The 57,671-nt window shown below is 60.7% G+C and carries 47 protein-coding genes (1 of these 47 cut by a window edge); 22 read left to right on the plus strand and 25 right to left on the minus strand.

What is annotated here, in order from left to right; translation table 11 throughout:
* Window positions 1-46: 46 nt before the first annotated feature.
* The gene (locus K5E37_RS04425) at window positions 47-1,381 is read right to left on the minus strand and encodes a substrate-binding domain-containing protein (protein ID WP_221533216.1); all 1,335 of its coding nucleotides are present in this window, start codon (window positions 1,379-1,381) and stop codon (window positions 47-49) included.
* 115 nt (window positions 1,382-1,496) lie between these two features.
* The gene (gene xthA / locus K5E37_RS04430) at window positions 1,497-2,309 is read right to left on the minus strand and encodes an exodeoxyribonuclease III (RefSeq protein WP_007951504.1); all 813 of its coding nucleotides are present in this window, start codon (window positions 2,307-2,309) and stop codon (window positions 1,497-1,499) included.
* A 174-nt stretch (window positions 2,310-2,483) separates the two neighbouring features.
* Between xthA and K5E37_RS04435 the strand changes: the two genes are divergently transcribed.
* From K5E37_RS04435 to K5E37_RS04470, 8 genes are all read left to right on the plus strand, one after another.
* Window positions 2,484-3,134 (plus strand): N-acetyltransferase, encoded by a 651-nt coding sequence (locus K5E37_RS04435; RefSeq protein WP_007951503.1) that lies wholly within the window; start codon window positions 2,484-2,486, stop codon window positions 3,132-3,134.
* Between the two features lie 66 nt (window positions 3,135-3,200).
* Entirely contained in the window at window positions 3,201-4,928 is a 1,728-nt protein-coding gene (locus K5E37_RS04440; RefSeq protein WP_221533217.1) for an autotransporter assembly complex family protein, read from the plus strand.
* Entirely contained in the window at window positions 4,925-8,599 is a 3,675-nt protein-coding gene (locus K5E37_RS04445) for a translocation/assembly module TamB domain-containing protein (RefSeq protein WP_221533218.1), read from the plus strand. Before K5E37_RS04440 ends, K5E37_RS04445 begins: the two co-directional genes overlap by 4 nt.
* Window positions 8,600-8,716: 117 nt before the next feature.
* The gene (locus K5E37_RS04450) at window positions 8,717-10,039 is read left to right on the plus strand and encodes a DUF308 domain-containing protein (protein WP_221533219.1); all 1,323 of its coding nucleotides are present in this window, start codon (window positions 8,717-8,719) and stop codon (window positions 10,037-10,039) included.
* A 238-nt stretch (window positions 10,040-10,277) separates the two neighbouring features.
* Window positions 10,278-10,760, plus strand: a complete 483-nt coding sequence (locus K5E37_RS04455; protein ID WP_085608360.1) for a MarR family winged helix-turn-helix transcriptional regulator — start codon at window positions 10,278-10,280, stop codon at window positions 10,758-10,760.
* Window positions 10,750-12,219: an efflux transporter outer membrane subunit gene (locus K5E37_RS04460; protein ID WP_221533220.1), complete on the plus strand. Its 1,470-nt coding sequence runs from the start codon at window positions 10,750-10,752 to the stop codon at window positions 12,217-12,219. Before K5E37_RS04455 ends, K5E37_RS04460 begins: the two co-directional genes overlap by 11 nt.
* Window positions 12,220-12,234: 15 nt before the next feature.
* A complete protein-coding gene (locus K5E37_RS04465; RefSeq protein WP_221533221.1) occupies window positions 12,235-13,437 on the plus strand; it encodes an efflux RND transporter periplasmic adaptor subunit in 1,203 nt (400 codons plus the stop codon).
* Between the two features lie 167 nt (window positions 13,438-13,604).
* Window positions 13,605-15,134 carry a DHA2 family efflux MFS transporter permease subunit gene (locus K5E37_RS04470; protein ID WP_127798761.1) on the plus strand — a complete coding sequence of 510 codons (1,530 nt, stop codon included), beginning with the start codon at window positions 13,605-13,607 and terminating at the stop codon, window positions 15,132-15,134.
* A 117-nt stretch (window positions 15,135-15,251) separates the two neighbouring features.
* On the opposite strand, the gene lpxH is transcribed toward K5E37_RS04470, so the two are convergent.
* Entirely contained in the window at window positions 15,252-16,007 is a 756-nt protein-coding gene (gene lpxH / locus K5E37_RS04475; protein ID WP_221533222.1) for a UDP-2,3-diacylglucosamine diphosphatase, read from the minus strand.
* Window positions 16,004-16,510, minus strand: a complete 507-nt coding sequence (locus K5E37_RS04480) for a peptidylprolyl isomerase (RefSeq protein WP_007951494.1) — start codon at window positions 16,508-16,510, stop codon at window positions 16,004-16,006. The genes lpxH and K5E37_RS04480 overlap by 4 nt, the downstream gene beginning before the upstream one ends.
* A 250-nt stretch (window positions 16,511-16,760) precedes the next feature.
* On the opposite strand from K5E37_RS04480, the gene K5E37_RS04485 reads away from it, so the two are divergent.
* The 3 genes from K5E37_RS04485 to K5E37_RS04495 all read left to right on the plus strand — a co-directional run bounded on the left by K5E37_RS04485 (window position 16,761) and on the right by K5E37_RS04495 (window position 21,370).
* A complete protein-coding gene (locus tag K5E37_RS04485) occupies window positions 16,761-18,461 on the plus strand; it encodes a glutamine--tRNA ligase/YqeY domain fusion protein (RefSeq protein WP_007951493.1) in 1,701 nt (566 codons plus the stop codon).
* A gap of 20 nt (window positions 18,462-18,481) precedes the next feature.
* Window positions 18,482-19,864 (plus strand): cysteine--tRNA ligase, encoded by a 1,383-nt coding sequence (gene cysS / locus K5E37_RS04490; RefSeq protein ID WP_085690018.1) that lies wholly within the window; start codon window positions 18,482-18,484, stop codon window positions 19,862-19,864.
* A 288-nt stretch (window positions 19,865-20,152) separates the two neighbouring features.
* Complete coding sequence (locus K5E37_RS04495; RefSeq protein WP_221533223.1) at window positions 20,153-21,370, plus strand: MFS transporter; 1,218 nt, start codon at window positions 20,153-20,155, stop codon at window positions 21,368-21,370.
* Between the two features lie 174 nt (window positions 21,371-21,544).
* On the opposite strand, the gene K5E37_RS04500 is transcribed toward K5E37_RS04495, so the two are convergent.
* Window positions 21,545-23,410: a sigma-54-dependent Fis family transcriptional regulator gene (locus tag K5E37_RS04500; protein ID WP_221533224.1), complete on the minus strand. Its 1,866-nt coding sequence runs from the start codon at window positions 23,408-23,410 to the stop codon at window positions 21,545-21,547.
* A 270-nt stretch (window positions 23,411-23,680) separates the two neighbouring features.
* Here K5E37_RS04500 and K5E37_RS04505 point away from each other — a divergent pair, with 270 nt between their 5' ends.
* The 6 genes from K5E37_RS04505 to K5E37_RS04530 are packed head-to-tail and all read left to right on the plus strand — an operon-like array spanning window position 23,681 to window position 29,648.
* Entirely contained in the window at window positions 23,681-24,775 is a 1,095-nt protein-coding gene (locus K5E37_RS04505) for an ABC transporter ATP-binding protein (RefSeq protein WP_221533225.1), read from the plus strand.
* Complete coding sequence (locus tag K5E37_RS04510; protein ID WP_221533226.1) at window positions 24,775-25,887, plus strand: ABC transporter ATP-binding protein; 1,113 nt, start codon at window positions 24,775-24,777, stop codon at window positions 25,885-25,887. Before K5E37_RS04505 ends, K5E37_RS04510 begins: the two co-directional genes overlap by 1 nt.
* Window positions 25,884-26,750, plus strand: a complete 867-nt coding sequence (locus K5E37_RS04515; protein ID WP_007951487.1) for a carbohydrate ABC transporter permease — start codon at window positions 25,884-25,886, stop codon at window positions 26,748-26,750. Before K5E37_RS04510 ends, K5E37_RS04515 begins: the two co-directional genes overlap by 4 nt.
* 30 nt (window positions 26,751-26,780) lie before the next feature.
* Window positions 26,781-27,575, plus strand: coding sequence for a carbohydrate ABC transporter permease (locus K5E37_RS04520; protein ID WP_371915867.1), 795 nt, complete (start codon window positions 26,781-26,783; stop codon window positions 27,573-27,575).
* Window positions 27,576-27,585: 10 nt separating this feature from the next.
* Window positions 27,586-27,858 carry a DUF2160 domain-containing protein gene (locus K5E37_RS04525; protein WP_039767461.1) on the plus strand — a complete coding sequence of 91 codons (273 nt, stop codon included), beginning with the start codon at window positions 27,586-27,588 and terminating at the stop codon, window positions 27,856-27,858.
* 47 nt (window positions 27,859-27,905) lie between these two features.
* A complete protein-coding gene (locus K5E37_RS04530) occupies window positions 27,906-29,648 on the plus strand; it encodes an ABC transporter substrate-binding protein (protein ID WP_007951484.1) in 1,743 nt (580 codons plus the stop codon).
* A 43-nt stretch (window positions 29,649-29,691) separates the two neighbouring features.
* On the opposite strand, the gene K5E37_RS04535 is transcribed toward K5E37_RS04530, so the two are convergent.
* The 6 genes from K5E37_RS04535 to K5E37_RS04555 all read right to left on the minus strand — a co-directional run bounded on the left by K5E37_RS04535 (window position 29,692) and on the right by K5E37_RS04555 (window position 35,369).
* A complete protein-coding gene (locus tag K5E37_RS04535) occupies window positions 29,692-30,570 on the minus strand; it encodes an alpha/beta fold hydrolase (protein WP_221533227.1) in 879 nt (292 codons plus the stop codon).
* Window positions 30,567-31,517 (minus strand): trans-aconitate 2-methyltransferase, encoded by a 951-nt coding sequence (locus tag K5E37_RS04540; protein WP_221533228.1) that lies wholly within the window; start codon window positions 31,515-31,517, stop codon window positions 30,567-30,569. Before K5E37_RS04540 ends, K5E37_RS04535 begins: the two co-directional genes overlap by 4 nt.
* The gene (locus K5E37_RS04545) at window positions 31,514-32,737 is read right to left on the minus strand and encodes a YcaO-like family protein (protein WP_221533229.1); all 1,224 of its coding nucleotides are present in this window, start codon (window positions 32,735-32,737) and stop codon (window positions 31,514-31,516) included. The genes K5E37_RS04540 and K5E37_RS04545 overlap by 4 nt, the downstream gene beginning before the upstream one ends.
* Window positions 32,738-32,787: 50 nt before the next feature.
* Window positions 32,788-32,916 carry a hypothetical protein gene (locus tag K5E37_RS29375; protein WP_007951477.1) on the minus strand — a complete coding sequence of 43 codons (129 nt, stop codon included), beginning with the start codon at window positions 32,914-32,916 and terminating at the stop codon, window positions 32,788-32,790.
* 372 nt (window positions 32,917-33,288) lie between these two features.
* Window positions 33,289-34,698: a heavy metal sensor histidine kinase gene (locus K5E37_RS04550; protein ID WP_221533230.1), complete on the minus strand. Its 1,410-nt coding sequence runs from the start codon at window positions 34,696-34,698 to the stop codon at window positions 33,289-33,291.
* Entirely contained in the window at window positions 34,695-35,369 is a 675-nt protein-coding gene (locus K5E37_RS04555) for a heavy metal response regulator transcription factor (RefSeq protein WP_221533231.1), read from the minus strand. Before K5E37_RS04555 ends, K5E37_RS04550 begins: the two co-directional genes overlap by 4 nt.
* A 409-nt stretch (window positions 35,370-35,778) precedes the next feature.
* On the opposite strand from K5E37_RS04555, the gene K5E37_RS04560 reads away from it, so the two are divergent.
* From K5E37_RS04560 to K5E37_RS04580, 5 genes are all read left to right on the plus strand, one after another.
* A complete protein-coding gene (locus K5E37_RS04560) occupies window positions 35,779-37,026 on the plus strand; it encodes a TolC family protein (RefSeq protein WP_221533232.1) in 1,248 nt (415 codons plus the stop codon).
* Between the two features lie 49 nt (window positions 37,027-37,075).
* Window positions 37,076-38,269 carry an efflux RND transporter periplasmic adaptor subunit gene (locus K5E37_RS04565; RefSeq protein ID WP_221533233.1) on the plus strand — a complete coding sequence of 398 codons (1,194 nt, stop codon included), beginning with the start codon at window positions 37,076-37,078 and terminating at the stop codon, window positions 38,267-38,269.
* Between the two features lie 15 nt (window positions 38,270-38,284).
* Window positions 38,285-41,440 (plus strand): CusA/CzcA family heavy metal efflux RND transporter, encoded by a 3,156-nt coding sequence (locus K5E37_RS04570; RefSeq protein WP_221533234.1) that lies wholly within the window; start codon window positions 38,285-38,287, stop codon window positions 41,438-41,440.
* 230 nt (window positions 41,441-41,670) lie between these two features.
* On the plus strand, window positions 41,671-41,871 hold the full coding sequence (locus K5E37_RS04575; RefSeq protein ID WP_085608374.1) for a co-regulatory protein PtrA N-terminal domain-containing protein: 201 nt from the start codon (window positions 41,671-41,673) through the stop codon (window positions 41,869-41,871).
* Window positions 41,872-41,950: 79 nt separating this feature from the next.
* A complete protein-coding gene (locus K5E37_RS04580; RefSeq protein ID WP_115078475.1) occupies window positions 41,951-42,283 on the plus strand; it encodes a DUF2790 domain-containing protein in 333 nt (110 codons plus the stop codon).
* Between the two features lie 149 nt (window positions 42,284-42,432).
* Here the strand turns inward: K5E37_RS04580 and K5E37_RS04585 are convergent, their stop codons facing one another.
* The 14 genes from K5E37_RS04585 to nuoC form a co-directional block, all read right to left on the minus strand.
* Entirely contained in the window at window positions 42,433-43,758 is a 1,326-nt protein-coding gene (locus K5E37_RS04585) for an OprD family porin (RefSeq protein WP_221533235.1), read from the minus strand.
* Between the two features lie 216 nt (window positions 43,759-43,974).
* Window positions 43,975-44,160 (minus strand): DUF2281 domain-containing protein, encoded by a 186-nt coding sequence (locus K5E37_RS29645; RefSeq protein WP_221533236.1) that lies wholly within the window; start codon window positions 44,158-44,160, stop codon window positions 43,975-43,977.
* Window positions 44,161-44,555: 395 nt separating this feature from the next.
* Window positions 44,556-45,413 (minus strand): hypothetical protein, encoded by an 858-nt coding sequence (locus K5E37_RS04595; protein ID WP_260403929.1) that lies wholly within the window; start codon window positions 45,411-45,413, stop codon window positions 44,556-44,558.
* Between the two features lie 242 nt (window positions 45,414-45,655).
* Window positions 45,656-47,119, minus strand: a complete 1,464-nt coding sequence (gene nuoN, locus K5E37_RS04600; protein WP_007951465.1) for an NADH-quinone oxidoreductase subunit NuoN — start codon at window positions 47,117-47,119, stop codon at window positions 45,656-45,658.
* A gap of 7 nt (window positions 47,120-47,126) precedes the next feature.
* Complete coding sequence (nuoM, locus tag K5E37_RS04605; protein ID WP_007951464.1) at window positions 47,127-48,659, minus strand: NADH-quinone oxidoreductase subunit M; 1,533 nt, start codon at window positions 48,657-48,659, stop codon at window positions 47,127-47,129.
* 39 nt (window positions 48,660-48,698) lie between these two features.
* Complete coding sequence (nuoL, locus tag K5E37_RS04610) at window positions 48,699-50,552, minus strand: NADH-quinone oxidoreductase subunit L (RefSeq protein WP_007951463.1); 1,854 nt, start codon at window positions 50,550-50,552, stop codon at window positions 48,699-48,701.
* Window positions 50,549-50,857, minus strand: a complete 309-nt coding sequence (nuoK, locus tag K5E37_RS04615) for an NADH-quinone oxidoreductase subunit NuoK (protein WP_003180046.1) — start codon at window positions 50,855-50,857, stop codon at window positions 50,549-50,551. The genes nuoL and nuoK overlap by 4 nt, the downstream gene beginning before the upstream one ends.
* Window positions 50,858-50,860: 3 nt before the next feature.
* Complete coding sequence (gene nuoJ / locus K5E37_RS04620; RefSeq protein ID WP_007951462.1) at window positions 50,861-51,361, minus strand: NADH-quinone oxidoreductase subunit J; 501 nt, start codon at window positions 51,359-51,361, stop codon at window positions 50,861-50,863.
* 9 nt (window positions 51,362-51,370) lie between these two features.
* Window positions 51,371-51,919 (minus strand): NADH-quinone oxidoreductase subunit NuoI, encoded by a 549-nt coding sequence (gene nuoI, locus K5E37_RS04625; protein ID WP_007951461.1) that lies wholly within the window; start codon window positions 51,917-51,919, stop codon window positions 51,371-51,373.
* A gap of 11 nt (window positions 51,920-51,930) precedes the next feature.
* Entirely contained in the window at window positions 51,931-52,938 is a 1,008-nt protein-coding gene (nuoH, locus tag K5E37_RS04630) for an NADH-quinone oxidoreductase subunit NuoH (RefSeq protein WP_007951460.1), read from the minus strand.
* Window positions 52,935-55,649: an NADH-quinone oxidoreductase subunit NuoG gene (gene nuoG, locus K5E37_RS04635; protein ID WP_221533237.1), complete on the minus strand. Its 2,715-nt coding sequence runs from the start codon at window positions 55,647-55,649 to the stop codon at window positions 52,935-52,937. The genes nuoH and nuoG overlap by 4 nt, the downstream gene beginning before the upstream one ends.
* Before the next feature lie 137 nt (window positions 55,650-55,786).
* On the minus strand, window positions 55,787-57,142 hold the full coding sequence (gene nuoF, locus K5E37_RS04640; RefSeq protein WP_007951458.1) for an NADH-quinone oxidoreductase subunit NuoF: 1,356 nt from the start codon (window positions 57,140-57,142) through the stop codon (window positions 55,787-55,789).
* A complete protein-coding gene (nuoE, locus tag K5E37_RS04645) occupies window positions 57,139-57,636 on the minus strand; it encodes an NADH-quinone oxidoreductase subunit NuoE (RefSeq protein ID WP_003223804.1) in 498 nt (165 codons plus the stop codon). Before nuoE ends, nuoF begins: the two co-directional genes overlap by 4 nt.
* Window positions 57,637-57,638: 2 nt before the next feature.
* Window positions 57,639-57,671 carry the 3' portion of an NADH-quinone oxidoreductase subunit C/D gene (gene nuoC, locus K5E37_RS04650; RefSeq protein ID WP_007951457.1) on the minus strand. The gene runs 1,752 nt beyond the window's last position, so the window shows 33 of its 1,785 coding nt (coding positions 1,753-1,785); its start codon lies beyond the right edge, outside the window; its stop codon occupies window positions 57,639-57,641.

The following is a 57,671-nucleotide window of genomic DNA, read 5'->3' on the forward strand; positions in this document are numbered from 1 at the left end:
GCCTGCTCGCGATGGGGCCTGCTCGTTCAGCGCATCAACATCAGATTCAGTAAACCCAAACCTCAACCCGCCGATTCTTGATCCTGCCTTCATCCCCGCTGTTGGTCGCCACCGGCATCAGCGCGCCAAACCCGCGCACTTCGCGCAATACCACGCCGTTCTTCACCAGTTCCCGCCGTACCGCCATCGCCCGCAGCTTCGACAGCAAATCCGCCCGCGCCGGGTCGTCCTTGGCGTCGCCGAATCCCACCAGTGTTACCGCGCGGTCGGTCTTGTCGTGGTGCTTTATATAGTCGAACACCCGAGCCAGATCCTGGCGGGCCTTGTTGTCGAGGCTGGCGCTGCCTTCTTCGAAACGGAAGTTCACGGTCAGACGCTGGGCGTGGCGGCTGAGGGATTGATAACCCTCGGGCATCAGCGCATTCGGCGTGACGGCGATGGCCTGCACGGTCTGGGCGATAAAACCGTTGGCCGCGACAATCGTCTGACCCCGACGGCTCTGCGCAAACTCCACCAACGCCTTGGCCCACGGATTGTTGCTGTCGGGCGGCAGATAGAGGAACAGCCGCCGCGACAGCGGATAGTCTTCGGTGGCAATCAGGCTGGCGAGCGGCAGCATCGCCTGGGATTGGCCGTCAACAATCGCCACGGCCTTGGCCTGACGCACATAGGGCAGGCCGATGAAACCGATGGCCTGCGGATCGGCACTGACGGCGTCGGACAACTGCTCGCTGGATTCAAACCGTTTCGCGGCATTGCTCAGGGATTTCCCACGACGGCTGAGGACAAGTTCCTTGAACGTGTCGTAGGTGCCGGACTGATCATCCCGCGCATATAAATGAATCGTCCCACCCTTGCCGCCGACGTCTTCCCACGTCTTCGCCTCGCCGCTGAAGATTCGCGCCAGTTGTTCGGTGTTCAGTTGATTCAGCGGATTGTCGGGATGGAGGATGATTGCAAGGCCATCGATGGCGATGATTTGCTCGGCGTCGGGGCTTTTCAGATCGCCCCGGCCTTGCAGGTTCAGCAGTTCGCTGTCCTTGATCGGGCGCGACGAGGCGGCCAGATCTGCGCTGGCGTTCTTGAGCGCAGTGAATCCGGTGCTCGAACCGTGGGCGGCGATTTCTACCACGACTCTTTGGCCTTGGGCTGTCAGGCCGACGACCCGTTGTTCGTTGGCGGTGTCCGGGGTTTCGCTGTGGACTTTCAACAGTCCCTGATCTTGAAGCAGGCCTTCAACCAGCGCCGGGCCGAGCGCCGCGCCGATGGTGTTGGAACCCTGGATGCGCAATACCGGGCCGTTCTCGGGAATGGGCAACGCCGCAAACCCAACCTGCAGCCAGGCGCTCAGGAGAAAGACGAACAGAACACGCAGGGTCATGCCGGCACCGATTGCAGCCAAGGGGATTGCCGGGGAGATTAAGTCAGTGAGGTTGCTGAAAGATGACAGGGCAGAAGATCACAACCGTCGGCTGTGATCTTCTGCTTCAAGCGGGTCAGCTCAACTCAAGCCAGATCGGCGCATGGTCCGAAGGCTTTTCCATCCCGCGCAGTTCATAGTCCACGCCGGCGGCTTTTACCCGTGGCAGCAAACCATGGGACGCCAGAATCACATCGATGCGCAGACCACGCTTCGGCTCGTCTTCAAAACCACGGCTGCGGTAGTCGAACCAGCTGAACATGTCGGTCACGTCCGGGTTCAGGTGACGATAGCTGTCGGTCAGGCCCCAGTTTTTCAGGCGGGCCATCCACTCGCGCTCTTCCGGCAGGAAGCTGCACTTACCGGTTTTCAGCCAGCGCTTCATGTTGTCCGGGCCGATGCCGATGTCGCTGTCTTCCGGGGAGATGTTGACGTCGCCCATCACCACCAGCGGTTGTTCATTGTGGAACTGGCTTTCCAGCAGCGCTTGCAGATCGCTGTAGAAACGCTGCTTGGCGGGGAACTTGGTCGGGTGGTCGCGACTTTCGCCCTGTGGGAAATAGCCGTTCATGATCGTCACCGGCACGCCGTTGGCGTCGGCGAAAGTGCCCCAGATGAAGCGCCGCTGCGCGTCTTCTTCATCGGTGGCAAAACCTTTATGAATGGCAATCGGCTCCTGGCGCGAGAGCAGGGCAACGCCGTAATGGCCTTTCTGGCCGTGGAAATACACGTGATACCCCAGGGCCCGCACTTCTTCCAGCGGGAACTGGTCGTCGTGGACCTTGGTTTCCTGCAGGCCGATGACGTCCGGCTGATGCTTTTCGATCAGCGCCGCCAGCTGATGCGGACGGGCCCGCAGTCCGTTGATGTTGAAGGAAACGATCTTCATGGTCGGCAGTCCTGGCAAAAGGGCGATGCTAGCTGACATGTAGGATCTGGGCCAGCGTGGCGGTAGTCCATATGCGCTGCTAATGTCTTTCGGGTGTGGGAACGATCCCTTCAGCCCAAGGCTCGTATAACAAGAACGGGGCCTGTTGAGTCCCGTCCAGGGAGAATCACCGTCATGCCTGAAACCCAAACCGCCATCGCCGACATTCATATGCTCGACCGCGGCTATTCCCGGGAAGCGCGATCCCTTCTTTATCAGGCTTATCGCCACGAGCCGACCTTCGCTTACCTGTTCGAAGCCGAGCGTCCGGGTTACGAGCAGCGGGTGCGCGCCACGGTGCGGGAGCTGGTCAAACAGCATTTTTTGCAGGATCTGCCGGCCATCGGCCTGTTGGTCAACGACCGCTTGATCGGCATCGCCCTGATCGCGCCGCCGCAACGGCGCCTGGGTGTTACCGAGAGTTGGGCCTGGCGTTTGCGCATGGTGCTGAGCACCGGTTTCCGTTGCACCCGGCGTTATCTGGAGTATCACGCCGCCGTTGAGGCCTGCGTGCCGACCGACTCGGTGCACATGCTGCCGCTGCTCGGCGTGCATCCGCAATTTCAGGGCAAGCATTTCGGCGAACAGCTGCTGCAAGCGGTGCACAACTGGTGCGCAGTGGACGAAAGCTCCCAAGGCGTGATCCTCGATACCGGCAACCCGCGTTATCTGGAGTTCTACAAGCGTCAGGGTTACGAGGAAATCGGCGAAGTGGCCGTCGGCCCGGTGCGCGAGCACGTGTTTTTCCACGCCAACCCGCAGGTGTTACAAACAGCAACGGGATGACCATCGAACTTTTTGGGAAATTTCCTGTTCTATCACGCTCCCAAGCCCGTGATAGCATCCGCGCCTATGAAGTTTCCAGGAAGATTTACCAGTGGCGTGCTCATGCTGTTAACCAGCTGCGCGGCGCTGGCGCAAAGTGAATTGGATGTGCGGATCAAACCGTCCAACGATGAACTGAAAGCCAATATAGAAGGCTATATCGGCAGCCTCGGCGATCGTGACGAAGAAGCCTTGCAGCGCTTCAGTCGCGGCGCCGAAGAACAGGCGCGCAAGGCCGCCCAGGCCTTGGGTTATTACCAGCCGCAGATCGAAAGTGACGTCAAGGGCGGCGAAAAACCGCGTCTGGTGCTGAACATCGATCCCGGCGAGCCGATTCGCCTGCGCAACGTGACCATGCGTGTTGACGGCCCGGCGGCCTCCCTCAAATCCTTTCGAGTCCCGAAAAGTGACGTGCTCAAGCCCGGCGCGGTGCTCAACCATGGGCGTTACGAGGACGCCAAGCGCCTGATCCAGAATCAGGCCTCGCGTTATGGCTTCTTCAGTGGCCGTTTCACCAGCCAGAAATTGATGGTCGATCCACGCGCCGGGGTCGCCGACGTCGAACTGATCTACGAAAGCGGCCCGCGTTATGCGCTGGGCAAAGTCAGTTTCGAGGGCGACACCCCGTTCGACGAAGACCTGCTGCAACGCATGGTGCCGTTCAAGGCCGGCGAGCCGTATGACTCCGAGCTGATCGCCGAACTCAACCGCGACCTGCAATCGAGCGGCTACTTCGAAGGCGTGCGGGTCGACGCCGCGCCGACCGCCGCGAAAAACGACGTGATCCCGGTGGACGTCAAACTCGACACCCGCAAGCCGCGCACCATGGGCCTGGGTCTTGGTTATTCCACTGACGTCGGCCCGCGAATCAAGGCCAACTGGACCCGCCACTGGGTCAACCCGCAGGGCGACAGTTATGGCTGGGAGGCTGAACTGTCGGCGCCACGACAAAACGTCGGCCTGTTCTACGACATTCCGCTGGACCCGCCGCTGACCGACAAACTGCGCTGGGCCGGCGGTTATCAATACGAGGACATCGACGGTTCCGACACCTTGAGCAAGCTGCTGACCTTCGGCCCGGAATGGCACAGCAAATTGCCGAGCGGCTGGCAGCGGGTGATCTCGCTGAAATGGCAGCGCGAGGAATACCAGCTCGGCGACGACTCCGGTCTGAGCACCTTGCTGATGCCCGGCGTCAGCTATTCCTACCTCAAGAGCGACAACCGCATCGACCCGCACAATGGCTATCGCCTGACCTTCGAAAGCAAGGTTGCGAAAGAAGGCCTCGGCTCGGACAACAACCTGGTTTACGGCACAGCGCTGGTCAAAGGCCTGACCACCGTATTCGACAAGCACCGTCTGCTCGGTCGGGTGCAGGTCGGCGGCAGCGCCACCAACGGCTACAAATCGGTGCCGCCGTCGCTGCGCTTCTTCGCCGGTGGCGATCAGAGCGTGCGTGGTTACGACTATCAGAGCCTGTCCCCGGAGAACTCCGAGGGCGACCGCATCGGCGGGCGCTACATGATTGCCGGCAGCGTCGAGTATCAATACTCGATCGCTGAAAAATGGCGGATCGCGACCTTCGTCGATCAGGGCAACTCCTTCAACAAACTCGAACTGCCGAACCTCAAGACCGGGGTCGGTATCGGTGTGCGCTGGGTCTCGCCGGTGGGGCCGATCCGCCTCGACCTGGCCCACGCGCTGGACGACGATGGCGGCATCCGGCTGCACTTTTCCATGGGGCCTGAGCTGTGAAGCGTGGTTTGAAAATATCGGCGCTGGCGTTGTTGTCGCTGGTGCTGCTAATTGTATTGAGCATCACCGCTGTGCTCGGAACGCAGGCCGGCAGCCGTTGGGTGCTGGGTCTGGTGCCGGGCCTGAGCGTCGACGATTTCCAGGGTCGCCTCGGCGGGCAGTGGAGCGCCGATCATCTGCTGTGGCAGCAGGACAGCAGTCGCGTCGAACTGAGCAAACCGATCTTCGAATGGTCGCCGCTGTGCCTGACGCGAATGACCCTGTGCATCGAACAGCTCAAGGCCGATACCGTCAGCCTGCAATTCCCGCCGAGCGAAGAAGTCACCGAAAGCGGCCCGATCAAACTTCCTGATCTGCAATTGCCCGTGGCCATCGAGCTGGGCGACGTGCAGGTCGGCAGCCTGTTGTTCAACGGCAGTGAAGAGTTGAAAGGCCTGCAACTGGCGGCGCACTGGACCGCCAAGGGCATGCAGATCGACAGTGTGAAACTGCAACGCGACGACCTGAGCCTGAATCTGTCCGGCCTGCTGCAACCGACCGGCAACTGGCCGCTGAACATCGCCGGCGATCTGACCCTGCCATCTCCGGGCACCGGCCCATGGACGCTGGCACTCAAAGTCGACGGCGATCTGCTCAAGACCCTAAACCTGCACGCCGACAGCCGTGGTTACCTCGACGGCCAGTTGAGCGGCGATCTGCAACCGTTGGCGGAAAACCTGCCGGCCAAAGTGCGGATCACCTCGGAGGCGTTCAAGCCGAGTGCGGATCTGCCGGACACGCTGCAATTCAATCAACTGGTATTGACCGGCGAAGGCGACCTGAAAAACGGTTACCAACTCCTCGGCAATGCGACACTGCCTGCCGAAAAAGGCCCGGTGGCGTTGCTGCTCAAAGGCAAGGTCGACGCCAAGGGTGCGCAGATTGCCGGCCTCGACCTGACAGCCAACGACAAGCAAAGCCTCAAGCTGACCGGCAATGTTGACTGGAGCAAAGGCCTCAGCGCCCAGGCCAATATCAACTGGCTGGAATTTCCGTGGCACCGGCTCTATCCGGAGATCGACGAGCCGCAGGTCACGTTGCGTACCTTCACGGGCGAAGTCTCCTACACCGACGGTCAGTACCTCGGTAACTTCGCCGCCGCCGCAGATGGCCCAGCGGGGGCGTTCACCCTGAGCAGTCCGTTCAGCGGCAATCTCAAGCAGATTTTCCTGCCACAACTGAAACTCGAAGCCGGGCAGGGCAAGGCCGAAGGCCATGTGAACGTGCAGTTCGCCGATGGCATTGCCTGGGACACCGCGCTGGAACTGTCGGCGCTCAACCCGGCGTATTGGGTCGCGGAGTTGCCGGGCACCCTGGCCGGCCCGTTGAAAAGCAAAGGCGAAATGAAGAACGAGCGCCTGAGCCTGAATGCCGATCTCGATCTGAAAGGCAAACTGCGCGGGCAACCGGCGGTGCTGCAAGCCAAGGCCGACGGGGCTGGCGAGCAATGGAATCTGAATGCCCTGCAAATCCGCCTCGGCGACAACAGCATCAACGGCAAGGGCAGCCTGCAACAAAAACTCACCGGGCAGATCGACATCAAACTGGCGCGTCTGGCCCAGCTCTGGCCGCAACTGCGCGGGCAGATCAACGGTCGGGTCGATGTCGCCGGTACGCTCAAGGCGCCGCAGGGCAAGCTCGGCCTGCAAGGTTCGCAACTGGCGTTCCAGGACAATCGCCTGCAAAGCCTCAACCTCGACGCCACCCTCGACAGCGCGCAACGGGCGAAAATCGACCTCAAGGGCAGCGGCATCCAGGCCGGCGATACGTCGCTGGGCACCCTGACCGCCAGCGCCCAGGGCGATATCAAAAGCCAGAAGCTCAATCTCGACTTGCTCGGGCCGAAGCTGAAACTGGCGTTGGGCCTGGACGGCAATCTGGACAAAGGCAACTGGCGCGGGCGTCTGGCCAGCGGCGACATTCAGGCCGGCGGTCAGGACTGGAAGCTGCAAAATCCGGCGAAACTCGAGCGTCTGGCCGACGGCAAGATCAACTTCGGCGCCCATTGCTGGATGTCCGGCAATGCCAGCCTGTGCGGTGAAGACCAGCGCCTGATGCCGGAGCCGAAGCTGCGTTATCACCTCAAGCAGTTCCCGATCGAAAGCCTGGCGCAGTGGCTGCCGAAGGATTTCACCTGGCAGGGCAAGCTCAACGCCGACCTGCAACTGGACCTGCCGGCCAGCGGCCCGAACGGCCAGATCAGCGTGGATGCCAGCGGCGGCACCTTGCGCATGAAGGAAAAGGATCAGTGGCTGGACTTCCCGTACCAGACCCTCAAGCTCACCAGCAAACTCACGCCCAAGCGCATCGACACTGATCTCAACTTCGTCGGCGGCAAGCTCGGCGAGTTGATGGTGCAGGCGCAGATCAATCCGCTGCCGAAGAACAAGCCGCTCAGCGGTTCATTCCGCCTCAGCGGACTGGACTTGTCGGTGGCGCGGCCGTTTGTGCCGATGGTCGAGAAACTCACCGGGCGCCTGAACGGCAGCGGCACGATTTCCGGCGGGCTGCTCGCGCCGCTGGTCAACGGCACGGTGCAGCTCAGCGACGGCGAAGTGTCCGGCCCGGAATTGCCGCTGGAGTTGCAGGCGCTGCAACTGCAAGCGGTGATCGCCGGTGAAGCCGTGCAATTGAACGGCGGCTGGAAAAGCGGCAAGAGCGGGCAGGGCAGTCTGAACGGCAACATCGCCTGGGGTCAGGCGCTGGTGGTGGATCTGGCGCTCAAGGGCACGCAATTGCCGGTGACGGTCGAGCCCTACGCCAAGCTTGAAGTGGCGCCGGACCTGAAGATTTCCATGGCCGGCGATGAGCTGGCGATTGCCGGCAAGGTGCTGGTGCCCAAAGGCGAAATCACCGTGCGCGAACTGCCGCCATCAACGGTCAAAGTCTCCGATGACACGATCATCGTCGGCGCGCAGACCGAAGAGGGCAAGCCGCCGCTGGCCATGAAGATGGACATCGACGTGGTGGTCGGCCAGGACAAGTTGAGCTTCGCCGGATTCGGCCTGACCGCCAACCTGCAAGGCCACGTGCACATCGGTGACAACATGGACACCCGTGGCGAGCTGTGGCTCAACGACGGCAAATACCGCGCCTACGGTCAGCGCCTGACGGTACGTCGCGCGCGTCTGCTGTTCGCCGGTCCGATCGATCAGCCGTATCTGGACATCGAAGCGATTCGCCAGACCGATGATGTGATCGCCGGTATCCGCCTGAGCGGCAGCGCCGAGCAGCCGACCACGCAGATCTTCTCGGAACCGGCGATGAGTCAGGAACAGGCGCTGTCCTATCTGGTGCTGGGGCGTCCGCTGAGCACTACCGGCGAAGACAACAACATGCTCGCGCAAGCGGCGCTCGGTCTGGGTCTGATGGGCAGTTCCGGGGTCACCAGCAGTCTGGCCAGTGATCTGGGCATTCAGGACTTCCAGCTCGACACCCAGGGCAGCGGCAACACCACCAGCGTGGTGGCCAGCGGCAATATTTCCGAGAAACTCAGTCTGCGTTACGGCGTCGGCGTGTTCGAGCCGGCCAATACCATCGCCTTGCGCTACAAGCTGAGCAAAAAGGTCTACCTCGAAGCCGCCAGCGGCGTGGCCAGTTCGCTGGACATCTTCTACAAGCGGGATTTCTAGCCCGCGTTCCCCCTGGCCGGATCGTGTCAGCACGATCCGGCTTTTTCTGGATGTATTAGACTGACCGCAGCTTGAAGGGCGCCGTTTGCGGCTGCCCGAAACGCCCCGGGGGCGCCAATGGTTCGTTTGAGTATGGTCTTGCTCGGTCACGATTTTGTCCGTCGGCGCTGGTCCGCTCTGGCATTGACCGGCGTTGTCTGGGGCGCGGCCGGCGTGGCCATTTTCATCGATGCGCTGGACGGCGTTCTGTATTTCCCGCTGCATGTGTTCGGCTATCTGTTGTTACTCGAAGCCCTGATCATTCTGCTGGTGCCGGCCCCGAAAACCGGTACGGCGGCGGCTTTGCACAAGGCGCGGGGTCTGGTGTTTTTGCTGCTGGGGCTGCTGATCGTCGACCGACAGCATGCTGCCGGTGTGATTCTCGCGGTGCTGTTCGGTGCGGCTTTTCTGCTCGATGGCGGTTTTCGGCTGGCGGCTGCGGTGGTGGTGCGCTTTGTCGGTTGGCGAATGTCACTGCTGGTGGCGCTGTTCGAGATCGGCTTTGGCGTGTTCATCCTCGAACCGTATCCGAGCCTCTACAAGGGGACGGTGCCGTTCTGCATCGGCATGAGCATCTTTCTTTCGGGCTGTGCCTTGTTGCAGCAGGCATTGCGATTCAAGAACAGACCGTCGCCGGTGACGCCTCCTCCGGTTCATGCCCCTGCAGATAATGGCGCAATGGTGATCCATGTCTGGACACCCAGCGGCACCGTTGAAGACACCCTGGTGCGCAATCGGTTGCTCAATCGTTACATCGCGGCGGTCGATATCAACGGCGTCATTTCCGCCGGCCACGCGGCACTGGAATGTGGGCCGGACATCTACATCAGCCATTACCCGCTGGACGATATCGATCGCTCGGCGGGGGATTTCGTGCGCTTGCTGCGGGCCACGCCGAACAACGATGTGGCGGGGCGGTTTCTGCCGGACTACGCGAGCGAAGTTGCCGACTGGTGCCCGTCGTCGGTTCAGGTCAGTTTCGTGCATTACGATGCGGCACGGCTTCAGGCGTTCTGGGCGGATTATCGGCAGAACACCACCTACAACCTCACCAGTCGCAACTGTTCGAGTGCCGTTGCGCACAGCCTTGAGGCAGCCCTTGAGGGCGCGATGAACCGGGGGCATTCGAGCATGCTGGATTTTGCCCGGGTCATCATCAGCCCCGAATTCTGGGTCGCAGCTCAAGTGCGCAAGCGCGCCGAGGCCATGGCCTGGACGCCCGGCCTGGTGCTCGATTATGCGCGGGCGTTGCATGCCGCCATCGAGCCGGCACCGCCGGGCTGGCACGGTATTTACGCAGGAGCCAGGCGTGCCTGCGGTTATGTGGCAACTGCGTTGCGCGGGCGTGAAGTCCATCCCCTTCAGCCACCACCGATGAATCACCCCTCCGACAAATCCTGAACGGCTCTTCACCGAGTCGCTGCCTTCGCGAGCTGGCTCGCTCCCACATTGATTCGTGTATGCGTGAGATGCCCTGTGGGAGCGAGCCAGCTCGCGATGGAGTCTGCACGGACGACAGAGAAACCCAGCCCACTGGTCAACTAATTACAAAGCAACCTAACTATTACGTTGACATTCGCTGCCTAGGCAGTAACATCTCGACATACATTCACTGCCTAGGCAGTTATTAGGTGAGCACATGAAGCATTTCACCCCCGACGAATTCAAGCATTGCCATCTCGGCCTGTTGCTCGGCCGTGCCGCCTTGCTCAAGGACAAGATCATCGACACCCACATGGAACCCCACGGCATCACCGCCGCGCAGTTCAAGGTGTTGATCATCATGGCCCAGTTCGGCGTCGACACCCCGGCCGAGCTGTGCCGGCACCTGTCGCTGGACAGCGGTTCGATGACCCGCATGCTCGATCGTCTGGAGCAGAAAGGTTTTCTGGTTCGCCAACGCAGCGAAGGCGATCGCCGTCAGGTGCAACTCAAACTCACCGAGCAGGGCCAGCAACTGGCCGATCGCCTGCCGCACATCGGCGCCGACGCCATGAATGAACTGGCCGGCGCCGTGACCCCGGACGAGTTGAAAACCCTGGAATACATCCTCAAGAAAATTTTGCTGGCAGCCGGTGACCCGATCACCATCCAGCGGTTAGGTGAACACAATGAGCGGTAAAACCTTGCGCAGCAGCCTGACACTGGTGCTGTCGGCGATGATCCTCGCCGGTTGCGCCAACTACAGTGGCCTCGATACCCAGGGCGCCAGCCTCGATGCGAAAACCCTGCAGACCGGGCAATCGCTCAACGGCGTCACCCTGTCCCAGGCCGCCTGGCCGAAGAGCGACTGGTGGACCAGCCTCGGCGATCCGCAACTCGACGGTCTGATCCGCGAAGCCCTGAAAGACAGCCCGGACATGCAGATCGCCGACGCCCGCGCCCATCAGGCCAGCGCCGCCGCGTACGCCGCCGATGCCGAGCGTTATCCGACCCTCGACGCCAGCGCCGGCATCAGCCGTTCGCGTCTGGCCCGGGATCAGGATCCGTTGGGGCAGGGTGGGGCTTACTCCACCGTGCGCAACATCAGCGCCGGCTTCAATTACAACTTCGACCTGTGGGGCGGCCAGCGTGACGCCTGGGAAGCCGCACTCGGTCAGGCCCGTGCCGCCGAAGTCGACCGTCAGGCCGCGCAACTGACCCTTGCCGCCGACGTGGCCCGGGCCTATAGCGATCTGGGTCAGGCGCACATCGTTTATGACCTGGCCAACGAAGATTTGAAGCGCACCAAACAGATGCTCGACCTGAGCCAGCGTCGTTTGAGCTCGGGGATCGACAGCCAGTACCAGTTCCAGCAGACCCAAAGTCTGGAAGCCAGCTCCGAAGCCAGCCTGATCGACGCTGAAAAACGCCTGAACAGCGCCAAAATCGCCCTGGCCGTACTGCTCGGCAAAGGCCCGGATCGCGGCAACGAAATTGCCCGGCCGAAAGTCCTGCAAGCCAGCGCTGTCGCACTGCCATCGGTGCTGCCGGCCGAACTGCTGGGCCGTCGCCCGGATCTGGTCGCGGCGCGCTGGCGTGTCGAGGCGGCGAGCAAGGACATCGATTCGGCCAAGACCCGCTTCTATCCCAACTTGAACCTGTCGGCTTCCGCCGGTGCCGAATCCTTGTTGGGGGACGCGATGTTCGGTTCCGCCAGTCGCTTCTTCAACATTGCCCCGACGATTTCGGTGCCGATCTTCGATGGCGGACGCCTGCGCGCCAACCTCGATGCCCGCGACGCCGATTACGACCTCGCCGTGGCGCAGTACAACAAAAGCCTGGTGAAAGCCCTGGGCGATGTCAGCGACACGATCAACCAGTTGCGTGACATCGGCCGGCAGATCGGCGCCCAGCAGCACGCGACCGAGATTGCCCAGGATTCTTACAACACCGTCGTCCAGCGTTACGGTTCCGGCATCGGCAACTACCTGGACGTGCTCAGCATCGAGCAGCAATTGCTGCAGGCCCAGCGTCAGCTGGCGAACCTGAATGCCGAGCAGATCGACCTGTCGATTCAACTGATGCAAGCGCTGGGCGGCGGCTTCCAGGGGCAAACCCTGACCGCAGCCAACGCCACCCCAGCCATGCCGCACAACTAATTCAAGGTATTTGTCATGGCCACTGCCGAAAACACACAAGCTCAAGACAACGCCCAGGAGACTGGCAACCCGCGCAAACGCAAGGTGATGCTGCTGGTGCTGGCCGTTGTGGTTGCCCTCGCCGGTGCCGGCGTCTGGGCGTATCACGAATTCATCGGGCGCTGGAGCGAAAGCACCGACGACGCCTACGTCAACGGCAACGTGGTGGAAATCACCCCGCTGGTGACCGGCACCGTGGTCAGCATCGGCGCTGACGATGGCGATCTGGTTCACGAAGGCCAGGTGCTGATCAACTTCGACCCGAACGACGCCGAAGTCGGCCTGCAAAGTGCCAAGGCCAATCTGGCCCGCACCGTGCGCCAGGTTCGCGGCCTGTACAGCAACGTCGACGGCATGAAGGCCCAGGTCAATGCGCAACAGGCCGAAGTGCAAAAAGCCCAGGACAACTTCAACCGCCGGAAAAACCTCGCGGCCGGCGGGGCGATTTCCCAGGAGGAACTGTCCCACGCTCGCGATGACCTGACCTCGGCGCAGAACGCCCTGGCCAACGCCAAACAGCAGCTGAAAACCACCAGCGCGCTGGTCGATGACACCGTGGTCTCGTCGCATCCCGACGTGATGGCCGCCGCTGCGCAACTGCGCCAGGCCTACCTGACCAATGCTCGCAGCACTTTGATCGCACCGGTCACCGGTTATGTCGCCAAACGCACCGTGCAACTCGGCCAGCGTGTGCAGCCGGGCACCGCGCTGATGGCGGTGATTCCGCTGGATCAACTGTGGATCGACGCCAACTTCAAGGAAACCCAGCTGCGTGACATGCGCATCGGCCAACCGGTGGAGATCGAATCGGACATCTACGGCAGCGACGTGAAGTTCAGCGGCACCATCGACAGCCTCGGCGCTGGCACCGGCAGCGCGTTCGCCCTGTTGCCGGCGCAGAACGCCACCGGTAACTGGATCAAGATCGTACAGCGTGTGCCGGTACGGATTCACGTCAACGCCGAAGAGCTGGCCAAACACCCGCTGCGCGTCGGTCTGTCGACCAATGTCGAGGTCAACCTGCACGACCAGAGTGGCCCGGTACTGGCCCAGCAGCCGCCGCAAAAGGCCTCGTTCAGCACCAACGTCTACGACCGCCAACTGGCCGAAGCCGACGCGATGATCACCCAGTTGATCCACGACAACAGCGCGGCGGTCAGCAAGACCGCGCAACGCTGATCCCATCCTGTGGGAGCGAGCTTGCTCCGGGCGGCGTTCCGACGATTGCGATTTTCAATTCAACAGTTTTGTTGGCTGAACCGCCGTCTTCGCGAGCAGGCTCGCTCCCACAAGGGCGGCTGCGTCATTAACGGACGCAGCGTCAATCAGGTTCCAAAGGATTCGCGATGAGCAATAACGCCTCTTTTTCGCCGCCCAGCCTGTTGCTCAGCACCATCGGCCTGTCGCTGGCAACCTTCATGCAGGTGCTCGACACCACCATCGCCAACGTGGCGTTGCCGACCATTTCCGGCAACCTCGGCGTGAGTTCGGAGCAGGGCACCTGGGTCATCACCTCGTTCGCCGTGAGCAACGCCATCGCGCTGCCGCTCACCGGCTGGCTGAGCCGTCGCTTCGGCGAGGTGAAGCTGTTTCTGTGGGCGACCATTCTGTTTGTGCTGGCTTCGTTCCTCTGCGGTATTTCCACTTCGATGCCGGAACTGATCGGCTTCCGCGTGCTGCAAGGCCTGGTGGCCGGGCCGTTGTACCCGATGACCCAGACGCTGCTGATCGCGGTTTATCCGCCGGCGAGGCGGGGCATGGCCCTGGCGTTGCTGGCGATGGTCACGGTGGTGGCGCCCATTGCGGGGCCGATCCTCGGCGGCTGGATCACTGACAGTTACAGTTGGCCGTGGATCTTCTTTATCAACGTGCCGATCGGGATCTTCGCGGTGATGGTGGTGCGCCAGCAACTGGCCAAACGCCCGGTGGTCACCAGTCATCAGCCGATGGATTATGTCGGGCTGATCACGCTGATCATCGGCGTGGGCGCGTTGCAGGTGATCCTCGACAAAGGCAATGACCTGGACTGGTTCGAGTCGAACTTCATCATCATCGGCGCGGCAATTTCGGTGATCGCGCTGGCGGTGTTCGTGATCTGGGAAATGACCGACCAGCATCCGGTGGTCAACCTGCGGCTGTTCGCCCACCGCAACTTCCGCATCGGCACGCTGGTGCTGGTGTTGGGTTACGCCGGGTTCTTCGGCATCAACCTGATCCTGCCGCAATGGTTGCAGACCCAGATGGGCTACACCGCGACCTGGGCCGGTTTGGCGGTGGCACCGATCGGCATTCTGCCGGTGCTGCTGTCACCGTTTGTCGGCAAGTACGCGCACAAGTTCGACCTGCGCCTGCTGGCCGGGCTGGCGTTCCTGGCGATCGGCCTGAGCTGCTTCATGCGTGCCGAGTTCACCAACGAGGTGGACTTCCAGCATATCGCTCTGGTGCAGCTGTTCATGGGGATTGGCGTGGCGCTGTTCTTCATGCCGACTCTGAGCATTCTGATGTCGGACTTGCCGCCGAGCCAGATTGCCGATGGCGCGGGTCTGGCGACGTTCCTGCGGACATTGGGCGGCAGCTTTGCGGCGTCGTTGACTACGTGGATCTGGATTCGCCGGGCGGATCAGCATCATGCCTATATGAGCGAGAGCATCAGCACCTTCGAGCCAGCGACTCGCGAGACCTTGCATTCGCTGGGTGGCGCGAGCCAATCGGCCTATGCGCAGATGGATCAGATCCTCACCAGTCAGGCGTACATGCTCTCCACAGTGGATTACTTCACGCTGCTGGGATGGGGGTTTATGGGGTTGATTCTGATTGTGTGGCTGGCCAAGCCGCCATTCGCAGCCAAGGCAGGCCCGGCCGCCAGCGGTCACTAACGTCGCCAGATCGTTCCCACGCTCCGCGTGGGAATGCAGCCCGGGACGCTCCGCGTCCCATGCCCAAGCGGACGCGGAGCGTCCATTGATGCATTCCCACGCAGAGCGTGGGAACGATCAGGCGGTGGCAGGGGCGGGCAGTGCCGGCGGCGGTGCAAAATCAAACGGCGCCAACGCAAACCCGTTCTCATCCACCTGCAACGCCCAACCCTGACGATCCCAATCCCCCAGCACAATCCGCTTCGCCGCCTGATCGCCGATCTGCAACTTGTGGATCGCCGGGCGATGGGTGTGCCCGTGAATCAGGGTTTTCACCCCGTATTCCTGCATGATCCGCGGAATTTCCTCCGGCGTGACATCGACGATGTCATTGGCCTTCATCCGCGTCTGCGCCCGGCTTTCGCTGCGCAACTTGCGCGCAAGCTTGTGGCGGGTGCGCAAGGGGAGGTTACGCAGGATGAACAGGCTGATCGGGTTGCGCAGGTAGCGGCGCAGCTTCATATAGGCTTCGTCGCGGGTGCACAGGCTGTCGCCGTGCATCAGCAGCACCGGTTCGCCGTAAAACTGCACGACACTCGGATCCTTCAACAGCGTGCAGCCGGCCTCTTTGCAGAAGGCCTTGCCGAGCATGAAGTCGCGATTGCCGTGCATCAGAAAAATGGCCGTGCCGCTGTCGCTGAGTTCGCGCAGGGCCTGGCAGATGGAACGCTGGAAGGGGGTCATGGCGTCGTCGCCAATCCACGCCTCGAAAAAGTCGCCCAGAATGTACAACGCACTCGCCGAGCGGGCGCGTCCGGCGAGCAAATCCAGAAACGCCCGGGTAATGTCCGGGCGCTCCTCTTCCAGATGCAAGTCTGAAATCAGCAATATCACGCTTCGATGATCTCGGCTTTCTCGATGATCACGTCGTCTGCTGGTACGTCCTGGTGGCCTGCCTTGGACGTGGTGGAAACGCCTTCGATCTTGTCGACAACGTCGGTGCCCGCAACCACTTTACCGAACACGGCATAACCCCAGCCCTGAGCGGTCTTGGAGGTGTGGTTGAGGAAGCTGTTGTCGGTGGCGTTGATGAAGAACTGTGCCGAGGCCGAATGCGGATCCATGGTGCGAGCCATGGCCAGGGTGTACTTCTCGTTCTTCAGGCCGTTGTCGGCTTCGTTCTGGATGCTCGGGCTCTTGTCTTTCTTTTCTTTCATGCCTGGCTCGAAACCGCCGCCCTGGATCATGAAACCTTTGATGACGCGGTGGAACACGACGTTCTCGTAGTGACCCTTTTTAACGTACTCGATGAAGTTGGCCACGGTGATCGGGGCTTTTTCAGCGTTCAGTTCGATGACGATGTCACCGAAGTTGGTGGTCAGTTTTACTTGGGTCATGATCGCTACTCTTTATAAGGAATTCGTGGGTATTGGGACATTTGCGCCCTTTACCGGTTCAGCCCGTGAGGGCCAAGGTGCGCAGTTTAGCGTGACAGGCGCGAATTTCGAGGCTGTTTTTCAAAACCCGGCGATTAAATGCATTCCTTTTAAGCCCTGCTCTGTCAGGGGCTTGACAGCATCGGCTATGATAGCGGCTTTGTTTTGTCAGGCCCGTGTCCCGGCCGCGCACTGTACGTTCAAGGATCCTATGAGCAAGCCCACTGTCGACCCTACCTCGAATTCCAAGACCGGCCCCGTTACGCCGGTCAATTTCCTGCGCCCGATCATCCAGGCGGACCTGGACTCGGGTAAGCACACGCAGATCGTCACCCGTTTCCCGCCTGAGCCCAACGGCTACCTGCACATCGGCCACGCCAAGTCGATCTGTGTGAACTTCGGCCTGGCCCAGGAGTTCGGCGGCGTTACCCACCTGCGTTTCGACGACACCAACCCGGCCAAGGAAGACCAGGAATACATCGACGCGATCGAAAGCGACGTCAAATGGCTGGGCTTCGAATGGTCCGGCGAAGTGCGCTACGCCTCGCAATACTTCGACCAGCTGCACGACTGGGCCGTCGAGCTGATCAAGGCCGGCAAGGCCTACGTCGACGACCTGACGCCCGAGCAAGCCAAGGAATACCGCGGCAGCCTGACCGAGCCTGGCAAGAACAGCCCGTTCCGCGACCGTTCGGTGGAAGAGAACCTGGACTGGTTCGCCCGCATGCGCGCCGGTGAGTTCCCGGACGGTGCCCGCGTGCTGCGCGCCAAGATCGACATGGCCTCGCCGAACATGAACCTGCGCGACCCGATCATGTACCGCATCCGCCACGCCCATCACCACCAGACCGGTGACAAGTGGTGCATCTACCCGAACTACGACTTCACCCACGGTCAGTCGGACGCCATCGAAGGCATCACCCACTCGATCTGCACCCTGGAGTTCGAAAGCCATCGTCCGCTGTACGAGTGGTTCCTCGACGCACTGCCAGTGCCGGCGCACCCGCGTCAGTACGAGTTCAGCCGCCTGAATCTCAACTACACCATCACCAGCAAGCGCAAGCTCAAGCAGCTGGTTGACGAGAAGCACGTCAACGGCTGGGACGATCCGCGCATGTCGACGCTGTCGGGCTTCCGCCGCCGTGGCTACACCCCGGCGTCGATCCGCAACTTCTGCGACATGATCGGCACCAACCGTTCCGACGGCGTGGTCGACTTCGGCATGCTCGAGTTCAGCATCCGTCAGGACCTCGACGCGAACGCCCCGCGCGCCATGTGCGTGCTGCGTCCGTTGAAAGTCGTGATCACCAACTACCCGGAAGATCAGGTCGACAACCTCGAATTGCCGCGTCATCCGCAGAAAGAAGAACTCGGCGTGCGCCAGCTGCCGTTCGCCCGTGAAATCTACATCGACCGCGATGACTTCATGGAAGAGCCGCCAAAAGGCTACAAGCGCCTGGAGCCGAACGGCGAAGTGCGTCTGCGCGGCAGCTACGTGATCCGAGCCGACGAAGCGATCAAGGACGCCGACGGCAACATCGTCGAGCTGCGTTGCTCCTACGATCCGGACACCCTGGGCAAGAACCCTGAAGGCCGCAAGGTCAAGGGCGTGATCCACTGGGTGCCGGCCGCTGCCAGCATCGAGTGCGAAGTGCGTCTGTACGATCGCCTGTTCCGTTCTCCGAACCCGGAAAAGGCCGAAGACAGCGCGAGTTTCCTGGACAACATCAACCCTGACTCACTGCAAGTGCTGACCGGTTGTCGTGCTGAACCCTCGCTGGGCAACGCACAGCCGGAAGACCGTTTCCAGTTCGAGCGCGAAGGCTACTTCGTCGCGGATATCAAGGACTCGAAACCAGGCCAGCCGGTATTCAACCGTACCGTGACCCTGCGCGATTCGTGGGGCCAGTGATCAAGTCTTAAGGAAACACCGTGCTTACGATCTACAACACGCTCACCAAGAGCAAAGAAGTCTTCAAGCCGCTGGATGGCAACAAGGTGCGCATGTACGTCTGCGGGATGACCGTGTACGACTACTGCCACCTGGGCCATGGCCGCAGCATGGTCGCGTTCGACCTGGTGACCCGCTGGTTGCGGTTCAGCGGTTATGACCTGACCTACGTGCGCAACATCACCGACATCGACGACAAGATCATCAACCGGGCCAACGAGAACGGCGAGTCGTTCGAAGCGTTGACCGAGCGCATGATCGCCGCGATGCACGAAGACGAAGCGCGCCTGAACATCAAGAAGCCGGACATGGAGCCGCGCGCCACGGATCACATTCCGGGCATGCACGCGATGATCCAGACCCTGATCGACAAGGGTTACGCCTACGCCCCGGGCAATGGCGACGTGTACTACCGCGTCGGCAAGTTCATGGGCTACGGCAAGCTCTCGCGCAAGAAGATCGAAGACCTGCGCATCGGTGCGCGGATCGAGGTCGACGAAGCCAAGGAAGATCCGCTGGACTTCGTGCTCTGGAAAGGCGTCAAGCCGGGCGAGCCGAGCTGGGAGTCGCCATGGGGCGCCGGGCGTCCGGGCTGGCACATCGAGTGCTCGGTGATGTCCACCTGCTGCCTCGGCGAGACCTTCGACATTCATGGCGGCGGCAGCGACCTCGAGTTCCCGCACCACGAAAACGAAATCGCCCAGAGCGAAGCGGCCACCGGCAAAACCTACGCCAACGCGTGGATGCATTGCGGCATGATCCGTATCAATGGCGAGAAGATGTCCAAGTCCTTGAACAACTTCTTCACCATTCGCGACGTGCTCGACAAGTACCACCCGGAAGTCGTGCGTTACCTGCTGGTGTCCAGCCACTACCGCAGCGCGATCAACTATTCGGAAGACAACCTCAAGGACGCCAAGGGCGCACTGGAGCGTTTCTACCACGCGTTGAAAGGCCTGCCGAACGTGGCACCGGCGGGCGGCGAAGCGTTCGTCGAGCGTTTCACCACGGTGATGAACGACGACTTCGGCACGCCGGAAGCCTGCGCGGTGCTGTTCGAGATGGTCCGTGAGATCAACCGTCTGCGCGAGAGCGATCTCGATGCGGCGGCCGGTCTGGCAGCGCGCCTGAAAGAACTGGCCAGCGTGCTGGGTGTGTTGCAGCTCGAAGCCGATGACTTCCTGCAGGCCGGCGCCGAAGGGCGTGTCGATGCAGCTGAAGTCGAGGCGTTGATCGCTGCGCGTCTGGCGGCACGTGCCGGCAAGGACTGGGCCGAATCCGACCGCATCCGCGACCAGCTCACCGCCATGGGCGTGGTGCTGGAGGACGGCAAGGGCGGCACGACCTGGCGTCTGGCTGACTGATTGCTGCGCCTGCTACAAACAAAACCCGCCTTGTGCGGGTTTTTGTTTTTCTGCTGCTTACTCCGGGTTGATCGTTCCCACGTCGAGGCGTCGAACCGTCCGCGTGGGAATGCCTCAATGGACGCTCCGCGTCCGCTTCGGCATGGGACGCGGAGCGTCCCGGGCTGCATTCCCACGCGGAGCGCGGGAACGATCCAGACAATGTGTGATTGCTTTTGGTATTCGCATAGGTCTTGATAGCGCACGCGGCAGGATGCTCATCAGCGACGAATCCGGAAGGGAGGAATCATGGCTAATCACTATCGCGAGCTGGTATCGACACCCGGCGCCACCGGGCTGATCCTCGCGAGCTCTATCGCCCGACTGCCCCAGGCAATGATCGGCATCGGCATCATCACCATGCTGGTGCAGCAGACCGGCGTTTACTGGCTGGCCGGCGCAGTCGCCGGCACGTTTACTCTGGCCAACGCGCTGCTCGGCCCGCGCATCTCGAAACAGGTTGATCAGCGGGGTCAGAGCCGCGTGCTGCCCGTCGTCACGGTTTTCAGCATCGTCATGTTGCTGGCGCTGATTGTTGCCGTGCATCTGAGGGCGCCCGCCGCGTTGTTTTTTGTACTGGCGGCACTGGCGGGGACGATGCCGAGCATGCCGTCCATGATCCGCGCACGCTGGACGCAGCTGTTTCGTGGCAAGCCGCAACTGCACACTGCGTTCTCGCTGGACACGGTCCTCACCGAACTGGCTTACATCATCGGCCCGCCACTGGCGATCGGTTTGAGCGTGAGTTTCTTTGCGGAGGCCGGGCCGCTGGTGGCGGTGGGGCTGCTGGCCGTCGGCGTGACGGCGTTTCTCATGCAGCGTCAGACCGAACCGAAAGTGGTGGCGGGCAACCGGAAAAACAGCGGATCAACCCTGCTGATTCCCGGTGTTCGCACCATTGTCCTCGCGCTGCTGGCGATGGGGGCCATCGGCGGGTCGATCGATGTCGCCGTTGTAGCCTTCGCCAATGCCCAGGGCTGGCCATCGGCTGCCACCTTTATCCTCGCCGCCTATGCGTTCGGCTCGCTGGTGGCGGGCCTGACCTTCGGCGCGCTGCGGGTTTCGCTGGCGATTGAAAAACAGTTCTTTATCGGGATCTTGGTCACGGCAGTCACCGGCGTATTGCCGGTGTTCTCACCGGACGTTTATGTCCTGTCCGCCATGTTGTTTATCGCCGGCATCTCGTTTGCGCCGACCATGGTGGTGGTCATGAAGCTGGGGACGATCATCATCCCGGCGGCAAGGATGACCGAAGGGCTGACGTGGATGACCACCGGGATCAGCATCGGCGTGGCGCTGGGCGGCATGCTGGCGGGGCTGGTGATTGATGCTTGGGGCGCGCGGGCAGGGTTCGGCGTTGCGATAGCCGCAGGTCTGATGATGATGGTTGTGGTGCTGATGGGCCTGCGGACGTTGGCGGCGGCATCGGCTGCACCTGTTGAGCAAGCCTTTTCACCCTCACCCTAGCCCTCTCCCCCAGGAGAGGGGACCGATTGGGGGATGTTCGAGAGGTACACCGACTTGAACGATTGGCGCCGAATCCATAATCGACTGGTTTTTTCAGGTCGATGTAAAACGCAAGACACCTCGGTCGGCTCCCTCTCCTGGGGGAGAGGGCTGGGGTGAGGGGAAGGGGTTGACTCAACCTTCAATCTGTCGCAATCGCTTGTATAGGGTATTGCGGCTCACCCCCAACCGACGCGCCAGGTGGGAAATATTGCCCCCGGCCAGCTGCAACTCCCGGTTCAACGCCTCGGCATCGTTCAGGTCGATGCCCAATGGCTCGGCCACTTCGACCGGCTCCATCTCCAGATCGACAAAAAAATCGTCCGGCAAATGCTCGGGCCGAATCGGTTGTTCCTCGGCCATCGCCAGCGCCACCTGCATCACGCTGCTGACCTGTCGCAGATTGCCCGGCCATGGATGCCGCTCGAACAGCTCCAGAACCTCACGACTCAATCCCGCCCACTGCGACGGCTCGCGATGTTGTTCCCACAACCGCTTGAACAGCGCCTGCTTGTCGCTGCGCTCGCGTAACGGAGGCAGTTCCAAGGTCAAGCCGCCGATGCGGTAGTACAAGTCTTCGCGAAATCGCCCCAGTTGCACCTGTTCCCTGAGTGAACGGTTGGTGGCGGAGATGATCCGCAGATCCACCGGAAACAGCTCGCTGCTGCCCACCGGTTGCACGCAACGCTCCTGCAACACCCGCAACAGGCGGGCCTGGGTCGGCAGCGGCATGTCGCCGATTTCATCGAGGAACAGCGTACCTTTGTCGGCCTTGCGGATCAGCCCGATGCTGCCTTTCTGGTTGGCACCGGTGAACGCGCCTTTCTCGTAGCCGAACAGCTCTGATTCCACCAGTTCGGCGGGGATTGCCGCGCAGTTGACGGCGATGAACGCCTGTTTGCTACGGGAGCTGGCCTGATGCAGGGCCTTGACGAAGACTTCCTTGCCGACCCCGGTTTCCCCGTGAATCAGCAGCGGAATGTCCTTTTCCAGCAAACGCTCGGCCTGACGCACGGCTTTTTCCACGCGGCTATCGCCGAAGTGCAACGTGCTCAGGCTGATGGCCGTCGGAACGGCGACTTTCGGTTCGGCTGTTCTGGCTTCAGCGGTTCTTGTTTCAGTGAAGACGCGCGCCTGAATCGGCGCCTGTTTAGGCCGTTTCAACAAACACTGGAAACGATTGCGCCCGGAGGTCTGCAAGGCAAACGGCAAACCGTCCGGCTGATTGATCAACTCCAGCAACGACACCTTGAACAGGCTTTCAACGCTGACCCGCGACAAGCGCACACCCAACAGATTGTCGGCCCGGCGGTTGGCCGACAGCACCTGACCGCTCTCATCAAAGATCAGCAGCCCGGCCCACTGGCTGTCGAGATTGTTCAACCCGGTGTTGAAGGTCAGTTGAAAGTGCTGGCCATGGAACAGGTTGAGGATCAGCCGGTTCTCCACGGTCTGGCTCATCATCTTGACCATGCCGAGGGTGTGCGAGGGCGGCAGATAACTGTCGCTGGACACATCGAGTACGGCGATGACCTTGCGCTCGGCATCGAAAATCGGCGCGGCGGAACCGGTCATGAAGCGGTTGGCCTTGAGAAAGTGTTCATCGTGTTCAATGTGCACCGCCTGCTCGCAGGCCAGCGCGGTGCCGATGGCGTTGGTGCCGCTGGCGCGCTCGACCCAACTGGCGCCCGCCTGAAAACCACGCGCCAGGTTCGGCTCGATAAAGCGCTGGGTGCCCCAGGACGTCAGCACCTGGCCCTGATTGTCGGCCAGCATGATCAGGCAGTTGGAGTTGCTCAGGATGTTCTCGTAATACGGCAGCACTTCCTGGTGAGTGGTCTGCACCAGTGAATGATGGCGGTCGAGCAACTGCGCGATGCCGGCAGCGGGCAACTGATCGAAGGCCGGGGCGCTTTGATGATTGAGACCGAAGGCGCGGCAACGGGACCAGGAGTCCTGGACGATGGCGTCATGGGAAAGCGGCGGGGCAGGTGCGGCCATGATTGGCAGTCTCTGAAGGGTGCTTTGTTGTTTTTGTTATGGCTCGCTCGACGAGCAAAAAGCATCCATAGAGTGTTGTTCACTATTGTTCATTGTCAATCGCCCGACTGTTCAATTGTTCAGTCGCGACTGTTCACTTGTGTTCAGCTACGAACCCCGGTTCGCGTGGCCTCCAGCGAATTTTGCGGTAAATCAACAGCTTGCCGTTTCTGGCACGAATGTCGCTCTACAGCACAGGTCGCTTGACTCCAATAATAAAAAGGCCGAGCCATGTCACTCACCCTGGAGCACGTCAGCCGTACCGTCGAGGGCCAGACCTGGATCGACGATGCGAGCCTGAAATTCGAACCTGGATCCTTCAACGTTTTGCTCGGGCGCACGCTGTCCGGCAAGACCAGTCTGATGCGTCTGATGGCCGGTCTGGACAAGCCCGACAGCGGCCGCATCCTGATGAACGGCGTCGACGTCACCCAGCGCCCGGTGCGTTTGCGCAACGTGTCGATGGTCTATCAGCAGTTCATCAATTACCCGACCATGACGGTGTTCGAGAACATCGCGTCGCCGCTGCGCCAGGCCGGGATCTCCAACGAGCAGATCCAGAGCAAGGTGCAGGAAACCGCGAAGATGCTGCGCATCGAGAAGTTTCTGCAGCGTTATCCGCTGGAACTCTCCGGCGGCCAGCAGCAGCGCACGGCCATGGCCCGGGCGCTGGTCAAGGATGCCGAACTGATTCTGTTCGACGAGCCGCTGGTCAACCTCGACTACAAGCTGCGCGAAGAGCTGCGCCAGGAAATGCGCGAGCTGTTCAAGGCGCGCCACACCATCGCCATCTACGCCACCACCGAGCCCAACGAAGCGCTGGCGCTGGGCGGCACCACCACCATTCTTCATGAAGGCCGGGTGATCCAGAGCGGGCCGTCGACCGAGGTCTATCACCAGCCGCAAACGGTGCTGGCCGCCGAATTGTTCTCCGAGCCACCGATCAACCTGATGCCGGGACGTATTGCCGGCAACGAAGTGAGTTTCGCCAACTTCGTACACTTTCCGTTGAACGTCGATCTGCGGCCGGTGGGCGAGGGCGAGTTCCGTTTTGGTGTGCGCCCGAGCCACATCTCGCTGGTGCCGAGTAACGATGACGACCTGGAACTGGCGGTGACCGTCGAGGTGGCGGAGATCAGCGGTTCGGAAACCTTCCTGCACGTGCGCAACGAGCATTTCCTGCTGGTTCTGCACTTGCCGGGGGTTCACGAATACGACGTCGATGCGCCGATCCGCATCTATATCCCGACCCATAAACTGTTTGTGTTCGATGCGCAGGGCCGTCTGGTGCAGGCACCGGGCCGGCGCGTCGCGAGGGTTGCCTGATGGCCGAAATCCGTTTGCAGCACCTCGCCCACAGCTACAGCAAAACCCCGAGCGGGCCCGAGGATTACGCGATCCGCGAGATGGACCACATCTGGGAGCAGGGCGGCGCCTATGCCTTGCTCGGCCCTTCGGGTTGCGGCAAGTCGACCTTGCTCAACATCATTTCCGGTCTGCTCAGCCCGTCCCAGGGCCATGTGCTGTTCGACGGCAAAGCGGTCAACGACCTGACCCCGGAGAAGCGCAACATCGCCCAGGTGTTCCAGTTCCCGGTGGTCTACGACACCATGACCGTGTTCGACAACCTGGCCTTTCCCTTGCGCAATCAGGGCCTGGCCGAGGCGAAAGTACACAGCAAGGTGCAGGAAATCGCCGAAGTCCTTGATCTGCAAAACCTGCTGAGCAAAAAGGCGCGCAACCTCACCGCCGACGAAAAGCAGAAAGTCTCCATGGGCCGTGGTCTGGTGCGCGATGACGTATCGGCGATCCTGTTCGACGAGCCGCTGACGGTGATCGACCCGCACCTGAAATGGAAGCTGCGGCGCAAGCTCAAGCAGATCCACGAGCAGTTCAACATCACCATGGTCTACGTCACCCACGATCAACTGGAGGCTTCGACCTTCGCCGACAAGATTGCGGTGATGTACGGCGGCCAGATCGTCCAGTTCGGCACCCCACGGGAATTGTTCGAGCGGCCGAGCCACACCTTTGTCGGCTACTTCATCGGCAGCCCGGGGATGAACCTGATCGAAGTGCAGCCGCAACCGGGCGGGGTCGGTTTCAACTCAACCCACCTGCCGCTCTCCGACGGCTTGCAGCGCCATATCGAACACGGTCAGTGGAAAAATCTGAAGGTCGGCATCCGCCCCGAGTTCATTCATGTGTGGGACGAGCCGTTCGATGACGCGATGCAGGCACGGGTCGTACACATCGAAGACCTCGGCACCTACAAGATCATGACTCTGGATCTGGACGGCGCGCCGCTGAAAGTGCGTCTGGCCGAGGACAAACCGGTGCCGCAGGGCACGGCGTACATCAGTTTTCCGGCGCAGTGGCTGATGGTCTACGCCGACGAATTTCTGCTGGATGCCACCGACAGCGAGGTACAGCCATGAACAAGGTGCAGAACAACAAGGCCTGGTGGCTGGTGTTGCCGGTGTTCCTGCTGGTGGCCTTCAGTGCAGTGATCCCGATGATGACCGTGGTCAACTATTCGGTGCAGGACATCTTCGACCAGTCCAGCCGCTACTTCGTCGGTGCCGACTGGTACAAGCAGGTACTGCTTGATCCGCGTCTGCATGATTCGTTGCTGCGCCAGTTCATTTACTCGGCGTGTGTGCTGCTGATCGAAATTCCGCTCGGCATCGCCATTGCCCTGACCATGCCGACCAAGGGCCGCTGGTCGTCGGTGGTGCTAATCGTGCTGGCGATCCCGCTGCTGATTCCATGGAACGTGGTCGGCACTATCTGGCAGATTTTCGGCCGCGCCGATATCGGCCTGCTCGGGTCGAGTCTCAACGCCATGGGCATCAGCTACAACTACGCGGCCAACACCATGGACGCCTGGGTCACCGTGCTGGTGATGGACGTCTGGCACTGGACTTCGCTGGTGGCACTGTTGTGTTTCTCCGGGTTGCGGGCGATTCCCGATGTGTATTACCAGGCCGCGCGCATCGACCGGGCCTCGGCCTGGGCCGTGTTCCGGCACATTCAGTTACCGAAGTTGAAGAGCGTGCTGCTGATCGCGGTGATGCTGCGCTTCATGGACAGCTTCATGATCTACACCGAGCCGTTCGTGCTCACCGGCGGCGGGCCGGGCAACTCGACGACCTTTCTGAGTCAGACCCTGACCCAGATGGCCGTAGGCCAATTCGACCTGGGGCCGGCGGCGGCATTCTCGCTGGTGTACTTCCTGATCATCCTGCTGGTGTCCTGGCTGTTCTATACCGCCATGACCCACAACGATGCCAACCGCTGAGGCCCGGCCATGAGCAAACGTCTTACCCCTATGAAAAAAGTGATCCCACTGCTGCTCTACATCCTGTTCCTGCTGGTGCCGATCTACTGGCTGCTGAACATGTCGTTCAAGAGCAACACCGAAATCCTCGGCGGACTGACCCTTTTCCCACAGGACTTCACGCTGGCGAACTACAAGGTGATCTTCACCGATCCGAGTTGGTACACCGGTTACATCAACTCGCTGTATTACGTCAGTCTGAACACGATCATTTCCCTGACCGTGGCACTGCCGGCGGCCTACGCGTTTTCGCGCTACCGCTTTCTCGGCGACAAGCATCTGTTCTTCTGGCTGCTGACCAACCGCATGGCGCCACCGGCGGTGTTCCTGCTGCCGTTCTTCCAGCTGTATTCGTCGATCGGCCTGTTCGACACCCACATCGCCGTGGCACTGGCGCACTGCCTGTTCAACGTGCCGCTGGCGGTGTGGATCCTCGAAGGTTTCATGTCCGGGGTGCCGAAGGAAATCGACGAAACCGCCTACATCGACGGCTACAGTTTTCCCAAGTTCTTCGTGAAGATCTTCATCCCGCTGATCGGCTCCGGCATCGGTGTGACGGCGTTTTTCTGCTTCATGTTTTCCTGGGTCGAACTGCTGCTGGCGCGCACGCTGACCTCGGTGAACGCCAAACCGATCGCGGCGGTGATGACGCGCACGGTGTCGGCGTCCGGCATTGACTGGGGTGTACTGGCGGCGGCGGGGGTGTTGACTATTCTCCCCGGCATGCTGGTGATCTGGTTCGTTCGCAACCACGTGGCCAAGGGCTTTGCCCTGGGCCGGGTCTGAGGAACTGATGATGGAATGGATGAGCTGGACCGTCCCGACGGCGGCGTTTTTCATCGTGATCGGGTTGATCCTGGTGGGCATGACCACCTGGGAATTGCGCTCGCCGAGCATCTTGCGGCGAGGGTTTCTGCCGATTGCCACCACCCGTGGCGATCGCTTGTTCATCGGTCTTCTCGGCAGCGCCTACCTGCATCTGCTGGTAATCGGCGTGACCGACTGGAGCATCTGGGTAGCGTCCGCGTTGTCCCTGGTGTGGCTGTTGGCTGTGATGCGTTGGGGCTAGTCGAATCGCTCGGCAATCTTGCTCCGAAAACCTAACAGGAGGTCTCTATGTTCGATAAGAAAAATAAGCTGCGACATAGCATTTCATTGGCAGCCATGCTGGCACTCAGCGGTTTGAGCGCGTCCGCCTGGGCCGACGCCTACGAAGATGCCGCAAAAAAATGGATCGGCAGCGAATTCAAGCCGTCGACCCTGACGGCCGAGCAGCAACTCGAAGAACTGAAGTGGTTCATCAAGGCGGCCGAGCCGTTTCGCGGGATGGACATCAAGGTCGTCTCGGAAACCCTGACCACCCACGAATATGAATCCAAGGTGCTGGCCAAGGCCTTCAGCGAAATCACCGGCATCAAGCTGACCCACGACCTGCTGCAGGAAGGCGACGTCGTGGAAAAAATGCAGACGGTGATGCAGTCGGACAAGAACATCTACGATGGCTGGGTCAACGACTCGGACCTGATCGGTACGCACTTTCGCTACGGCAAGACCGAATCGATCACCGACCTGATGGCCAACGAAGGCAAGAACTTCACCTCGCCGACCCTCGACATCAAGGACTTCATCGGCATCTCCTTCACCACCGCGCCGGACGGCAAGATCTATCAATTGCCCGACCAGCAGTTCGCCAACCTGTACTGGTTCCGCGCCGACTGGTTCGAACGTGCCGACCTGAAAGCCAAGTTCAAGGAAAAGTACGGCTATGAACTCGGCGTGCCGGTGAACTGGTCGGCCTATGAAGACATCGCCAAATTCTTCAGCGAAGACGTCAAGGAAATCGACGGCAAGCGCATTTACGGGCACATGGACTACGGCAAGAAAGACCCGTCGCTGGGCTGGCGCTTCACCGATGCCTGGTTCTCCATGGCCGGTGGCGGCGACAAGGGCATTCCCAACGGCTTGCCGGTGGACGAGTGGGGGATTCGCGTCGAGGATTGCCACCCGGTCGGTTCCAGCGTGACCCGCGGCGGCGACACCAACGGCCCGGCGGCGGTGTTCGCCACCACCAAATACGTCGACTGGCTGAAGAAGTACGCGCCACCGGAAGCGGCGGGCATGACCTTCTCCGAGTCGGGCCCGGTGCCGTCCCAGGGCAACATCGCCCAGCAGATCTTCTGGTACACCGCCTTCACCGCCGACATGACCAAACCGGGCCTGCCGGTGGTCAACGCCGACGGCACGCCGAAATGGCGCATGGCGCCATCGCCGCGCGGGCCGTACTGGGAAGAGGGGATGAAACTCGGTTATCAGGACGTGGGCTCGTGGACCTTTATGAAATCCACGCCTGAGAAACAGAAACTCGCGGCCTGGCTGTACGCGCAGTTCGTGACCTCGAAAACCGTGTCGCTGAAGAAAACCATCGTCGGTCTGACGCCCATTCGCGAGTCGGACATCAACTCGCAAGCGATGACCGACCTGGCACCGAAACTCGGTGGTCTGGTCGAGTTCTACCGCAGCCCGGCCCGCGTGCAATGGACGCCGACCGGCACCAACGTGCCGGACTACCCACGTCTGGCACAACTGTGGTGGAGCCACATCGCCGAAGCCGCCAGCGGCGAGAAGACCCCGCAACAGGCCCTCGACGGTCTGGCCAAGGATCAGGACGCGATCATGACCCGTCTGGAACGCTCCAAGGCCCAAGCGGTGTGCGCACCGAAAATGAACCCCGAGCGCGACGCGCAATACTGGTTCGACCAGCCGGGCGCACCAAAACCGAAGCTGGCCAACGAGAAGCCGAAAGGCGAAACCGTGAGCTACAACGAACTGCTCAAGTCGTGGGAGGCGGCACGCAAGTAAGGTTTTTTGCGGGGCGGAACGGCACCTTCGGGTGCCGTTTTTTTTAGCCCTCGATTTCACGTTTCACCGCCCGGCGCACTGCTTTTAGGAGGGCGTTTTCAAAGGCGTTGTGCCCGGCGTGCAGCAGCCGGCAGTGGATGTTCATGCGTTGCCTGAGCCAGCGCACGCTGGCCATGCCATGGGTGTCGCGGATGCCCTGGATCAGCAGGGTGTTGTCATTGAGGGTCAGGTCTTCATCCTTTGGCGTGAAGCAGTAGTTCTGCAGGTGGTAATGCAGTTCCAGACGAATCGCGAGCACGGCTTCCTGATCGACGAAACGCTCAAGTGTGTCGGGGCAAATCGTCTGCCCTGTGCGACGTAGAACAGCGTTCAACCATTCGATGGCGGCGCGGTGTTGCTGCGATGGACAGCCTTCGCCGAGGATCCGGTAGATGTCCTTCGCGCGATGGCCTGACGACGTTTGAGGCGATTGCGCCAGCCCGTCATTGAGCGCCTGATCGTAGGCCCGGACATTGTCGGCAAACGGCACGAATACCGAGACCAGCGTGGTTTTCAGCAGGTGCTGCGGGTAACGCTGCTGGTACTGGATCGCCAGCCAACTACCCCATGACACGCCCAGCACGCTGATTTTTTCGAAGCCGAAATGCTGGCGCAGGGCATCGATGTCTTCGACACACAGCCCGGTAGTGTTATCCCGAAGTTCGCCGTAGGGCGTCGAGCGTCCGCAGCCCCGTTGGTCAAACAGGATGATGTCGAACCTATCCGATTCGAAGAACTGCAGATGGTGGCGGCTGATACGCCCGCCGGGGCCGCCATGGAGGAAAAACACCGGTTCGTGTCCCGGAACACCATGGCGTTCCCAATAGAGTTGATGGCCGTCGCCGGTCGGGTAATAACCTCGGCTGTGCAGGGAAAAGCTCATGGCGTCGGAACCGTCAGACGATAGAACTGGAACAGCTCGACCTGCCCCGGTCGCGCCGCGACGCTGGATTCAAGTTTCAGGTGGTGGATGGAGGCGAGCCAGGTGACCGGGATCAGCACCGGCGTGTGACCAAAGACGAGGATCGTGCCACCGGGTTTTACGCAGCGGATCAGCGATTCGAATGCGGCCTGGGCCTCACGGCGGGTCAAGACTTCGGCGTTGAGGAACCGCAGGATCAAAACATCGCAGCGAATCCCGGCATCGGAAGCCTCACTCGCCTCCAGCACGTCGAATTCGACGGAGATCCCGCTGTGCCAGCGCCTGGCGTGTTCGATCATCGAGGCCGAACGGTCACTGCCCAGGCACAGACAGTCGGGCAGGGCGCGGGCGAGGTGGGCGATGAACGCGCCGGTCGAACAGGCCGGGTCGTAAATCAGTGCGCCTTTTTCAGTGATGGCCTGGAGCAGCCCGGCGCAGTATTCGCGCAAGTGGTGCTCGTCGGTGTTCAGCTGTTCGGCCAGTGATTCGTTGCATTGCCAGAAGTCTGCCGGGCAGACCGCCTCCCGACCGGTCTCATCCAGCAGTGGAAAGGGAAACAGGATCTCGCTGTCAGCCTGATGCAAGGCGTGCTCGAAGACCCGAGCCTTCTCTGGGGGAGAAACCGTCCGATACCCGATCGACAACCCGTCATCACCCCACAATGAGTGGAGATGCGGGCCAAACAACATGCCGGGGTTGAGCGCGCTGCTGGCCTGCCATCGAAAATGCCGGTCACGTTGCAGGAGCTTGCGGCCGACCCAGAGCTCATCGTTCACCCGCAGGAAAAAAACGTGATGCAGTCCGCTGCCGCGTGGTTCGAGGTAGTGGCCAACAGCGCCGTTCTCGTTGAGGTAAAGGCGCATCGAACGAGCCAATGTCAGCTCCCGGGTGCGATCAAGTCGGTTCATGGGGCTGGCCTCTCCAATGTCCGGCCCCTCGCTTGCGGGATGACGACGTTGCCGCTGGAGACCACGAAGAAGCGCTCCAGTCCGGGGATCACCACGTTGAGCAGGGTGGTGCCGAGCTCGGTTCGCTGCAGGACGGCTGCACCCAGCGTACGGCCATGAATCCGCAGGTCTTGAGTCAGCAAGTGCAGTTGATTTTCCACCGACAGGTCTTTGGCGGAACCCGCCAGTCTCACCTCGTGTTGAACGCAGCGATGCAGCAGCGTCTGCGGATCGAACAGCGCACAGCGCAGCAGGCGCGGGAAAGGCTGCAGGTTGCGCAGCGCATTGTTCAGCGTCTGTCGGTATTCGGGTTCGGCGGCGCTGAGTTGCAACTGCACCAGTTCAGTGAGCGCCCGCCACGCCGCATGGCGCGGTTCGAGGGAGCTGCCACTACCGAATACCTGTGGATGAGGCCCCGGCTTCGTCGTGAACGCCAGAAAGGTCCGGGTCATGAACTCGGTGCTGATATCCACCAGCACGATTTCGCCGTCGACTTCCTGTTCGGCATCGGCCCATAGACGACCGAGTTCGTCGCTTTCAGCGAGGCGCGCCACCCGTCGCAGTGGTGGATGGTTCTGGTAATAAAAATGATCGAGCAGAAACAACGACACGGCGTCGCGCTCGATGCATTCGTTGGCGGCGTGCAGCATCGCTTCGTTGTAAGTGGCGCCAATCGCGGTGCCGTTGTTGCTGGCGTAGCGCTGCACGGCGCGGTAGTCCGCCATGCCCGGTGACGAGGGCAAACGTGAGCCGTTCGGCGAGGTCAGCGCCAACGGATAGGAAAACCGGTCATGCCACGGCGGACAGACATAGGTCCGGCAGGTGATGCGCACGTTTTGCTGGCAGGTGAGCCTGTGCAGGAGCGAGTCATCGGCAAACACCGGCGTGTCTTTGAAATAGCGTTCCGTCTCGTGGTGAACATCGTAGGTACAGAGTTCATCCGTCCAGTAGTGCTCGAGCGCTTCATAAAGCGCGCTCAGGTGCGCCTGATCCGCATAGCCCTTGCCGGAGCCACGGGCATGACGGTTGTCGTCGCCATGAAGACTCGCCTGAACGGCAACCACTTTGCTGCCGAGGGTGCGGGTGTGCGGTGTGAGGCCCAGGCGTGAAAGTTCGGTGTGAATACGCCGTTCTGCCTGATCGGCCGTGAGCTCACGCTCGGCCAACGTTGTCTTGTCCATGATTCCCTTCCTGGAAAGCCCGCGAGGGCGCAAGGCCCCCGCGGGTTCTGTCACTCGGCGTTGAGTTCCGCCTGTTCTTCCTCGGTCAGTTGCAGCGCTTCGATCTGCTCTGGCGAGGGTGCTTCCTGCTCTTCCAGTTCATCGATAGGGTTCGCGTTCAAGCTGCCCATGTAGCCCATGATGTTGCTCCTTGGTTGTTGTTTGGGAGTGCTGTTGCAAGCACGAGCCGAATCTAAAAGGGCGGTGAGGGCGGGGTCAAAAATGTCCAGACGTTTCCAGCCGCGGGTTTCAGCGGTGTCGAAACACGTACTGATAAAACGTGAATTGACGCCGGGCGGACTTGTTTCTGGGGGGCAGCACTGCGTGGCAACGGGCGAACCATGCGAAAGGAGTCAGCGGTTTGAGGCGTTCTGTCGTCTGCCGCTGTCGGACGTTTCAGCGCGGGGACGACGCAAATTCGTACTGAAGGATTTACGGGGATGGATGCAGCACTTGTGCGGTGATTTTTCCCATGAGGTTTCAGAAAACACCGCACAAATCGGCTTGAAGGTTTAGTGCCGTTCCCGGTGCATCGCGGGAAACACCAGACTGAATACCGTCATCGCCCCCGGACGGCTTTGAACCTGCGCGGAGCCCTGATGCAAGGTCATGATCGAATGCACGATGGCCAGCCCCAGACCGGTACTGCCCTGTGAACGGGTGCGACTGCTGTCGACCCGGTAAAAACGGTCGAACAGATACGGCAGGTGCTGCGCTTCGATGCCTGTGCCGGGATTGCTCACCCGCAGCGACACCTCGTTTGGCGCCTGTTCGATGAACAGCGAAACGGTCTTGCCGGACGGGCAGTGGCGCAGGGCATTGGACAGCAGATTGGAAATCGCTCGCTGAATCATCAGCCGGTCGCCCGACACCTGAGCGCTGCCGATGACTTTCAGGTCGATCTGTTTGTCCTGCGCCGTCAGAGAAAACAGATCGGCCACCCTGAACGCCTCTTGCTCCAGCGCAATCGGCTCGAACGGGGCGTGCGACGCAGGCTGGCTGGTTTGGGCCAGGAACAGCATGTCCGAGACAATCCGCGCGACCCGCTCCAGCTCTTCGGTGCAGGACACCAGAACGTTGGTGTATTCCTCGACCGAGCGCTCCCGCGACAGCGTCACCTGGGCCTTGCCCATCAGGTTGTTGATCGGCGTGCGCAGCTCGTGGGCCAAGTCATCGGAGAACTGCGACAACTGCTGCACGCCGCTGTCCAGGCGATCGAGCATGACGTTGATGCCCTGCGCCAGCTCGCTGAGTTCCTGGGGCATGTTCAGCACCGACAGGCGATGATCGAGATCCTGCGTCGTCACTCGCGCCGCTACTTTGCGGAATTCGCGCAACGGTGCCAGCCCTCGCTGCACGGCCCCCCATGCGGTCAGGCCGATGAACACCAGCAGCAACGGCAAAGCCATCAACGTCGAGCGCAAATAAGCGCTGAGCAGAGCCTGATCGTGGGCGTTATCCATCGACAGCAGCACTGGTACGCTGCTGCCGTCCTTGAGGCGAATCAGCTTGGAGACGGTGAGAAACTTCACGCCTTCAGCATCGGCGCTGTCGGTGTGGGTCAACTGATCGGTGGTCGCCCGTACCGCTTTCAGTTCAACCCGTGGATCGGTCAGGCCCGAGCCGGACTTGAGCAGTGGGGTGCGCAGGTTGTTCAGGTCATAAATGGTCAGCGTCAGGTTGTCATGCCCCATGACCTGATCGAGCAGAATGTGCGGCTTGGCACTGATCTCACCGGTGTCGGCGTACAACGTCAGGCTGTGCTCGACCTGTTCCATCTTTTTTTCCTGGCTGTCGCGGGACAACGCGTTCAGCTCATGGGTCAGGGCGAAATACGCGAGGATCGCCAGGAACACCACCAGCAATGCGCCGAGAATACTGACCGTCAGACCCAGACGCAGCGACAGGCTGGCCGGCTTCATTCCCGGGCCTCCAGCACATAGCCGACACCGCGCAGGGTGTGGATCAGTTTGCTGTCGAACGGATCGTCGATCTTCGCTCGCAAGCGGCGGATCGAGACCTCGACCACGTTGGTGTCGCAGTCGAAATTCATGTCCCACACCAGCGAGATGATCTGGGTGCGGGTCAGCACTTCACCGGACTGGCGCATCAGCAGGTGCAGCAGGGCGAACTCCTTGGTGGTCAGGTCGATGCGCTGCGCGCCTCGAAACGCCCGGTGACGGCCCGGATCGAGTTCCAGATCGGCGACCTTGAGCACCTGCGGCACCGGGATGTTTTCGCTACGGCGCATCAACGTGCGTACCCGCGCCAGCAGTTCCGGAAATTCGAACGGCTTGACCAGATAATCATCGGCACCCAGATCCAGACCCCGGATCTTGTCCGCCAGCCGCCCGCGTGCAGTGAGCATCATCACCCGGGTGGAGTGGGTGCGACGCAGTTGTTCCAGCACGCTCCAGCCGTCGAGTTCCGGCAGGTTCACATCGAGAATGATCAGGTCATAAACCTGTTGTTGCGCCAGGTGCAAACCATCCGCGCCATTGACGGCGTGATCAACGATATAACCACTTTCGGTCAGGCCCTGATGCAAATATTCGGCAGCTTTAAGCTCGTCCTCGACGACAAGGATTCGCATGATGTTTCACCACTTTTAATGAATGGGTATTTAAGTAAGTGAGTCTGGAAGTTGCAGTTTTTTGTAGGGACTTCCTGACGGATTTTGGAGCTGAGTGACGTGCACGGTAAAGGCTGTAGTGGCTACAGAGTCAACGCCTGAGGCCTTTAAATCGGCCATCCGCGACAGCCTGTCGCAGCGAAATAGTGGGTTTTCCATGACTTCCATTTCGGCAAGTGCTGTTCGGCGGATAACTAACGCGCATTTGTTTCTATCTATTGCAACAAACTCATTCGAACTTCGAATCCTAGAGAAAAACAACTTCGATAAACCGTGGATAACGGATTTGTAATGTTCACGTCACCTTGTCGATAAGTTCAAAACCCTACCGTGGCGCCATCAACGATTCTTGATTGAAGGAAGCCTTCCATTGCCCGGTTTAATTGAACTGACGGCGCGATCACGCCTGAAAAAAACCGCCAGCGGCCTCTTGTTGCTGGCCTGTACCAGCCTTGCCAGTGCATCGACCCTGACCCTGGATCAGGCGCTGCAAACCGCGTTCGCCGGCAACCCTGATCTGGCCGCCGCGCAGTGGGAAATCGGCATTGCCGAAGGTGACCGCAAGCAGGCCGGGCTGATCCCCAACCCCGAGGTGTCGTGGGAGGCCGAAGACACCCGGCGCGAATCGCGCACCACCACGGTGATGCTCAGCCAGCCGATCGAGCTGGGCGGCAAGCGTGGCGCGCGGATTGATGTGGCGAGCCGTGCGCAGGACGCCGCCGGCATCGAGCTGGAGCGCAAGCGCAACGCCCTGCGCGCCGACGTGCTTCAAGCGTTCAACGGTGCGCAGACCGCGCAGCAACGTTTGCAACTGGCCCGGCAGTCGCTGCAGCTTGCCGAGCACGGTTTGCGTGTGGCGCAGGGACGAATCGAGGCAGGCAAGTCGTCGCCGGTGGAAGGCACGCGGGCGCAAGTGCAGCTCTCGGAAGTGCGCCTGGAATTGAGCCGCGCCGAGCGCGATCAGGCCAATGCGTACCAGCAATTGGCGCAGGTCATGGGCGCCCCGTTGCCGACGTCGACTACGGTGCAGAGCGCGACTCAAAGCCTGCCCAGCGTACCGCCGCCCACCCGTTTGCTTGAGCGCCTGAACGAAACAGCGGAGCTGCGCCTGGCCAGGTTGCAGATCGAGCAGCGCGAGGCGTCGCTGGGGCTGGAAAAGTCCCAGCGGATTCCCGATCTCACCGTCAGCATCGGCAGCCAGTACAGCGAAACCGAGCGCGAGCGGGTCAACGTGGTGGGGCTGTCGATGCCGATTCCGCTGTTCAACCGCAATCAGGGTAACGTGCTGGCGGCGGCTCGGCGTACCGATCAGGCGCGGGACCTGCGCAACGCCACCGAACTGCGCTTGCGCACGGAAATCCAGACCACGCTGGCGCAATGGCAGACCGCCAACGGCGAAATCCAGGCGTTCGACCGGACCATCCTGCCCGCCGCGCAAAGTGCGGTCGACAGCGCCACTCGCGGTTTCGAAATGGGCAAGTTCGGCTTCCTCGACGTGCTTGATGCCCAGCGCACATTGATCGCCGCTCGCAGCCAATACATCCAGGCGGTGAGCGAGGCGACCGACGCCCGGGTCCGCATCGAACGCATCTTCGGCGACCTCAGCGCCAACCCTTGAATTTCAACTTTCTGATCACTGCGCGATGGTTTGGCGCAGAGGAGTTTCCATGGATAAAAAACTGATCGTGGTCGCTGCGGCGACGTTGGCGCTGGGCATTGGCATCGGCTCGATGTGGAGCGGCAATGCGTCTATCGATGCGCATTCCGATGAAGCGGCGGAACACGCCGATCACGCCGAAGAAGGCGCCGCTGCTGACGGCGGGCACGCCGAAGAAGGGCACATCGAATTGACGGCCGAGCAGATCGCGGCGGCGGGGATTCAACTGGCCGCCGCGCAGGCGCAGAACTTCAGTCTCGGTCTGTCGTTTCCCGGCGAAGTACGCTTCGACGAAGACCGCACTGCGCATGTGGTGCCGCGTGTGCCGGGCGTGGTCGAGTCGGTGTCGATCAATCTCGGGCAGTCGGTGAAGAAAGGCCAGTTGCTGGCGGTGATCGCCAGTCAGCAGATTTCCGATCAGCGCAGTGAACAGGCGGCTGCGCAACGTCGTCTGGCTTTGGCCCGCACGACGTTCGAGCGCGAGAAGAAACTGTGGCAGGACAAGATTTCCGCCGAGCAGGATTTCCTCCAGGCACGTCAGGCCCTGGAAGAAGCCGAAATCGCCGTAAGCAATGCCCGGCAAAAGATCAGCGTGCTCAGTGGCAGTGTGGTCGCCACTGGCGGCAATCGCTATGAACTGCGGGCGCCTTTTGACGGTGTGGTGGTGGAAAAACACCTGACGCCGGGGGAGGTGGTCGATGAAACCACGGCGGCGTTCACGCTCTCGGATTTGTCGCGGGTGTGGGTCACGTTCGGCGTTTCACCGAAAGACCTGAACAAGGTGCAAGTGGGCAAACCCGTCACCGTCAGCGCGGCGGAATTGAACGCCGAAGTCAGCGGCACCGTGGCTTACGTCGGCAGCCTGCTCGGCGAACAGACCCGTACCGCGACCGTGCGCGTCACCCTGGAAAACCCGCAAGGCTCATGGCGTCCCGGCCTGTTCGTCACCGCGCTGGTCGCCACCGACAGCCGTCAGGCCAAAGTCGCCGTACCGGAAACCGCAATCCAGACCGTCGAGGACAAACCCACGGTATTCGTGCGCACCGACGACGGCTTCAAGGCCCAAGCGGTGGAGCTGGGCAGTCGTGCGGCGGGTCAGGTGGAAGTCACCGCCGGGCTGGAGCCTGGCGTACAAGTCGCCAGCGCCGGCAGCTTCGTCCTCAAATCGGAGCTGGGCAAAGCCTCGGCCGAGCACAGTCATTAATCGCGGAAGACTCCCATGTTCGAACGCCTGATCCAGTTTGCCATCGAGCAGCGCATCATCGTGCTGCTCGCCGTTCTGCTCATGGCCGGCCTCGGTATCGCCAGTTATCAGAAACTGCCGATCGACGCCGTGCCCGACATCACCAACGTCCAGGTACAGATCAACACCGGCGCGGCCGGATTCTCGCCGCTGGAAACCGAGCAGCGCATCACCTTCCCGATTGAAACCGCGATGGCCGGCCTGCCGGCTCTGGAGCAGACGCGCTCGCTGTCGCGCTCGGGCTTGTCGCAGGTCACGGTGATCTTCAAGGACGGCACCGATCTGTTCTTTGCCCGGCAATTGGTCAACGAACGGTTGCAGTCCGCCAAGGAGCAGTTGCCCGAAGGTGTGGAAGCAGTGATGGGGCCGATTTCCACCGGGCTCGGCGAGATCTTTTTATGGACGGTCGAGACCAAGGAAGGCGCGCTGAAAGGGGACGGCACGCCCTACACGCCGACCGACTTGCGGGTGATTCAGGACTGGATCATCAAGCCGCAACTGCGCAACGTCCCCGGGGTGGCGGAGATCAACACCATCGGCGGTTTTGCCAAGGAGTACCAGATCGCGCCCGATCCGAAAAAACTCGCGGCCTACAAGCTGACCCTCACCGATCTGGTGACGGCGCTGGAGCGCAACAACGCCAACGTCGGCGCCGGGTACATCGAGCGCAGCGGCGAGCAGTTGCTGATTCGCGCGCCGGGCCAGGTAGCGAGCACCGAGGACATCGCCAACATCGTCATGGCCAACGTCGACGGCACGCCGATCCGCATCAAAAACGTCGCCACCGTGGACATCGGCCGCGAACTGCGTAGCGGCGCCGCGACGGAAAATGGCCGTGAAGTGGTGCTCGGCACGGTGTTCATGTTGATTGGCGAAAACAGCCGTACGGTCTCTCAGGCCGTCGCCGCGAAACTCGAACAGATCAACAAATCCTTGCCCGCCGGCGTGATCGCGGTGCCGGTGTACGACCGCACGCATCTGGTCGACAAGGCCATTGCCACGGTGAAGAAGAATCTCGTCGAAGGCGCGATTCTGGTGATCGCGATCCTGTTTCTGTTCCTCGGCAATATCCGCGCCGCGCTGATCACGGCGATGGTGATTCCTCTGTCGATGCTGTTCACCTTCACCGGGATGTTCAGCAACAAGGTCAGCGCCAACCTGATGAGCCTCGGCGCGCTGGACTTCGGCATCATCGTCGACGGCGCGGTGGTGATCGTCGAAAACACCCTGCGACGGCTGGCCCATGCGCAGCAGCATCACGGGCGATTGCTGACGCGATCCGAGCGTTTCCATGAAGTGTTTGCGGCGGCGAAAGAGGCGCGGCGCCCGCTGATTTTCGGCCAGTTGATCATCATGGTCGTGTACCTGCCGATCTTCGCCCTGAGCGGCGTCGAAGGGAAAATGTTCCACCCGATGGCGTTCACAGTGGTCATCGCGTTGCTTGGCGCCATGCTCTTGTCGGTGACCTTTGTGCCGGCGGCAATTGCGCTGTTCGTGACCGGCAAGGTCAAGGAAGAAGAGGGCGTGGTGATGCGCGGCGCCCGTCGCGTTTATGCACCGGCGCTGAACTGGGTCATGTCCCATCGGACGATGGCGGTCGGTGCTGCGTTGGGTGTGATTGTGCTCAGCGGTGTGGTCACCAGCCGCATGGGCAGCGAGTTTGTGCCGAGTCTCAGCGAAGGCGATTTTGCCTTGCAGGCGTTGCGCGTGCCGGGCACCAGCCTGACGCAATCGGTGGATATGCAGCAGCGGCTGGAGACGTTGATCCTTAATAAGGTGCCGGAAGTCGAGCGTGTATTCGCCCGCACTGGCACTGCCGAAATCGCCTCTGACCCGATGCCGCCGAACATCTCCGACAGCTACGTGATGCTCAAACCGAAGGAGCAATGGCCGGACCCGGGCAAGTCCCGCGAAACCCTGATGGCCGAACTGCAACAGGCCGCGGCAACGCTGCCGGGCAGCAACTATGAACTGTCGCAGCCGATCCAGTTGCGCTTCAACGAACTGATCTCCGGCGTGCGCAGCGACGTGGCGGTCAAGGTGTTCGGTGATGACATGGACGTGCTCAACGCCACGGCGGCGAAGATTGCCGCCGCGATGCAGAAGGTCAACGGCGCGTCCGAGGTCAAGGTCGAGCAAACCACCGGTCTGCCGGTGCTGACCATCAACATCGACCGCGACAAGGCCGCGCGTTACGGGCTCAACGTTGGCGATGTGCAGGACACCATTGCGGTGGCCGTCGGCGGGCAGAAGGCCGGGACGCTGTATGAAGGTGACCGTCGATTCGACATGGTGGTGCGCTTGTCCGACGCCATGCGCAAGGACATCGACGGGTTGTCGGCATTGTTGATTCCGGTGCCGGCGGCGGGTGGTGATGCCTCCAGTCAGATCGGCTTCATTGCGCTGAAGGACGTTGCCAGCCTCGATCTGGTGCTGGGGCCGAATCAGGTCAGCCGCGAAAACGGCAAGCGCCTGGTGATCGTCAGCGCCAACGTGCGTGGGCGTGACATCGGTTCTTTTGTCGCGGAGGCAGGCGAAGCGATCGAGCGCGACGTGCAGGTGCCGGCGGGTTACTGGACCACCTGGGGCGGGCAGTTCGAGCAACTGCAATCGGCGGCCAAGCGCTTGCAGATCGTGGTGCCGGTGGCGTTGCTGCTGGTGTTCGGGTTGTTGTTCATGATGTTCAACAACCTCAAGGACGGCTTGCTGGTGTTCACCGGGATTCCGTTTGCGCTGACCGGCGGGGTCATGGCGTTGTGGCTGCGCGATATTCCGCTGTCGATCTCGGCGGGTGTCGGGTTTATCGCGCTGTCCGGCGTGGCGGTGCTCAACGGGCTGGTGATGATTGCGTTCATTCGTAACTTGCGGGAGGAGGGACGTTCGCTGTCCGAAGCGATTCACGAAGGTGCGCTGACGCGATTGCGCCCGGTATTGATGACTGCGCTGGTGGCGTCTTTGGGCTTCATTCCGATGGCGCTTGCGACCGGCACCGGGGCCGAGGTGCAGCGACCGCTGGCGACGGTAGTGATTGGCGGGATCCTGTCCTCGACCATTCTCACGTTGCTGATCCTGCCGGCGCTGTATCAGCTGGCACATCGTCGGGACGAGGACACTGGTCAACTGAATAGATGATCTACCTGTGGGAGCGAGCTTGCTCCGGGCGGCGATCCGACGAAAGCGGTCTGTCATTCAATTCATTAGTCGACTGACACGGCCTCTTCGCGAGCAAGCTCGCTCCCACAGTTTTTGTATTGATCCAATAGGACGGTGGCACATAACGGATATGTAATTTCGGCGCCACCGTCACGAAAGGTTCGGATTGTTACCTTGATCCCGTCAGTGACTTGAATGAGGAATCAACGATGAAACTTGCACAGATTGGCGCGTTTGCCGTGGCTCTGATGATGTCTTCCCTGGTGTTGGCCGAAGGTGGCGGCGACCGCACTTTCGACCGAATGATGGCCGCCAATGAGCGCTCGATGGAGATTTTTGCTACGAAGGAAAAGGCCCGTGATCCGGTCGTCGTGAACGACAAGAAGGACGACAAGACCCAAGACCTGTAAGCGTGCTGCCAGTGAATGAGCCCGTCATCGCACATCGATGGTGGGCTTTTTTATGAGTCGTGATTTGAAGGAAGCGAATATGAAAACTCTAAAGCTGTTGGCGTTTACCGCTGTCATGGCGATCTCCTTGAATGCGTTGGCCGAAGGCGGTGGCGACAGAACGTTCGACCGGGCGCTCAGTGCCAACACCAAAGCCATGGAGCAGTACGCGGCCAGTCAGGGCAAAGCGGCGCCGGTGGTCAAGGAATATGAGTACGGGATGAAGCTGGATGTGAAGAAGGTGGTGAGCGTTGTCCGGCCAAAGAATGAATGCGCTGTTGTGCCGGCTGCGATGACTTACGAGGACTCCAAGGGGCAGCTCAATACGGTCACTTACAACGTGATGGGGAATTGTCGCCAGCAGGGTGGCTGACGCTAATCCCGGCTGAAACGCCCGGTTCATGTTCAGTGAGTCGGGCTTTTTTTCGGGCATAAAAAAGGCGTCCCGAAGGACGCCAAAGATTCACCTCTTACCAAAGGAGCAAGGAGCTTCTAAAGGTGAATGGGCATTGCTCGTGAAACTCAGAGAATCGCCAGCGGGTATTCGACGATCACCCGCACTTCATCAAGGTCTGACTCGAATGCGGTGGCGCGGGTAGTGGCCTGGCGCAGACGCAGCGACAGGTCTTTCATCGAACCGCTCTGCACCACGTATTTGACTTCGATATCACGCTCCCAGCGCTTCTGGTCGGTCAGCGGATTGCCATCGGCATCGCGGCGCATGTACACGGCGTTGGCGTTGGAGTAATCGGCGTCGCTGCCGCGTGCGTAACGGGTCATGAACGACAGGCCCGGCACGCCATAGGTGGTCATGTCGAGGTCGTAGCGCACCATCCACGAACGCTCTTTCGGCGAGTTGAAGTCGCTGTACTGGATCGAGTTGTCGAGGAAGATCGAGTCGGACTGACGCAGGTAATCGAAGTCGTCGTTGCCGTTGTTGCGCTGGTGGGAAATGGCGACCGAGTGCGCGCCGAGTTTCACCCCGACGCGGCCGCTCCAGATGTTGTTGTCGAACTCGCCGAGCAATTGTTTGCCTTCGTCGATCGCCTTGTAGTAGTTCAGGCCGCCGAACAGCGACAGGTCATCCGACAGTGGATACGTCCAGGCGGTGCCGGCGTAGTACTGGTTCCAGGCATCTTTCAGGCGACTGGAGTACAGGCTGAAACTGAGGTTTTTGTTCAGCGCGTAATCGCCGCCGCCGTAAGCGATCCACGGCGAATTGACCGGGCCGGCATAGAAGGTTGCGAAGTTTTCACGCAGGTCGCTGGACACCGGTTGGCTCATCGCATGCAGCCGGCCGCCCTGGATCGATAGACCTTCGATGCTGGTGTTGGTCGCCGTCACACCGCGAAAGCTTTCCGGCAGCAATCGCGAATCGCCTGCCGCGACCACCGGGTTGGCCGGGAACACATCACCGACTTTCACCACCGTATCGAAAGCGCGCACTTTGGCGGCGCCACCGACCTTGGTGTACTCGTCCCGCGCTTCACCGTCGCTGTTGACCGGCAACACATCGAACGAACTGCGGCCGCCGTTGCGACCGTCGCCGGTGTCGAGCTTCAGGCCGATCATCGCAAACGCATCCACCCCGACCCCGACGGTGCCCTGGGTGAAGCCGGATTCGAACTTGCCGATGATGCCGTGGGCCCAGGCTTCGGAATAACCATTGCCCGTGGGACTGGACTGACCGTTGCGGTGGTCACGGTTGAAATAGAGGTTACGGTTGAGCACCGTCAGGCTGCTGCCTTCGATAAACCCTTCGGGTTTTTCTTCTGCAAACACCGGGGACGGCCCTGCGCCGACAACCACTGCCAGAGCGGCCATCGACATTTTTGTGTTGTTAACCATCAATCACTCCTAGGGTTCGGCAGAACGGGAACGAGCTTCGGCGTGGGTTTTATTGTTCGACGGGCAAAGGGCCCGCCGGCATGGTCGCCGGGTGACATCGTTGCAGGCTGCAGATAACGCGGAGGTGATTGGGGAATTACAATTTCGTTAGGTGGGTGGAGTCGAAACTCACATACAGGGCGGGGCTAATCGTTCCATGTATGCAGATGTTCGTTTCTAACGTTCGAAGCTATCCAGCACGTCTTCTGGCAGAGAGGTATCGATGTCATTGGGAAGTGTGAGTTTGCCCTTCATGGTTCCGATCCGTTGGGCGCGCGTATTTTTCAAGGTGACTTTGTCTTTGCGTTCTTCGGCTAACGCTTCGAGACCATCCATCAACTCTGAAAAAATATCTCGCTTCATGGTTCGCCATCTCCTCCAGAAAATTGATCTTCGAATTTACTGGCAAATGGATCCTTTCGAATGTCATACATTGCCCAGTGACTTGCAGGAAAACTCCTAAAGAGCAGACGGCATTTACGATAAAAGGATCGCTATCTTAGGTTGCGTCCATCAGGGGTGTCAGAGTTTTTTGAAATGAAACTCCAAAAAACAAAACGGCATCCAAAGATGCCGTTTTTTTGGAGTGGTAGATCATGACCGAATGGTTTCGATTGATGATCATCTATTATCTAGCGCTATTTCCTTTCTATTGATAACTCTCTCGTTGACAACACGGCGTACCACTGGTGCAGAGGGCTTTTTTGGTGGTGTGGGTCTAGTCTCATTTACTGGTTTGGACGGGCCGTTGGTCGCTTTCATTTCTGATTCCTATAAGGACCGCCATTAATATCGTCGTACGTCTTCCTGGATGGTGGAACAGACGGTTTTACAGGCGCTTGGGGCAGAGCTTTTTGTTCGCTCAATGCTGGTTTATTGGGTTCGCTCAATTTTTCCGCCCCTTTTTGAAGAACTATATTTTCGAGGATTATAGTCCTTTTTTTCAGGTCTGCTACCGCGTCAGATCTAGAGTCATTTAACAGCTGAGTTTTTAAGGCGGCGATTTGATCTCCCACGTATGTATCTTTTATTGCAAAATTTTTCCTGGGAGAGGAGGTGTCCATGTCAAAGAGAACAAATAGCAAGCTGCCTATGGCGAGGGGAATACAAGCCATCAGAAAAGTTGAAAGTGCTTTAAACACCCAGCGGGATCGCTCTTCGTTGACCAGGGCGTTATGTGTAGAGCAGCTAATGTAAGTGTTTGATATAAAGCTGGCGGTTTCTTTAGCAGGGTTGACTAAGGGTATTTGTTCGTGTTGAGCTACTTGGGCGTTATATTTGGCAAGCTCATCGTTGTACTCTATTTGGCTTTCGTAGTATTCCTTGATTTTTTCTGCATATGGCATTCGGTTGAATTCAGAGCCGCTAAAAGCTTTGCAATTGAAATATGTGGATATTGCTGAAATTACTAACGTTGTTGCTGCGAGGAAAGAAATAACATATGCAATCTTAGGGTTGAATGTGAAGTCTAGAAAACGCGCGAGATAAATTGTTGCTGAAGCAAGGGCGAATATTGCTGTAAATATTATTTGGGTTTTTATTGAAATGCTGTTTTTTATCTCTTCTTCATATGCATACATTTTTTCGTAAGTGGTATGTATGTTGTGAATGTTCAATATGATTTCCCTGTGTCCTGTCGATCGGTCAGTGCATTCAATGTGCCTGCGAAGCTGCTTTATCCCGCTCACACACGATAGCTCCGAGAGCCGAATACGGGGTGTAGGACGAAACCGACAATTCAGCGGGAGCTTTCTGGAGTTTAAGCAGGAAGGGGCAGGGCACTCGTAATGAATTCCCCAAACGCAAAAACGGCACCCGAAGGTGCCGTTTCTGTTTGTAGCCAGCTATCGCTGAGCGATCAGCCCGCCAGGCCCGATTGCTGAACCAGGGTCAGCAGCGGTTGTGGGTAGACGCCGAGGAAGAACGCGACAAGGGCGATTGCCAGCAGCATCACGCCGCCTGCTTTCTGTTCCCAGTGCAGCTGGGCGTCGTGGCGGCGCAGGTTTGGTTCGATCAGGTACAGGGTGACCATCACGCGCAGGTAGTAGAAGACGCCGATGGCGCTGCCCAGTACCAGCGAGCCGACCAGCCACCATTGGTGCGACTCGACACCGGTAGCGATGATGTAGAACTTGCCGATGAAGCCTGCGGTCAGCGGGATACCGGCCAGGGACAGCATCATCACGGTCAGTACGGCGGTCAGGTACGGACGGCGCCAGAACAGGCCGCGGTACTCGTACAGCGCATCTGCGTCACGGCCGTTGTACGGCGAGGACATCAGGGTGATCACGCCGAAGGCGCCGAGGCTGGTGATCACGTAGGTGACCAGGTACACGCCGATGGCTTCCACGGCCAGACCCTTGCTCGCCACCAGTGCGATCAGCAGGTAGCCGAAGTGCGCGATGGACGAGTAACCGAGCAGACGCTTGAGGTTGCTCTGGGTCAGGGCCAGCAGGTTACCGAACAGGATCGAAGCGATGGCGATGATGGTCAGCACGTTGCTCAGAACGCCACTGCTTGCAGCAGGGGAGATCTGGAACAGACGAACCATGACCGCGAACACGGCCACTTTCGAAGCGGTGGCGAGGAACGCGGCCACCGGTGCCGGAGCACCTTCGTACACGTCCGGCGTCCACAGGTGGAACGGTACCAGCGACAGCTTGAACGCCAGACCGATCAGCATCATGCCCAGGCCCAGTTGCGCCAGCGAGCTTGGCAGGCCGGTCGCGGCCAGGGCCTGACCGATGCCGACGAAGCTCAGCGAACCCGAGTCGGCGTACAGCAGCGCCATACCGAACAGCAGGAACGCGGAACCGGCGGCCGACAGCACCATGTACTTGATGCCGGCTTCCAGCGAACGCTTGTTGAAGAAGGCGTAGGCCACCAGACCGTAGACCGGCACCGACAGCAGTTCCAGACCGATGAACAAGCCGGCCAGGTGCTGCGCGCTGACCAGAACCAGGCCACCGGCGGCAGCCATCAGGATCAGCAGGTACAGTTCTTCACGGTTGCCCGGGTAACCCGAACCGCCATCGCCGAGGTAGGCGTGGGCGAGGGTGACGCAAGCGAGGGTGGCGACCAGGATCAGCGCCATGTACAGGCAGGCAAAGGTGTCGATCTGTAGCAATGGAGTCACGGCCAGAGGCGCGACTTTCAGCGCTGGCAGGATCGACAGCAAGGCCAGGTTCAGACCTGCCACCGAAATCAGGAAGGTCTGCGAGTGGTTGCGGCGCCAGGCGATTGCCAGCATCACCACGATAATGGTGAGGCTGGTGATCAACAGTGGCGCAAGCGCAATAAAGTGTTGAATCGTGAATTCCATAGCGCTCTTACCGGGCCGAAGCGAGTTGAGTGAAGGCGGTGCCGAGCCACTGCTGCACGCCATGCATCGTGGCGGCAGAAGTGTCGAGGAACGGTTGCGGGTAGACGCCGAGGTAAATCAGCAGTACCGCAAGGCCCAGCACCATGATCAGTTCGCGACCGTCCATGCCGTGCAGGATCGAATCCGATTTGGACGGACCGAAGTAAGCGCGGTGGATCATGATCAGCGAGTAGACCGAACCGAACACCAGACCGGAGGTGGCAATCGCGGTGATCCATGGAGCACTGGCGAACGTACCGATCAGGATCAGGAACTCGCCGACGAAGTTACCGGTGCCCGGCAGACCCAGAGAGGCGGCTGCGAAGAACAGGCTGATCGCCGGCAGGTAAGCGATACGCGACCACAGACCGCCCATCTCACGCATGTCACGAGTATGCAGACGCTCGTACAGCTGACCGCTGAGGATAAACAGTGCCGCCGCCGACAGACCGTGCGCCAGCATCTGGATCACGGCACCTTGCAGCGCCAGTTGGCTGCCGGAGTAGATGCCGATCAGTACGAAGCCCATGTGGGAAACGGACGAGAAGGCGATCAGACGCTTGATGTCGGTTTGTGCGAACGCCAGGAACGCACCGTAGAAGATCCCGATCAGACCGAGGGTCATGGCGATCGGCGCGAATTCGGCCGAGGCGTTCGGGAACAGCGGCAGGGCGAAACGCAGCAGACCGTAGGCCGCGGTTTTCAGCAAGATACCGGCGAGGTCGACGGAACCTGCAGTCGGCGCCTGGGCGTGAGCGTCAGGCAGCCAGGAGTGGAACGGAACCACTGGCAGCTTGACCGCGAAGGCGATGAAGAAGCCGAGCATCAGGATGTACTCGGTGGTCATCGACATCTTGGTCTTCAACAGATCGGCGTAGTTGAAGGTGATCACGCCGGTGCTGTTGTAGTTGACCAGGACCAGACCGAGGATCGCCACCAGCATGATCAGGCCGGAAGCCTGAGTGAAGATGAAGAACTTGGTCGCTGCGTAGATCCGGGTTTTCTTGCCGTCCGAAGAACTGTGACCCCAGAGCGCGATGAGGAAGTACATCGGCACCAGCATCATTTCCCAGAAGAAGAAGAACATGAACAGGTCGAGGGCGAGGAACACGCCGACAACGCCGCCCAGGATCCACATCAGGTTCAGGTGGAAGAAGCCAACGTGACGCTGAATCTCTTTCCACGAGCAGAGTACCGACAGGATACCCAGCAGACCGGTCAGCAGGATCATCAGCAGCGACAGGCCGTCGAGGGCCAGGTGCACGTTGATGCCGAAGCGCTGGATCCAGACGTGCTTGAACTCAAGCGCCCAGGTCGGATCGGCGCCAGGCGCCGGAGCAAATGAATAGTCACCGTGGGCCCACAGCCAGAGGCCGAGGGCGAGTTCCAGGGTCATGGTCAACAGCGCAATCCAGCGGGGGAGGGTAGCGCCGAAGCGCTCACCCATCCAGCACAGCAGGCCGCCGATGAAGGGGATCAGGATTAGCCAAGGCAGAATCATGACGGGCTCGTTTCCTTTCGCAAATTCGCAAGGTTCATATCAGACCGCTACCAGCACGACAGCGCCGATGACCAACACGGCACCAGCAGCCATCGAAGCAGCGTACCAACGCAGTTGACCGGTTTCGGTACGGCTCAGGGCGGTGTGACCACCCTTGGCCATGCGCGGGATCAGACCGATGGTCTGGTCGAGCGGGTCTTTGCGCAGCATGTGGCTGATCGCAAGGTACGGCTTCACGAACAGTTTGTCGTAGATCCAGTCGAAGCCCCAGGCAGCGAACCACCAGGCCGAAAGGAGACGGCCGATGCCGCTGTTGGCGATCGCGGTCACGAAGCGACGCTTGCCGAGGAACAGCAGGGCCGCCAGCAGGATACCGGCCAGAGCGATGGCGCCCGAGGCGATTTCCAGACTGTGCTTGGCTTCGCCACCGGCATGGCCAACGCTCTCAGGCAGTACGCCGTGCAGCGGTGGAACGATCATGGCGCCGACGAAGGTCGACAGCACGATCAGCACCGACAGCGGCAGCCAGTGAGCGATGCCGTGACCGGCGTGGGCTTCGGTCTTGGCTTCACCATGGAACGCGATGAAGATCAGGCGGAAGGTGTACAGCGACGTCATGAATGCGCCGACCAGACCTGCGTAAAGCAGACCGTGGTTGCCGCTGGCGAACGCTTCCCAGAGGATTTCGTCCTTGGAGTAGAAACCTGCGGTCACCAGCGGCAGGGCGGCCAGAGCGGCACCACCGACGATGAAGCTGGCGTAGGCCAGCGGCAGTTTCTTCCACAGGCCGCCCATCTTGAAGATGTTCTGCTCGTGGTGGCAGGCAACGATCACCGCACCGGAAGCAAGGAACAACAGGGCCTTGAAGAAGGCGTGGGTCATCAGGTGGAAGATCGCGCCTTCCCAGGCGCCAACGCCCAGCGCCAGGAACATGTAGCCGATCTGGCTCATGGTCGAGTAGGCGAGGATACGTTTGATGTCGGTTTGTACCAGTGCGGCGAAACCGGCCAGAACCAGGGTCACACCACCGACGATGCCGACCAGGTGCAGGATATCCGGCGCCAGGGCGAACAGACCGTGGGTGCGGGCGATCAGGTAGACACCGGCAGTCACCATGGTTGCGGCGTGGATCAGTGCCGAAACCGGGGTAGGGCCGGCCATCGCGTCCGCAAGCCAGGTTTGCAGCGGCAGTTGCGCCGATTTACCGACCGCACCACCCAGCAGCATCAGGGTGGCCAGCACGATCCAGAAATCGCCGACCTTGAAGTGCTCAGGCGCTTTCACCAGCAGTTCCTGGACGTTCAGCGTGCCCAGTTGCTGGAACAGGATGAACAGGCCGATCGCCATGAACACGTCGCCGATACGGGTGACGATGAAGGCTTTGAGTGCGGCGTTACCGTTGTTGCGGTTGCTGTAGTAGAAACCGATCAACAGGTACGAGCACAGGCCCACGCCTTCCCAACCGAAGTAGATGAACAGCAGGTTATCGCCGAGGATCAGGAACAGCATGCTGGCGATGAACAGGTTGGTGTACGAGAAGAAGCGCGAGTAACCGTCTTCGCCACGCATGTACCACGATGCAAACAGGTGGATCAGGAAGCCGACACCGACGACCACACCGAGCATGGTCACGGACAGACCATCCAGGTACAGCGCGAAGTTAGGCTGGAAGCCTTCCACCGACATCCAGCGCCACAGCACCTGGGTGTAGACGCCACCTTCCGGTGGCGCGACGTTGAATTGCCAGATCACGTAGGCCGCGACGATGGCAGACAGGCCGATGGAGCCGACACCGATCAGCGCCGACAGGTTTTCCGAGAAGCGGCCGCGCGAAAACGACAGCAACAGGAACCCGATCAGAGGGAATACGAAAGTCAGAAAGAGTAGGTTCATCCGCGCATCTCACTGGCAGCGTCGATATCGAGCGTGTGGAAGCGGCGATACAGTTGCAGCAGGATCGCCAGGCCAATACTGGCTTCGGCGGCTGCAAGGCTGATCACCAGGATGAACATGATCTGTCCATCCGGTTGCGCCCAGCGGGCGCCCGCAACGATGAAGGCCAGTGCAGAGGCGTTCATCATCACTTCCAGACTCATCAACACGAACAAAATGTTGCGGCGGACCATCAGGCCGACCAGACCAAGGCAGAACAGGATGCCGGCGACGGCCAGACCATGTTCGAGAGGGATAGCAGGCATGTCTTACTCCTTCGCCTCGTTACGGCCCAAATGGAACGCCGTGACGGCTGCAGCGAGCAGCAGCATCGAGGCGAGTTCGACCACCAGCAGATACGGACCGAACAGGCTGATGCCCACGGCTTTTGCATCGACGGTGGTGTGGCCGATGGCCTGACCGCTCTGGTGAGCGAACAGCACATACAGCAGTTCGGCCAGCAGCAGGGCGGCGAGAATCACCGGCCCCGCCCAGATCCCGGGCTTGAGCCAAGTGCGTTCCTGCTGCACCGAGGCCGGGCCCAGGTTCAGCATCATCACCACGAACACGAACAGCACCATGATGGCGCCAGCGTAGGCGATCACTTCCAGCACGCCGGCGAACGGAGCGCCGAGTGCGAAGAAGGTCATGGCCACGGCGATCAACGAAATGATCAGGTAGAGCAGGGCGTGCACAGGATTGGTGTTGGTGACCACACGCAGTGTGGACACAACAGCGATACCCGATGCGAAATAGAAAGCGAATTCCATCGTTCTTCCTTAAGGCAGCAAGCTCTTCACGTTGATCGGCTCGGCTTCGTTTTGTGCGGCGCCTTTCGGCTTGCCCGCAACGGCCATACCTGCAACACGATAGAAGTTGTAATCAGGGTTTTTGCCGGGGCCGGAGATCAAAAGATCTTCTTTCTCGTACACCAGGTCCTGACGTTTGAACTCGGCCATCTCGAAATCCGGGGTCAGCTGGATCGCGGTGGTCGGGCAGGCTTCCTCGCAGAGACCGCAGAAAATGCAGCGCGAGAAGTTGATACGGAAGAAGTCCGGGTACCAGCGACCGTCTTCGGTTTCAGCTTTCTGCAGCGAGATGCAACCCACCGGGCAGGCCACGGCGCACAGGTTGCAAGCCACGCAGCGTTCTTCGCCATCGGGGTCGCGGGTCAAGACGATGCGACCACGGTAGCGTGGTGGCAGGTAGACCGGCTCTTCCGGGTATTGCAGGGTGTCGCGCTTGCGAAAGCCATGGCCGAAGACCATGACCAGGCTGCGCAACTGGGTACCGGTACCCTTAACGATGTCGCCAATATATTTGAACATGGGTCAAATCCTCACTGAACCGCAACCGCAGGCGTGTTCCACAACACGATTGCAGCGGTCACCAGCAAATTGATCAGGGTCAGTGGCAGGCAGAATTTCCAGCTGAAATCCATCACCTGGTCATAACGCGGACGCGGGATGGAAGCGCGCAGCAGGATGAACAGCATGATGAAGAACGCGGTCTTCAGTGCGAACCAGACGAAGGACAGTTGCGGCAGGATGCCGAACGGACCGTGCCAGCCACCGAAGAACAGGGTGACCAGCAGCGCCGAGATCAGGATGATGCCGATGTATTCACCGACGAAGAACATGCCCCATTTCATACCGGCGTATTCAATGTGGTAACCGTCGGCCAGTTCCTGTTCCGCTTCCGGCTGGTCGAACGGGTGACGGTGAGTCACGGCCACGCCAGCGATGAAGAAGGTACAGAAGCCAAAGAACTGCGGAATGATGAACCACAGGTTCTGCGCCTGGTACTCGACGATGTCGCGCATGTTGAACGAGCCGACCTGCACCACGATGCCCATCAGGGCCAGGCCCATGAACACTTCGTAGGACACGGTCTGCGCCGAGGCACGCAAGCTGCCGAGAAGGGCGAACTTGTTGTTACTCGACCAGCCGGCGAACAGCACCGCGTAGACCGACAAACCAGCCATGGCGAAGAAGAACAGCAGGCCGATGTTCAGATCCGCCACGCCCCAGGTCGGGGTGATCGGGATGATCGCGAACGCGATCAGCAGGGCAGACATGGCCACCACCGGCGCCAGGGTGAAGATCACCTTGTCGGCAAACGGCGGGGTCCAGTCTTCCTTGAAGAACATCTTCAGCATGTCGGCTGCGATCTGGAACATGCCGAACGGACCAACGCGGTTCGGACCGTAACGGTCCTGCCACCAGCCCAGCAGGCGACGCTCGACAAAGCTGAGCAACGCGCCTGCGACCACCACGGCCAGCAGGATCACGATGGCCTTGATGACCGTCAGGATCACATCGATCACTTCAGGGGTGAACCAGGTCATTGCGCTGCCTCCTGCAGACCATCAACGGTTTGGCCGAAAATCGCCGGCGGAATGCCTGCCAGACCGGCCGGCAGTGCAACCAGGCCAGCGCCCAGCTCTTCATTGATGCGCAGCGGAAGACGCAGGGTCTGGCCGGCAACATTGAGGCTCAGCAGTGCGCCGTCGTTGACGCCCAGGCGATCCGCTTCGGACTTGGCCAGTGCAACGTAGGCAGCCGGGATGCGTTCCTGGACCGGAGCGGCTTTCGACGAGTTCTCGTCGCTGCCGAACAGGTGATAGAACGGCACGGCTTGCCAGGTGCCCTGGGCCGGGTTGAACGCGCGCGGAACACTGGTGAACCAGTTCAGCGAATCACCGGTGCTTTCGATCAGGCGGGTGCCCGGATCGCCAGCGCGCAGGTGACCACCGACTTCGTCCTGGAACTTGTTCCAGGCTTGCGGCGAGTTCCAGCCCGGCGACCAGGCGAACGGCACTTGCTGACGCGGTTCGGCGGAGCCCGAGTAACCTTCCATCGAGAAGGCGAACGCGGTGTCCTTGTCTTGCGGGGTACGTGGTTCGTGAACGCTGATGTCGGCGCGCATCGCGGTGCGACCGGAATAACGCAGCGGCTCACGGGCCAGTTTCAGACCCTTGATGCGGAACGAGGCGGACGGTGCGGCGTCGACGATACGGGCCAGTTGCGTGGTGCTCGAAGCAACGGCAGCGGTCACGTGGTCGAGTTGCGTCCAGTCGATCGGCTGGTTCAGCAGGGTGGCGCGCAGGGCGTGCAGCCAGCGCCAGCCTTCGTGGACCAGAATGCTCGCGTCCATGTATTGCGGGTCGAAAACCTGGAAGAAGCGCTGGGCGCGACCTTCCTGGCTGACCAGCGTACCGTCGCCTTCAGCGAAGCTGGCGGCTGGCAGAACCAGATGCGCGCGATCGCTGGTGGCGGTCTTCTGATGGTCGGCAACGATCACTACTTTCGCAGCGTTCAGTGCCGCATCGACCTTGGCCTTGGCGGTACGGGTGTACAGATCGTTTTCCAGCACGACGATGGCGTCGGCTTTGCCGTCGATGACCGCTTGCAGCGCAGCATCAACCGACTCGCCACCGAGCATGGCCAGGCCGAGGCTGTTGGCTTCCGGCACGATCAGGCTGATCGAACCGTTCTTCTCGCGCAGCTTCAGGGCCTTGGCGATGTTTGCAGCGGCTTCGATCAAGGCTTTGGAGCCCAGCGAAGTACCGGCGATGATCAGCGGGCGCTTGGCGGCGAGCAGGGCGTCGGCGATGCGCTTGGCCAGTTCCAGGGCTTCGGCGTCCAGACCTTCAACGGCCGGTGCGCTGGCGTCCAGGGCGTGAGCTACGGCGAAACCGATGCGGGCCAGATCGTCTGGAGCGGCGTGTACACACTCTTCGGCGATGTCGTCGAGCTTGGTTTCAGCCAGACTGGCGATGAACAGCGGGTTCAGCTCGTGCTGACCGATGTTCTTCACCGCAGCGTCGAGCCAAGGCTGAACGCGCATGGCTTCGGCCATGTCTTCGGCCTTGCCTTTGACCGACTGACGCAGGGCCAGGGCCATGCGGGCGGCGGTCTGGGTCAGGTCTTCACCGAGGACGAACACGGCGTCGTGATCTTCGATGTCGCGCATGTTCGGCACTGGCAGCGGGCTGTCTTTCAGCACTTGCAGGACCAGACGGATGCGTTCCAGCTCGGAGGCCTCGATACCGGAGTAGAAGTGCTCGGCGCCCACCAGTTCACGCAACGCGTAGTTGCTTTCGAGGCTGGCACGCGGCGAACCGATACCGACGATGTTACGACCGCGCAGCAGGTCGGCGGCTTTGTCCAGCGCAGCATCCAGCCCAAGCTTGGTGCCGTCGGCCAGCAGTGGCTGACGTGGACGGTCGGTGCGGTTGACGTAGCCATAACCGAAACGGCCACGGTCGCACAGGAAGTACTGGTTCACCGAACCGTTGTAACGGTTTTCGATGCGACGCAGTTCGCCGTAACGCTCGCCCGGGGAGATGTTGCAACCGCTCGAGCAGCCATGGCAGATGCTCGGCGAGAACTGCATGTCCCACTTGCGGTTGTAGCGCTCGGAGTGAGTCTTGTCGGTGAACACACCGGTCGGGCAGACCTCGGTGAGGTTGCCGGAGAACTCGCTTTCGAGGGTGCCGTCTTCAACGCGACCGAAGTACACGTTGTCGTGGGCGCCGAACACACCGAGGTCGGTGCCGCCGGCGTAGTCCTTGTAGAAACGCACGCAGCGGTAGCAGGCGATGCAGCGGTTCATTTCGTGGGAAATGAACGGGCCCAGTTGCTGGTTCTGGTGGGTGCGTTTGGTGAAGCGATAACGGCGCTCGTTGTGGCCGGTCATCACGGTCATGTCTTGCAGGTGGCAGTGACCGCCTTCCTCGCACACAGGGCAGTCGTGCGGGTGGTTGGTCATCAGCCATTCGACGACACTGGCGCGGAACGCCTTGGATTCTTCATCGTCGATGGAGATCCAGGTGTTGTCGGTGGCAGGGGTCATGCAGGACATGACGATGCGACCACGGGTGTCGTTCTCGTCGGTGTACTGCTTGACCGCGCACTGGCGGCAGGCCCCGACGCTACCAAGCGCGGGGTGCCAGCAGAAATAAGGGATGTCGAGGCCCAGCGACAGACATGCCTGTAACAGGTTGTCTGCCCCGTCGACTTCGAGCGCTTTGCCGTCTACGTGGATAGTGGCCATGGTTCAAAGGTCTTCGTTGGCCCGGTGTCAGCGGGCGTGGCTAATGGAATCTTGTTATCCGTCCGAATCCAGTCAGCCCCGAAAGGCGTCATCGGACGAAAGGCGAAGGGCACGGACCCTTCGCCTTTTTTAAGCGTTTACGCGCCGACTACGATCGGCTTCGCCAGAGGCGGGACGGCGGCGCTTGCAGGCGCGATACCGGCTTCGAACTCTGGACGGAAGTATTTGATGGCACTGCCCAACGGCTCCACGGCACCCGGTGCGTGAGCACAGAAGGTCTTGCCCGGGCCGAGGAAGTTGACCAGACCCAGCAGGGTCTCGATGTCGCCTGGCTGGCCGCGACCTTGTTCGATCGCCATCAGCAGCTTGACGCTCCATGGCAAACCATCACGGCAAGGGGTGCAGAAACCACAGGATTCGCGAGCGAAGAACTGCTCCATGTTGCGCAGCAGGGACACCATGTTGACGCTGTCGTCCACCGCCATGGCCAGGCCGGTACCCATACGGGTGCCAACCTTGGCGATGCCGCCGGCGTACATTTGTGCGTCGAGGTGTTCAGGCAACAGGAAACCGGTACCGGCGCCGCCTGGCTGCCAGGCTTTCAGCTTGAAGCCGTCGCGCATGCCGCCGGCGTAGTCTTCGAACAGTTCGCGACCGGTCACGCCGAATGGCAGTTCCCACAGGCCAGGGTTCTTGACCTTGCCGGAGAAGCCCATGAGCTTGGTGCCCATGTCTTCGCTGCCGTCGCGGGCCAACGATTTGTACCAGTCCACGCCGTCGGCGATGATCGCCGGCACGTTGCACAGGGTTTCAACGTTGTTCACGCAGGTCGGCTTGCCCCACACGCCAACGGCGGCAGGGAAGGGCGGCTTGGAGCGCGGGTTGGCGCGGCGGCCTTCGAGGGAGTTGATCAGTGCGGTTTCTTCACCGCAGATGTAACGCCCGGCGCCGGTGTGGACGAACAGCTCGAAATCGAAGCCGCTGCCCAGGATGTTCTTGCCCAGCAGGCCGGCAGCCTTGGCTTCTTCCACGGCACGGTTCAGGTGCTTGGCGGCGGTGGTGTACTCGCCACGCAGGAAGATATAGCCACGGTAGGTTTTCAGCGCGCGGGCACTGATCAGCATGCCTTCGATCAGCAGATGGGGCAGTTGCTCCATCAGCATGCGGTCTTTCCAGGTGTTCGGCTCCATTTCATCCGCGTTGCACAGCAGGTAGCGGATGTTGATGGATTCGTCCTTTGGCATCAGGCCCCACTTCACGCCAGTGGGGAAGCCTGCACCGCCGCGACCTTTGAGGCCGGCGTCTTTCACGGTCTGGACGATGGCGTCCTGATCCATGTCGGCGAAGGCTTTGCGCGCAGCGGCGTAACCGTTCTTGGCCTGGTACTCGTCGAGCCACACGGCTTCGCCGTCGTCACGCAGGCGCCAGGTCAGCGGGTGAGTCTCGGCCGAACGCTGGATGCGGTTGGCAGGACCGAAAGAGGTCAGGGTCATACGTAGCCCTCGAGCAGTTTGGCGACGCCGGCAGGCTGGACATCGCCAAAGGTGTCGTCATCGATCATCAGCGCCGGTGCCTTGTCGCAGTTGCCGAGGCAGCAGACCGGCAGCAGGGTGAAGCGACCGTCGGCGGTGGTCTGGCCCAGGCCGATACCCAGGTTGTTCTGGATCTCGCTGACCACCGACTCGTGGCCACCGATGTAGCAGACCATGCTGTCGCAGACGCGAATGATGTGACGGCCGACCGGCTGACGGAAGATCTGGCTGTAGAACGTGGCCACGCCTTCAACGTCGCTGGCCGGGATGCCGAGGATCTCGCCGATGGCGTACAGAGCGCCGTCCGGCACCCAGCCGCGCTCTTTCTGAACGATCTTCAGGGCTTCGATCGACGCCGCGCGCGGGTCTTCGTAGTGATGCAGCTCGTGCTCGATGGCCGAGCGCTCGGTTTCACTCAAGGTGAAACGGTCTGTCTGGATAAGCGTGCTGTTCATGCTTAGCGGTCCACGTCGGCCATAACGAAATCGAT

The organism is Pseudomonas sp. RIT778, from assembly GCF_019718735.1.
Taxonomy (GTDB): domain Bacteria; phylum Pseudomonadota; class Gammaproteobacteria; order Pseudomonadales; family Pseudomonadaceae; genus Aquipseudomonas; species Aquipseudomonas aphyarum.

Excerpts from the sequence above, each read along its gene's own strand:
- nuoJ (WP_007951462.1), bottom strand. The coding sequence starts at position 51,361 with ATGGAATTCGCTTTCTATTTCGCATCGGGTATCGCTGTTGTGTCCACA.
- K5E37_RS04545 (WP_221533229.1), bottom strand. The coding sequence starts at position 32,737 with ATGGACAAGACAACGTTGGCCGAGCGTGAGCTCACGGCCGATCAGGCA.
- K5E37_RS04585 (WP_221533235.1), bottom strand. The coding sequence starts at position 43,758 with ATGGTTAACAACACAAAAATGTCGATGGCCGCTCTGGCAGTGGTTGTC.
- nuoI (WP_007951461.1), bottom strand. The coding sequence starts at position 51,919 with ATGTTCAAATATATTGGCGACATCGTTAAGGGTACCGGTACCCAGTTG.
- K5E37_RS04580 (WP_115078475.1), top strand. The coding sequence starts at position 41,951 with ATGAAAACTCTAAAGCTGTTGGCGTTTACCGCTGTCATGGCGATCTCC.
- nuoM (WP_007951464.1), bottom strand. The coding sequence starts at position 48,659 with ATGATTCTGCCTTGGCTAATCCTGATCCCCTTCATCGGCGGCCTGCTG.
- K5E37_RS04470 (WP_127798761.1), top strand. The coding sequence starts at position 13,605 with ATGAGCAATAACGCCTCTTTTTCGCCGCCCAGCCTGTTGCTCAGCACC.
- K5E37_RS04550 (WP_221533230.1), bottom strand. The coding sequence starts at position 34,698 with ATGAAGCCGGCCAGCCTGTCGCTGCGTCTGGGTCTGACGGTCAGTATT.
- K5E37_RS04535 (WP_221533227.1), bottom strand. The coding sequence starts at position 30,570 with ATGAGCTTTTCCCTGCACAGCCGAGGTTATTACCCGACCGGCGACGGC.
- K5E37_RS04480 (WP_007951494.1), bottom strand. The coding sequence starts at position 16,510 with ATGACCCAAGTAAAACTGACCACCAACTTCGGTGACATCGTCATCGAA.
- K5E37_RS04500 (WP_221533224.1), bottom strand. The coding sequence starts at position 23,410 with ATGGCCGCACCTGCCCCGCCGCTTTCCCATGACGCCATCGTCCAGGAC.
- K5E37_RS04540 (WP_221533228.1), bottom strand. The coding sequence starts at position 31,517 with ATGAACCGACTTGATCGCACCCGGGAGCTGACATTGGCTCGTTCGATG.
- nuoH (WP_007951460.1), bottom strand. The coding sequence starts at position 52,938 with ATGACCTGGTTCACCCCTGAAGTGATCGATGTGATCCTGACGGTCATC.
- nuoF (WP_007951458.1), bottom strand. The coding sequence starts at position 57,142 with ATGACCCTGACCTCTTTCGGTCCTGCCAACCGCATCCAGCGTTCGGCC.
- K5E37_RS04495 (WP_221533223.1), top strand. The coding sequence starts at position 20,153 with ATGGCTAATCACTATCGCGAGCTGGTATCGACACCCGGCGCCACCGGG.
- K5E37_RS04435 (WP_007951503.1), top strand. The coding sequence starts at position 2,484 with ATGCCTGAAACCCAAACCGCCATCGCCGACATTCATATGCTCGACCGC.
- K5E37_RS04525 (WP_039767461.1), top strand. The coding sequence starts at position 27,586 with ATGGAATGGATGAGCTGGACCGTCCCGACGGCGGCGTTTTTCATCGTG.
- K5E37_RS04515 (WP_007951487.1), top strand. The coding sequence starts at position 25,884 with ATGAACAAGGTGCAGAACAACAAGGCCTGGTGGCTGGTGTTGCCGGTG.
- K5E37_RS29375 (WP_007951477.1), bottom strand. The coding sequence starts at position 32,916 with ATGGGCTACATGGGCAGCTTGAACGCGAACCCTATCGATGAACTGGAA.
- K5E37_RS04440 (WP_221533217.1), top strand. The coding sequence starts at position 3,201 with ATGAAGTTTCCAGGAAGATTTACCAGTGGCGTGCTCATGCTGTTAACC.
- xthA (WP_007951504.1), bottom strand. The coding sequence starts at position 2,309 with ATGAAGATCGTTTCCTTCAACATCAACGGACTGCGGGCCCGTCCGCAT.
- nuoK (WP_003180046.1), bottom strand. The coding sequence starts at position 50,857 with ATGCCTGCTATCCCTCTCGAACATGGTCTGGCCGTCGCCGGCATCCTG.
- K5E37_RS04565 (WP_221533233.1), top strand. The coding sequence starts at position 37,076 with ATGGATAAAAAACTGATCGTGGTCGCTGCGGCGACGTTGGCGCTGGGC.
- K5E37_RS04570 (WP_221533234.1), top strand. The coding sequence starts at position 38,285 with ATGTTCGAACGCCTGATCCAGTTTGCCATCGAGCAGCGCATCATCGTG.
- K5E37_RS04555 (WP_221533231.1), bottom strand. The coding sequence starts at position 35,369 with ATGCGAATCCTTGTCGTCGAGGACGAGCTTAAAGCTGCCGAATATTTG.
- K5E37_RS04505 (WP_221533225.1), top strand. The coding sequence starts at position 23,681 with ATGTCACTCACCCTGGAGCACGTCAGCCGTACCGTCGAGGGCCAGACC.
- K5E37_RS04485 (WP_007951493.1), top strand. The coding sequence starts at position 16,761 with ATGAGCAAGCCCACTGTCGACCCTACCTCGAATTCCAAGACCGGCCCC.
- K5E37_RS04530 (WP_007951484.1), top strand. The coding sequence starts at position 27,906 with ATGTTCGATAAGAAAAATAAGCTGCGACATAGCATTTCATTGGCAGCC.
- K5E37_RS04460 (WP_221533220.1), top strand. The coding sequence starts at position 10,750 with ATGAGCGGTAAAACCTTGCGCAGCAGCCTGACACTGGTGCTGTCGGCG.
- K5E37_RS04455 (WP_085608360.1), top strand. The coding sequence starts at position 10,278 with ATGAAGCATTTCACCCCCGACGAATTCAAGCATTGCCATCTCGGCCTG.
- nuoG (WP_221533237.1), bottom strand. The coding sequence starts at position 55,649 with ATGGCCACTATCCACGTAGACGGCAAAGCGCTCGAAGTCGACGGGGCA.
- K5E37_RS04465 (WP_221533221.1), top strand. The coding sequence starts at position 12,235 with ATGGCCACTGCCGAAAACACACAAGCTCAAGACAACGCCCAGGAGACT.
- K5E37_RS04510 (WP_221533226.1), top strand. The coding sequence starts at position 24,775 with ATGGCCGAAATCCGTTTGCAGCACCTCGCCCACAGCTACAGCAAAACC.
- K5E37_RS04425 (WP_221533216.1), bottom strand. The coding sequence starts at position 1,381 with ATGACCCTGCGTGTTCTGTTCGTCTTTCTCCTGAGCGCCTGGCTGCAG.
- K5E37_RS04520 (WP_371915867.1), top strand. The coding sequence starts at position 26,781 with ATGAAAAAAGTGATCCCACTGCTGCTCTACATCCTGTTCCTGCTGGTG.
- K5E37_RS04575 (WP_085608374.1), top strand. The coding sequence starts at position 41,671 with ATGAAACTTGCACAGATTGGCGCGTTTGCCGTGGCTCTGATGATGTCT.
- nuoL (WP_007951463.1), bottom strand. The coding sequence starts at position 50,552 with ATGAACCTACTCTTTCTGACTTTCGTATTCCCTCTGATCGGGTTCCTG.
- nuoN (WP_007951465.1), bottom strand. The coding sequence starts at position 47,119 with ATGGAATTCACGATTCAACACTTTATTGCGCTTGCGCCACTGTTGATC.
- K5E37_RS04450 (WP_221533219.1), top strand. The coding sequence starts at position 8,717 with ATGGTTCGTTTGAGTATGGTCTTGCTCGGTCACGATTTTGTCCGTCGG.
- K5E37_RS29645 (WP_221533236.1), bottom strand. The coding sequence starts at position 44,160 with ATGAAGCGAGATATTTTTTCAGAGTTGATGGATGGTCTCGAAGCGTTA.
- nuoE (WP_003223804.1), bottom strand. The coding sequence starts at position 57,636 with ATGAACAGCACGCTTATCCAGACAGACCGTTTCACCTTGAGTGAAACC.